We start from the raw sequence: 57,671 nt of genomic DNA on the forward strand, positions 1-57,671 counted from the left end.
GACGGCAGAACAAGAACAATTGGATATGGCGAAGCTTGATGAAGGTGATGCCAAATATTATTGGGGCAATAAATGTTGTACCAATTATGGTTGGTGTTATCTGAACCAATGGGCGCCCATCGGTTACAACTGTTACTGCTATAGCTATGGTTGGTACTATTACGGCAGAGTTTGTTACTAACTCTCCCTGAAGCTTGCCACTCGCGCCTGAATAAAGATGCCGATTGCTCGGCGTCTTTATTCACATTGCAAATCTATCTGTAAATGTGTGCCCTCATCTGAATATTAAAAAGATCCTCCTCTCCCGGTTCATCATGGGCATAGCGGATTTCAAGCTTGCCGGTTTTACGACCCACTGCCGACGCGGGATTCGCATAAAATGAAACTTTCATCGCAGTTGTTTCACCCGGTTCAACGGCAAAATTCTCCACTGTGTACCCGAAACCCTCTCCGGTAAAAGTCGCACCCCGACAAGTTACAATATGATTGGTATTATTCTTAAACTTAACAAACTTAATTTTAGTATGTCGCTGCTTCACTCTTCCAAAATCCACAAACTGAAGTTGCTCGCGAAGATCCTTTTTTAAATTCTCCATCTGATAGATTTCTATAGTGGGTATTTGCGAACCATCGTAAATCAAGGCAGGCTCGACACTTGCGAAGACCAAGGAGACCGAGAACAACAAGCAACTGCTGCATATTAAGGCAATCTTCATTCTTATAATCCTCTTTTTGTTTTCTTTTTCAGTCTTGCTGATATTTTTTTAAGCGCAAGCAATCGCCCTGTTCTGTGCTTTCAATCAATTTATCGAGGGGCTTTTACTCAAGATTTCTCGACGTGAGACGAATCTCGAACTGTTTTGAGAAAATGATGACCATCACTTTGTCGAAAAAGAAAATCGAGCTATTCTGTAAATGTTGAAACCGAGTGGCCTGTTAGACTCGACTTGTTCGGGTGAATGCTTAAGGGCCAGCTATAGGAGGACAGTGATGAAGTTTCGTATTCACGACCATCATGACGAAGCACCGAAGTGACGAGGCGTCACCAGGATTGCTAAAGCAAAAGGTTCGGTTCGGATTCTTACGATAACTCAAAGGAGGTTCCTAGGGTTATACTCGTTAGGATTTAGATCCTTCCTTTGCCTCAAGGCAAACTACGGGAAACCGTAGGGCGCAAAGCTACAGGGGCTTCACTGCCAGCCAGCTGCCAAAGGTCACAGAGTACCTAAGGGAACTTAGAGGTGTGCAAAATGGAAGGTCTTTTTATTACAAAGGATTGGTTTCATTCCCCTCGCCTAGGAGCTATCAATGATGATTATTCCTAGGCACTTTTTTTTCTTTCTTCTCTTCTTTTAAAATTCCTTAAAACTAGTTCTCGGTACACCCAGCTTGCTGGGTAGGTGTGTTTGCATAACGTCGACACAGCGTCGTGCTTCGCCGTGGCCCGCCTTTGGCGGGTGCGCGCATCCATGCGCCCACGGAGGTCGACTTTTATGCAAACACACCTACCCATCAATCTGGGCGCACGACGGCTTTTTTTCGGGCTTTTAAAAGCAGAGAAGAAAGAAAAAAATGGTCTTGGTTAACTTCGGTGCTTGCCCCTTCGGTCGGTTCTATCACCCCTCTCCATATTGAATTTTAGTGTCTTGCTAGGCCCAAGGACTTTTGGGTCGGGAGGACGTTTATGTCTACTACCTTGGTTGATGGGAGTTGTTTTTTTATTTTTTCGGTTAGGTAGTGGCGGTGGCAGTCGGTGGCTTCGTTTTCATAGCATAGGAGGGCTGAACGGCCTCTTTGTTTTGATAGAGATATAACTTCTTCTACTTCTTTGGGGTGTTTGGGTAGGATTTTGGATTTGTAGTCGCTGAACATTTTTTTGCGGGTGATGAGGTGTTCTTTGGCGGCTTTTCTCCAGGCCGAGGGAACTCCTAGTTCTTTTCCTAGATAGACGTAATCGATTCCGACTTCTTTTAGTTCTGCTGCCAGTTTATTTTTGGAGAAGCCTTTTTTGCGACTTACTGGGTTTCTTCTGATGTCGATGATTCTTTTTATTTTATTCTTTTTTAGGCCCTCTACGAATTCGTCGATGTCGCAACCTTCATAGCCTACAGTGTAGATTGTCATTCATGCCTCCCCTCTTAGTTTATTTTTCTATGGTGTTGTATCCAAGAGGGGTCGGAAAAATGCAGACTACTTTAAGTCGGAATCTCTGTAGTTAATGTACAAAGTGACACTGTCGGCGATTGCTTTTCTGCCATCTGCTAATGTGATTGGCGTTGGAGCTAATTTTATTCGGATTGGATATGCGAAAACACCGGCGATAGGTACGCAGGAGTTAGCAATTCTTTTGGAATCCTCGAACGTAATTGAAAATGAATAGGTGTTATCAGACTGCGGGTTGCTAAAGCCCGCACTTCTCGCTGGGCATCCAGGCAAGTTCGTGATGATTTCATACCACCCCACCAATTTGAACTCAGCCGATTGAACCTCAGACTGTAAGAATTTAACGTCCTTAAATGACCCTTCGATGTCTGCACTGTTCTCCCAAAACCGACTTGCAGAAAAATCAATTGATGCGGAGGCGTAGGCCTCGAGACGAGTTAAATGCAGCTCATTCCCTTGGGTGTATAGTCTGGGTTTGCCGTCGTCGGAGGCCTCGTGACCGGCACACCCTACCACGCTTGCAGCAGCCAACATTAAGACAGATAAGAAAAGGCTTTTTATAGTATTTGATTTCATAGTGATCTCCTTGATGGAGACCGGACATTGCATCCGGCAGGCCAACTTCAGATTGAATATATAAGAGGTCAGCAGGGGCTATTCCTAAGCTCCGGATTCTAGGACTCCATTTATTCCAAATTTCTGGATTGTATCGCTCTCAAACTCGAAATAATAAGCATTGGGATTGGCATCATGGCTGCAATTCGGGAGCGAAACTAAACCGAATGGAGAAACCATGAACACGACCCAATCACTAATGACCCTAGTTACCCTTGTTTCTGCTCTAAGCTTTCTGACTGCTTGTCAGCCCTCTTCACATAAAAAAGTCGACCCTACACTCATTTACGAATTCGAATTTAACGGATGCAACACCGGTGCTCACGGCTTTAAGACACTGGCTGAATATTGCGAGGCTCTTAGCGATAATATTTTGAATAGAGGCTGTGCAGTGGGTTTGCGTGAACAAGAATATGCTAACCGTTGCGAAGGCCAGGAACAAAAAACGACGCCTAGCACGCCAAAAAATAAAAAGGATGATATTTCTGCGACTGTTCTGAACTGGTCGTCCTCTGAAAGCGCGTACACGAATTCTAGCGTTATCTCGGGCTCAATGATGGTGGATTCTTTTTCTGATACTTCTGCTGTCGAATATAATTTTGCAATCGCTAAAGGCTTGTCGGAGACGACCGAAGACAATCACTGTACAATCCGAGCGCACTTCGAACCTGCCATTCTGAACAAAATGTTGAGCTTTACAATTTTAGTTCAACAATCCCACTCGCAAACATATTCATGCGCTAACAAAGTGGAAGAATCTCTAAGACAAGGCACATTCTTAGATCTTTCAGAAGTAACGGTGAAATACAAAAACGGAAAATACGCCCTTAAAAACGTGGTCCTAAAGCTAATCCCAAAAAACTAACTCCCTCCAAATACAAATAAAAAACCCACTCTCTCGAGTGGGTTTTTTTCTACCGAGAATGCAGCAGTGATCAAAAAGGTTCAGCCGCGAGGCGGAGGTAGAGACCTGCCACGTAGGCGTACTCAAAGTACGCCGAAGAGCAAGGGCTCTGCCGACAACGAAGTGGATGGGCCTTTTTCATCACTGCGGGTAGAAAGCAAAAAACCCGCTTGTTAGGCGGGTTTCTCATTAGTTGGCTTCGGCGATTGGGATGTGGATTCTTGTTCCGACCATCAAGCTGGCTGGGTTGCGAAGCTTTTTGTTGTTCTGTTTTAGCTGGCTTACTGACACGTTGTATTTGGCAGCGATTTCAGTCAGGTTGTCGCCCTTACGGACTACGTGTACCTTGCTTTTGGCTACCTCCCGGGCAGAGCTGCTATTGTCTCCGCCTGGAATTTTAAGTTTCATGCCCAATTTCAATTTGCTTTTGCGTTTGATGTTGTTGGCTCTTTGCAGCTCAGCGACGCTTGTTGAGTATCGTTGTGCGATAGAGAACAAAGAGTCACCAGATTGAACCACATAAAAACGGCCACCAGTTAATTCTGCGGCTGCAGTTTCAACTGATTTTTCTGGAGCTGGTTTTGCGTTGGCTTTCGCAGCTACAGTGCTGTTGTTTTTGCGGTCAGAGCGATCACGAAGCGGAGTGCGATCTGGAACGTAGATCGTGCGACCTACTGTTAAACGTGACTTTCTTGGCAAATCATTTAGGTCGCGAAGGTAAGCCACAGAAGTTCTGTACTTACGAGCGATAGATTTCAAGTTGTCACCTTTACGGATTTTATAAGTTTGCGTGTCGCCGCTGTCAGCGATGAATTTCACGTCAGTTACGAAAGATTCCGTTGCAGCAACAGTTGCCGTCTCTGTCGTGCCCGGTGGGATACGAAGGATCAACTCGTTGCCTTTAAGGATCGCCACTTCACCTTTGAACTTAGGATTCAATGCTTTGAAGTCCTCGTAGTTCAAGTTTAGTTTTTCAGCCATTTGGCGCATGTTCACTGGTTGTTTTACTGTGATGTGATCGAACTCGATCGGTGGAAGATAATCGATATCTTCGAAACCATACTTAGCTGGATCTTTTGCGATCAACTTTGCTGCGATGAATTTCGGCACATAGTTGATCGTTTCTTTAGGCAGGCGGTTTTTGCGCGCAAGTTCCCAGAAATCACGCGTGTAGTGATTCATCACTTCGCGTTTTACGCGGTTTTCACCCACGTTGTAGGATGCCATTGCCAAATACCAAGAACCGAATACGGAATAAAGACCTTTGAAGTATTCTGCTGCTGCTTGAGTAGCGAACACAGGGTCACGACGTTCATCGACGAATGGATTGATTTCCAAACCATAACGTTTACCCGTTCCACGAATGAACTGCCAGTATCCGACAGCTGCTGCGTGTGAGGTTGCTTGCGAACTGAAACCTGATTCGATCAATGCGATATAGAAAATATCTTCAGGCAAACCGTTGTCACGCAACACTTTCTTCATCAGCTTTTCATAGCGTGAAGAACGCGCCAAATATCTTTCCATGTGCTCGCGACCGCGGCCTTGGAAATACGTGATCCATTTTTCAACCAACGGATTGATTTCTGTAGGGATAACATCCAACTCTTGGTCTACGACCTTGGGACCCTCAGGATCAGACAAACGGAACGAGCCGATGTCTTTGATTTCAGAAGCAGGCTCGTTGCCCGCGTTCCCTGTTGCCTTTTCGCCATTTGCATTCATTTCCTTATGAACGCAACCCGAAAGCAGGCCCAGGACTATACTTAATGTAACTAGTCTCCTCATGAGTCCTCCGAACAGCTTTCAGGCTACAAAAATCGAAGGACTTTTACAATAAAACAACGTACTTATTTTGCCTTTTTAGTAAGCAAGTCTTGCCAAATGATTGGCGGAACGGTGTAGGACTCCTTACCAATAGTCTGATAAAGCAGAGTATTTCTTAGAATCGCTTTCACATAAAAGCTCGTCTCATTCCACGGCAACTCATCCACCCAGATCTCCGCCTCGGGAGTGGATCCTGGCTCTGTCATCGCCGAAGAAACTTCGGGACGTGCTTCGATCCATTTTTTCAAACGATAGGGTCCTGCGTTATATGCTGCGAGTGCAAATGGCACACTTTGCGAGAACTGGCCCAACATCTGGGAAACATAGAACGAGCCCATAGGAATATTCACTTCGGGTCGGAACATATCTTCTGGCACTTCCACTTTCATTCCCAAACGTTTCGCAGTGTCTTGCGCTGTCGGAGGAATCATCTGCATCAAGCCCAACGCATTTGATGTGGAAATCGCCTTCATATTGAAACCACTCTCTTGACGAGTCAGGCTTCGCAGCAGAATCACATCGATGCCATAACGATCTGATTCTTTCTTGTAAAGACTGGTGAAGACTTCTGGATATCCGATTTTCAAGAATTTTTCCTGGCGTAAACGCGGATCATTTTCCAGGGCATCATTCACGAAACGGATCGCTGTAAAGTACTGCCCTCGCTGGGAAAGTTTTTCGGCCAAGGCAACTTTCAACGTTGGATCTTTCATCGGAGGCAAATCAGAAAGTTCTGCCTGAGCTTCGCTGACCCACCCCGCCTGCGACAAGGCGACAAAACGGTCCCAAGATTTTTTCTGAGTTCCCGCAAGATAAAAGGAATCTGCAAGCGCAAGATTTTTATCAGTTACTTCTGGCCAAGTTAATTTTCCATTTTGATTTTCAGCACGCAAGCGCAAGCCATAATAAGAGAATGGATATTTTTCGATCAAAGCCAGAGACGCTTTATCTGCGCGGTCTTTACTAAATTGCTGAAGCGATCGTACCAACCAGTACTGTGCATTCAGATCATAACGATCTTTGCCTTGCTGAACCAAGCGCTCAAGCAGTGCAGCTGCTGTCGTGAAATCTTGCTTGCGATAGTAAATTAAGCTTGAGCGGAACAGAGCTTCGGAAGATTCGTCTGAACCATTGGCCATGACGATCAATTTATTATAAAGATCGAGTGCTTTATCGTACTCACCCAAAAAGTGCGCAGAACGAGATGCCACCCATAGGGAGCTCACGATCGACGATGATTGATGGTTTTTATCGTAAGCCTTTTGCGCAAGCACCAGACTGGAAGCCCACTCCCCTTTGCGGTGCAGATTTTGCGCCCATTCCAACAATCGTGAAGCATCAGCCTGAGACATTTCCACCAGGGCTTTTTCAGCAACCATTTTATCGCTGATGGAATTATAGATTTCCAAAGGCTTGTCTTTCAGACGGCGAGCCGCGCGACCACCTGGAAATTGATTTAACAAACTGATTGTATCTTTTAGGGCTGGAATTAAATCATTTTGTTTTAAAGACTGACGAATGCGCTCTTCAAGTTTTCCATCCTCGCCGATGGCTTCCACTTGCACAGGTACAGCGGCTTTCGCAGACTGATTGCGGGCTTTGGCCAAAAACTCTAACTTTTCGGTCAGATATTTTGAATCCTTCATGCTTTGCGCTTCTTCGTACAAGAACTGCGCTTGAACGTAGTCATTTGAGTTCAACGCAAAATCACCCAGCATTTGATAACACTGAGATTTCTGTTCGCGGTTTAATTTGGAGCCATTGTCCAATAGCTTTTCTATGCGGGACTCGATTTTACGATTTTTAAGTTTTGCCTGGGCATCAAGATAGCTTAGCTCCTGGCTTACCCACATATTCCACAAATCTTGTGACCAAGGGCCTTCATCAAATAGGTCCCAGGATTTTGCAATCGCCGTCAATACGCGATCTTCCTGACCGGAGCTGGTTTTCTTTTGCTGAGCTTTGTCCAGACAGTGCAACCACACTTGACCAACCCAACCCTTAAGTTCTTTTTGTGCCGCGAACACTTTCGGTGAAAGATTCAAACATTCGTTCCAACGGCCGTTGATTTCATGACCCTTCAGCTGAGCCAGTGCCGGAAGCTTGGCGATTTTTTTTGCATCCATATCATAAAGGTCCACATAACCCGTGCCTTTAAGATCACGATTGATATCGATTTTACGAACGACAGAGGCCGGCGCCGCAGGAGCCGCCGTGGCACTAGTCACCAAAAGTTTTAATAACAGAGACATTCCAGACATTACTCTTTCTCCTTTGCAGGACCGACAACTTGAAACGCTCCTGTATAAAGCTCACCGAAAAGACTTTTCTTTAGATACACCACGGAATATTCACGCTGCTGACGAAGCATAATACGTATTTTCATGAATTGTTCTGTGAGCTGGCTTTCCACATTGGCTTCGCCAGCCGTATCACAATAATAAAGCCAAGCATCAGGAACGGCGCGATCCGCGCACAGATCCCAATGAGTTTTGAACGATCTGTAAATCCACGGGAATGGCCACTGTTCTTTCATTCCGATCTGCACCGACTCGGTTAAAAGATTCGGATGATCCTTGGCCACTTGCAAAATCAAATTCTGCAAATCCTTCATCTCATATGTCGAATTCACATAGATATACGGGTGATTCAAATCGATGGGCTGTGAATAGACCGAACGCCAGTCACTGCGAAGGCTGCCCAAGGTTCCGACCAACACGATGGAACCAAAAAGATATCCCCGCCAGTCACGACGCGCGAGAATTTTTTCAGCATACAATGCCAAAACGAAATAAAAACCCCAAACCAAAGAAAGAATGCACCACACGGTTTTATAAGGGATCCAGGAATAGACAAACAGCTGGAACAAAGAGAACGCCGAAACCATGCGCAGGCGTGCATCTTTCGTGAAAAGTCCCACGAAAGCCATTCCCACACCGAACAGCACCATAGGCTCAGCATCTGCGAGGACCTTCACCCAATAAAGGAATTCTTTGTTGTGACCTGTTTCGCCCACGCCGGTTTTCATCCACGGCAAAAAGGCTTTAATGAAATCAAACAACCCAGGCCAATTACGTAAGAATCCTGTGAATAACAAAACAAAAGAAATCAATAATGCCACAACCATATAGGTTAAACGGTGTGACCACGCGGCTTTAATTTTTTCAAAATTAAAATACTGGCGAATCACAGCCGGGCCCGCAAACACCAACCCCACAACCCATGAAGCCAAAGTGATCGCGAAAGTTTCTTTTAACGTCGCCATGCCCACAACGCCTGTCAAAAGCAGTCCTAAGGATGTGCCGTCAAATTTTTCGGTCCAACGAAGCATGCCTAAAGCAAATAGCAATTGAAAAAACACAAAGGGCATCTCATGGATGCCTGACCGTCCATAAAACAAAAATGCGGGGCTGAAAAACAAGAAGAACAGCATTGACCAGCGCACAGCTCGCGAACGAATCAGGGCGAAGCTGAAAAGCATGACGCTAAATACAGAGAACACTGCTGGAACAGCGCGCAGAATCTCAACACTGTGTCCCCAGATCGCGGTGAATGCCCGCAAAAGATAAAAATACAGCGGACCATGATAGTTGGTGGGGTCATATTTGTAGAAACCATTGATTTTCATCTGCAAAACGAACCAGCCGTTGATGCCTTCATCAAAATGCAGGGGCTTATTGGTCAATAAATAAAAACGGCTAAACACCGTCAAAAGAAGAATGACAAGCCAAATGATGTATTTCTGGATTTGAGTGACGCGAATCGATTTCATTGGTATTAATCGTAAAGATGGAATCCTCAGAGTCAACCCCTCACTGCTCTCTCTTGGTATATCTGAACAAAGATGCGGACGTTATCCCTTCTTTTCTTCAGGATCTGCGCACGTTCTTTCAAAAATTTCCTATGCAGTACGAGTTGATTACCCTTGTGGAGCAAGGCGCCGATAAAACTTTTGAAGTGCTTAATTTACAGGCTGCGAATTCAAACTTTAATGAAACACTGAGCGTCCATAAAAACGATCGCAAGAAAGGACGCGCACTGAGCCTTTATCAAGGCATGGAGTTGGCACGGGCACCTTATGTAATGATATTAGACTCGGAATTGGCTTCGCCTTTTGGAGATGTTTTCAAATTATGGCAGCATCTGGTCGCTGAAGACAAAGTCGACGTGTGCTGGGGCGATCGTTACCGCAAAAAAGAAAATCCATTTCTCCGTGGTGAATCACCGCGCGCAAAAACAGAAATCCTGTTCAACAATATTCTGCGCGAAAGATATCATAACTCTTTGCAAGACCCTTTGTGTGAAGTTATTGCCATTAAAAAATCTGCCTGGGAAAAAATCCGCACAGAGCTGCCATTGCAAAAGCTTCGCGGATGGTATCTAACCCCGGCTTTGCATCAAAGCGCACGCTTGCAGACATTAAGTATTATTGAAATTCCGGTTTATGACTCCGGCAGATCGTCCAAGTCATATAACGTATGGAAAGAACGTTTGAATTTATTCCGGGACAGTATTTTTACGAACCGGCAGTAAATTCTTCGGCCATCTTACCCAAAGCTTCATGCAAATAGTAGTCAAGCCAACGGTGGCTTCCCAACGGGGTTTTATGTTTAGAAATATAACCCAGGTGCCCCCCGCGCCCTTCAATATGCAAAGAAATGTCTTTAGATAAATTGGCATCTCGATAGTCTTGGACCGTCACAAATGGATCATCGGCCGCGGTTAACATATACGTCGGCACATCGATATTGTGAACATAGTGAATGGCTGAACAACTTTCGTAGTAGTCTTCGCGATCGCGGAAACCCGATGCGGGCGCTGTGTAAATGCTGTCTAAATCATGAATCGTCGCCCACATAGGAATACGATACGGTTGCTCAATCAATCCAAAGCGATATTTCATATCGATGTTTTGGCGCAGTCGATGAACAAAGCGAACGTCGTAAATACGATTGAAGCCACTGCCCAGCAAACGTGCTCCCCGCCCCAAATTCAAGGGAGCATTGACCGTGATGATGCCATCGGGCTTGTGATCACCACGAAAGCCTCCGCCAAGTCCCAACACAATACAGCCACTCATCGAGTAACCGACGGCGATTTGTTTTTTGTTCGGAAATTTCTTTCTTAGCACTTTAAGAACTTCAGAAACATCCTCAGCCCGGCCGGAATGATAAGGATGTCTTGCCGCTGTCAGCCCCGGGCCCGCTCCGCGGTGATTAACCAACACCACCGTGTGACCTAATTGGCGACAAAGGATCGCCGTTCGTTGCATGTAATCAGCTTGCATGTCTCCAGAAAGGCCATGATAAAGGCTGACCACAAGATCCGTGTGACCCGGATGGTAATAACAAAAAAGTCGATCCCCATCAGGAAGATCGACTTCAAAATTAATCCCAGGATTTTCCAACTCAGGTGATTTTAGGAAATGCCCCCATAAAGTTTGTCCGTGACCGCTATCGGCCCAGAAGGGAGCTTCACATGAAATCAACTCTAGTCTTTGCAATAGTAAACTCCATTTAGCAGCACATAACCGTCAGGACGGTTGCCGCGTGGATCGTGATGGAGCCAGTGAAGCAAACCACCTTGGTTTGTCCAAAGGAACATTCCCCCCATAGCGACGCGATCACCGACTTGAACTGGAACGCGTGGGCACATATCTGAATTGTACACGGCTTGCATTGTTTTTCCATTTGAAAGTCTCACAACCCACTTTTGGTGTTGATTGCCATTCGTGTCGTCAGGCAACACTTGGATAACTTCCATGTCTGAACCTTCAACGAAATCCACGCGTCTGTGAGATTCCATCGCACTTACGATTGCAGAATCATTTCCGGATGCTTGGTAGTATGCATGTGCTTGGCTTGAAATTGCGGCAACTGACAAAAGAACTGAAAGTAAACGAGTCGTTAACTTCATTTTGATCCCCCTCTGAATCGGCAACGAAGTTATCATTTGTTAGGACAAAAACAAGACAATAAATAGGCTATTTCTTTAGGGTTTTGTTAGGGCCTGGTTCGTGACCCTAATGACAAAAAGTGAAATTTTTACTTATACTCGACATTCTCGATCGTTACGAAAACTTCCCCAGAAGGTTTGATGAGTTTCACCTCATCTCCGAGCTTCTTTCCAAGCAAAGCTCGCGCAACCGGAGACTTCCACGAAATCTTACCAGCCTTGGGATCAAACTCATCTTCACCGACGATTTGATATGTGAGCTCTTCACCATCTTCATTAACCAATGTCACCGTGGCGCTGAATAAAACCTTATCACCCTTCATCAATTTTGGATCCACGACTTCAGCATCTTCAATTCTTTTCGTCAGAAAATGCACACGACGGTCAATTTCACGCAGACGTTTTTTTCCATACTGATAATCAGCATTTTCAGAACGATCACCATTGCTCGCGGCCCACTGCACGATCTCCACAATCTTCGGACGCTCTCCATGCATGAGCGCCTGGTACTCGTCGCGGAGTTTGGCTAGACCTTCGGGGGTGATGTAGTTCTTGTTATTATCCATGGGTAACATACTAGACCATTTTCCGGTCACATTCCAAGTCTTTTGGACCATCAAATAAATCGAGAAATTTTCCGATAAATGTATGAGGAGGAAACAGATGAAAAATCAAGTGAAGAGATTAGTTGTCGCTGCGATAAGCTCGTCATCTGTTTTTGCGCTTACGTGGATCTGGTATCAGTCAACGGATAAGCAGCAAAACTCTCATACCAATGAGAAACCGCTGGCTTACGTCGGCAAAGTTGTCGATGACATCCAACGCCGGCCCGCAACACGCTTGCTGTGGCAACTAGTGAACTCCGGTGAACCACTTTACGACGGTGAAGCAATTCGTACTTCTGACCGCGGTGAAGTGCGCATTCAATTTACAGATTCAGATCGCTATTTGGATTTAGAGCCAGAATCATTGATTGTTATTAAAAAATCCCAGGGCGAAATCGCTCTTGATTTGATGGAAGGTAGTCTTTTCGTTAATGCGAAAGCCGGCAACGAAGATGGCAACGCTCCAGGACTCGTGCTAAATTCCGCGAACGGTAAAGTCGACTTGAGTCAGGCATCCGCCTCTCTATCTAAAGGCAGTGGCAACTCGGTCGATGTCCAAGTCCTTGAAGGTAAAGCGTCGGTGAAATCCAAAGACGGTAAAAGTCAGGAGATCTCAACGGGAAGTTTCGGTGCCTTGGGGGCGAGTGGTTTGCAGTTTGATAAAAACAGTGTGAAAATCACCAGCCCGAATTTGCAAAAACCTGTGGCTATGAACGCCGATGATTTGCAACCGATTCCCATTAAATGGTCAGGCTTCCCGGCAAATGCGCAAGTCTCTCTTTTCACCGGTACAAATCGTCGTGAGATGAAGGAAATGGCAAAAGCACCTGCAGGTGATTCTGTCATTATGGCGAAGCTTCCATTTGGTAAGCACTATTGGAAACTCGTGGCGAAATCCGCCGATGGCGAGTCCCTTGGCGAGAGTCCTATTTATAGAACCGAAATCCAGGCTCGCTATGCCCCGACTGTGACTTTCCCTACAGCCGACGTGGAAATTCCAGCTCACACAAATCCGTTTGATATGACTTTCAAATGGCAAAAAAGCGATGACACTCGTCAGATGACTTTACAGGTTTGGTCAGATGCTAAATTGACTCAACCGATTGCCACGAAAACATTCACGACAGAAGACAGCTATACGATGCCGGGCCTTCAAGAAGGCACGTATTACTGGCGCATGACTTCTTACTTTAACGATTCAGACAAACCCGTGCTTGGCAAAATGCAGAAATTCTCTGTGAAATTCACAGAGATGTTAAAGCAAGCTTCAGCTGAAGCTGCAGCACCAACCCCTGCTCCGAAACCAGAGGTAAAACCTTTGGCCTTCACGATGACGGAATCTCAAATGACTCAGTACTTCGTGGATGCTCCAAAAGTAAATATGTCCTGGGGTACCGAGAACATGCAAAATGTCAGCGCCTACCGCGTAAGACTGCATGATGAGACTCAAACCGCAGCAGATGTACAGCCCGTGGAAGTGAAAGAAAACAAACTGACGGCAGCAGTTCCAAAACCAGGCCGTTACATCGCATCCATTGAGGCCGTGGATAAAGACGGCCAAGTTGTGGGCTCTGGTACTTCGCAAGCCATCACTGTCACACCGATGCCAATCCTGAAAGCTCCTTTATTCATCCCGGCTGAAGGCCCATTGCAAGCCTCGATGGATGGTCGCTCTACTTTAGAGTGGAATAAAATTGACGGTGCTGCTGATTACGAACTCGTGATCAAAAAAGACGGCAAAGAATTGAAACGCACTAAATACAAAAACACGTCCACTGCCATCCGCAATCTTTTGCCGGGTGAGTATGAAGTGATGATCTCGGCCCAAGACACTTACGGGCGTGCCGGAGAAACAGGGCCAGTTCGCAAATTGATCGTGCCGGATAAATCGAACTTGAAGGCACCGACATTAAAGAAGATTAAAGTGAATTGATGTTGAAAAGACTTGCCACCCTTCTTTTACCAATGCTTCTTGTCTGCGGAGTGACCGCCAAGGCCGAGCCATATCGTCGCCTGGTGAACTTTGAGTGGGAGCAAATTGAAGGTGCAAAGTCTTATGACATCGAATTGACCCAGGTGAAAAAAGAAGGCGAAACCGGCAAGCCGAAAACCTTCAACTTCAAAACTGCAGACTCTATCTGGAATGGCCGCCTGACTCCGGGCAAATACATGATGAAATTGCGTGCGCGCGACTATCGTGGCGTTCCAGGTGAATGGTCTGAGCCAAGTGAATTCAACGTGGGTTTGGATAACGTCAACATGAAGTCCCCTGCTCCTAAGTCATCGGTAGCTTCCAATGACGAAGAAAAAACAGATGTGGAATTCAAATGGGATCCCGTGGGTGGCGCGGATCAATACGCATTCGAACTGACGTCCGATGACGGAAAAACAAAAATTTCTGAAATCGTGAAGGAGGCGAAGTTTAAGACTTCGGTTCCTGTTGCCAGTTCTTACACCTGGAAAGTCACAGCGCAAAGCTCTGAAGGTATTGCCAGTGATGCGACTTCCACTGCGCAGTTTACGGTTATGGGTAAAGCTTTGGCGGCCCCGGCGATTGTAAAACCAGAATCCATGTTCGTGCGTGAAATCAAATGGACTCGACCGGATTATATCAAAGACTACGAAGTGATTGTGGCGCGTGCGAATCCTACGACCAAAAAATGGGAAAAAGTTAAAACGTATGAAAACTATACGGAAGACTCTTTGCCGTTTGATTCCTCTTGGGAAGGTGGAAAATACCAGGTCATTTTGAAAGCCAAGTCAGATCTGCGCCCGGCTTCTCCATCCAGTAAAATTATTTTTGACGTTCGTGATGGCGATCGTTCAGCAGCCGCGGAATACACAGCATTGGTTCGACGCTCAATTGAAAAAACCAATGGCTGGTACGGTATCGCAAGCTACCTGGTCACAGATATGAAGTTCTCGGGTTCAAATCCAGAGAAAAATTCCCTAGTTGCCTATGATGCTTTCGGTGGTACGGGCCGCGTGGGTGTGGGTTGGAATGGTCGCAAATCTCCTTGGGGATTTCTGGCGATCATCGACATGAGCGGTTTCACAATCGGTGGACAAGTTCGTACCTTTGCAGCCGCAGAGGCCAACGCCGTTTACAAGCAACCCGTTGGTGATCGCGCAGAACTTCGCTATCAAGTGGGAGCTTTCTATAAAGAGCTTCCCGAAACAATTGGTGATCCATTCACTGGCTCGTCAGAAAATCAAACTATCAGCTCCGTGGGTCCTCATGGTGGTGTGGAGTATTGGTATTCACTGACGCCGAAATGGGGTATTCAATTGAATGCCCACCTTTATGCATCGGTGATGAAAGTGTCGACGCCCAATGGCCAGGACATTTCACCAACGATGTCGACTCAATTTGGAATTTTAGGCAGCTATAGATTTAGTGAGCGATTCACAGGACTGATGGGCTATGCACGCCGCGAAGACCGTATGTCCTATAAAGCCATCCCTTCGACGACGAACTTTGCGTTGGACGGTGATGTCAATGAATCCGTAGTTGTCGGTAACTATCTTAACTTCTTCGCGGAATGGAGTTTCTAATGAGAATACCCATCTCAACCAAACTCATCACAGTGACGATCCTGATTCTGGTGGCCTCCACCGGTGCGATCACACTGATTTCATCAAACTACTTCGAGAAAAAAGCCTCGGAGCAAGTCGATATCGCCAATCTGGAATCTGCTTCGGCGAAAGCCAAAGAAGTTGATAACATCATCGCATCGTTGATCGATAAAACGCGTACGAACGGTTCCCTGCTGATGAAGGGTGCAGCAGCAGCGGAAGATTTGGATTTCAATTTTACCAAAGACAAAAACTTTGTGGCTTTGGAAGTCTTAAAATTAAATGGCTCTTCAGTGGAGTCCGTGGCTCGAAAAGTGAAAGAAGATGTGCTTAAGCCTTATCTGTTGGGTGAGTCTTATTTCGTTAACTTGCGTGCTTGGCAGCAGTTTCCGGTGCGTAACTTGGCTGAAGGCAGCATCGAAATCAAAAATGCCTCTTATCCAAAAGCTCCTGCGATGATCACAATCGGTATCCCGTTAGTGAAAGATGCTCAGGGGAAAATCACTCATGTGGTTTTGGCTGACGTCATGATGGCTCCATTGCAAAAACCCTTCACGGATCTTTCCGAGCGCACTCAATATCTGATTGATGGCCAAGGTGAGGTTCTTGCTCATAAAGACGAACAAAAAGCGATCTCTCGTTTAAGCATGAAAGCCTACCCGTTCGTGACAAAAGCGATGAACACCAAGTCGCCGCAATATCAAACAAAGTTCGTGGACCCTGAAACTCAGTCTAACTTCTTTGGTGCGTCCGTTAAGACTTCCTATGGTCCAATGGTAATTTCACAAACATCCGAGGCTGCGATCCTGGAAGTATCGAATGAAGTAAAACGCCGAGCGATCTTTGTGGCGGGTTCCGCGATCTCGCTGGCGATTTTCTTTATCTTCCTGTTCTCTATGACCCTGACCTCCCCGATTGAAAAATTGGCAGGTTTGATCAACATGGTTTCCAGAGGTAATTTCGACGTAAAAGCCCGCGAACATGTGAAATCCCACGATGAGGTGGGCGACTTGGCTTCCGCATTCGACCACATGACTGAGGGTCTTAAAGAACGTGACAAGGTGAAAAGCTTGTTCTCGAAGTTCCACGGCTCGGCGGTAACTGAGGACTTGATCGGTAAAGACATCGGTGTCGGCGGTCAAAGTAAAAACGTGGTGGTCTTTTTCTCGGATATCCGTGGCTTCACAGCTTTCTCTGAAAAACGATCTCCTGAAGAAGTCGTGGAAATGCTGAATGAATACTTTGGTGTGATGGTAGGAATCATCAATGCCCACGGCGGAGTTGTCGATAAATTTATCGGGGATGCGATTATGGCCGTTTGGGGGGCTCCTAAAACAGGTCCAAAAGATGCATTCAATGCAGTTCGTGCCTGCCTGGAAATGCGCCGGGGCTTGGACAAATTAAATGAAACCCGCATTGCCCGCGGCCAGCCTCCGATCAATATCGGTATGGGCTTGCATGCAGGCCCTGCGATCTCCGGAACGATCGGTTCTGACGAGCGCATGGAATATACAGTTATCGGTAATACCGTGAACACCGCTTCCCGTATCGAAGCTTCAACGAAAGCCTTTGGTGCTGACTTGCTGGTCACTGACTCGGTTATCGACCAAGTGGGCGATGCGTTTAAAACCGAGCTTGCGGGAGCCGCCGAAGTCAAAGGCCGCTCTGAGGCGATCAAGATGTATAAAGTCCGTGCCTACAAGGCGGGAGACAAATACGTCGAGGTCAAAACGCCGTATTCCGATTACGAAGCCGAATCTGCTGATAAAGTGAAAGTCAAAGCGTCTTAAGCTTTGATATTTTCTCACGCGGCCCTGTTTAGAAACTTGTCCACCTTCAACCGAAGGTGAGACAAGGTCAAGGGCTTCACCAATAGGTCATCGACACCTTTGCGAAATGCTGCCTCGACGTTATCAAGGTCCGCTGCTCCGGTAATCATAATTACATACATTCCAGAAGTATTTGCACGGGACCTTAGAGATTCAATTAAAATAAGACCATTTTCACGAGGCATACGCAGATCCACAAAAACCAATTGAAACGGTTCACCGATTTTGCAGGCATTCTCGATTTTATATTCTGCCAGACGACCATCCTCGGCCTCTTGAATTTCATAAAAACCCAAAGTTTTAAGCGCCTGGCGCAAAACCAAACGATCCGCTTGATTGTCATCAACGATAAGTACTGGAGTATCGTAACTTTTACGCAATATTGGCATATCCATATCTTTCAAGAGCCGTCACAAGCTCTTCTCTACTTTTATTATAACAGCGTTCCAGATTTACCAGTGCCTTCACTCGTTCTTTGTCTGTCCACTCAAGATACATCTTTTCAATTGATTCACAGACATCCGCCATATGAACCAATCCTAAGGTGCGACATGACGATTTCAACTTATGCGCACGCTCCACGATATCTTGAAATTTTGCTTTCTTTTCTAAATCTTTCATTTCGACAATTTCTTTTAGCGCCGAATCAAAAAATAAATCTGCAAGGTCATGAATCAAGCCCACTTCTCCGTCATGAAGCCTCCTTAGCTCATCCAGTGCACTTGTCTGCACCCAATTGCACTGCCCAGAAGAACCCACCCGATCATGTACACGGATGAGGTTTTCAATTTTACTGAAAAGATCCTGATATGATAGTGGTTTAATACAGCAGTCATCCATGCCCGCTTCTAGGGCTTTTTCATACTCCCCCTTAATCGCATTGGCAGTCGTCGAAATGATTGGAATGTTATAGTAACCTTTCCCACTATGACGAATCTTACGGGTCGCCTCATAACCGTCCAGTACGGGCATATGACCATCCATCAAAATGATGTCAGCGTTGTTGCTCTCCAGAAATTCAATGGCTTCTTGGCCATTATTTACAATAGAGTAATCATGTCCCATTTTTTTAAGCATACCTTCGACGACTTTTTGATTGATCAAATTGTCTTCGACCACCAGAACATGGGCATGCCGCAATGATTTCAAATTCGGCACCTCGGGCAAAGCTCCCACCTCATCAAGGGCAAGATTTCCCACCGGCAGAGTCAAATCAATAGTAAATCGCGACCCCACACCGGGAGTACCTTCCGCAAAAATTTTTCCATTCATCATCTCCACAAGCTGTTTGGAAATTGAAAGTCCCAAGCCGGTTCCGCCAAACTTTCGAGTCGTCGAAACATCCCCTTGAGAAAATGACGTAAACAATTTCGCGAGCGTCACCTCGTCAAGACCAATCCCTTGGTCCTCCACTTCAAACCTCAAAGTTTGAGTGCCCTCATTCGAAATACCCAAGGAGGACACCGATAACGTAATCTCTCCTTTATGCGAAAACTTAAAAGCATTTCCGACCAGATTAATCAAAACCTGGCGCAACCTCAGAGCATCTCCAATAAAATTAGATCCGACCTGGGGATCGATAATAATACGCAATGGAATACCTTTGTGCCGTGAAGTGTATTCGAATATGCCCCGTAAAGAATGAATCAGCTTGGGAAGCGAAAAGTGAGAAGACTCTAACTCGAGCTTGCCCGACTCAATTTTTGAAATGTCTAAAATATCATTCACCAAAGCCAACAAAGCCCGCGCTGAATCTTGCATGGTCGAGAGGTACTGCTGCTGGTCTTTGTCCAATGTCGTCTGCTCCAAAATTTCCGCCATACCTAAAATCCCATTCATGGGAGTACGAATTTCGTGGCTCATTTTAGCTAAAAATGCAGTCTTATAGCCTGAGGCTTTTTGCAAATCAGATTCCACTTGAATACGGCGTCTAATTTCCAGTCCCATTAAAATAAAAGCAGTACAGATCAAGATAGTGCTAAACAGAAGTCCGTAAATAATGGCCTGTTGAAGAAAGGCTCCTTTGCGTTCAACCAGTTCCCTATATTGCTGGAGCACCTTGCCTTCAGCGGCATCCATTCTTTCGATTTGGGCCCGAATCTGCATCATCAGATCATGGCTCTCACCGGAAGCAAATCGCGCAATAACTTGAGCTTTGCGTCCCAATCGATAGGCTTCCACAGTTTCACTCATATAGATTCCATGTTGACTGATGAGGTCTGCGAACACCTGGAAACTTTCTCTTTGAATCTCGTCCTGTTCTGTTAACCTTTGCAAGCGACCTATCAAGACGGGCATTTCCGCGCGTGCTTTTTCAAAAGGAGCTAAAAAGCGAACATCACCCGTTAGCAAGTATCCTCTTTGTCCCGTATCGGAGCTGACGACATTTTCTAGGATCGCCTTGAGGGCATGCAGGACCTCTGTGCTGTGGTCTCTGCGTTCAGAGACTCGCTTATACTCTTGGGTGGCATGAATAGACAAAAACGCCAAACCTACCAGAATGGCAACGGCCAGAGGCATTCCAACTAGCACAAGACGGCGACGAAATTTCTCTTTAAAGCTCATCCTCTAATAAATAAAGAGAATCAATGCACTCCGCAATAGCAACCCCTGCGCCCCGACTTCTTCTTTACCCGTAAGGGTTACAACCGAGGGTAGATCTTAGATTCCTCATATTAAATTATAAAATACTTTGAATTCTGTGCCTTGATAAAATAAAAACGGCGACCTCAAAGTCGCCGTTTTTGTTTCTAAAGTTGCTTTAGGATTTCTTCGACAGTCTCTTTCACTTCAACTTTATCGTGTGTTTCCAGACTGAAACGGATCACAGTGTATGATTCCTTCCCTGCCCCTTCATCGCGTTCATGCTGTGACATCCAGTGGATGTGATCGGCATTGATATACAAAACCTCATGGGCCTTAGTCACTTTAACGAACTTCATACTTCCCCCAATTCATTTAAACTATGAAATAAGAGTAGCATCCCGCCGTGTGCTCCCGCAACACGGCAAGAAAATAAAAAAGGCTGCATCCTTACGAATGCAGCCTTGGAGGGTCTGAATCTTTGAAGCGACTCTTACAGAGTTGTTTCAAGTTTCAAGATTTGTTCAATCGTCAAGCCAACTTTCGCTTCGCCGCCGAAAACAGTTCCTGTTTTCTTTTTCGTCAAATGCTCTTTCGCTGTTTTATAAGCATTTGCTGGAAGAGGGATGTACTGAACTTGCTTAGCCATTTCAGCAGCTTTGTCCAAATAGAATTCCACGTATTGTTTCACTTCCGGTTTTTTCATCGCTTCTTGAGAAACGTAGATGAAGATAGGACGAGATAGTGGGTTGTATTGACCCGAAATCACAGTTTTTTCATCTGGAAGAACCGCTTTGTTTTTCATTGGAGATTTAGGACCGCCCACAACGCCCAACAATTTCAATTTGTCTTTGTTAGTTACGTAGTATGAGTACGGAAGGTAACCCAAGCCACCTTTGTTACCGCTAACACCTGTTACACGCGTGTTGTGATCAACAGACGCTGTGTAGTCACCGCGAGAAGATTTAGCTTTCTCCATGATCGCTTCAGTGAAGTAGTCAAAAGTACCATTGTCAGTGGAAGCACCGAAAAGAGTCAGTTTTTCCTCAGGCCATTTTGCATTCACTTGCTTCCAAGTCATGATTTTGCCTTGAGCTGCTGGCTCCCACATTTTTTTCAATTCTTCAGTCGTGATTTCATTCACCCAGTTGTTTTTTGGGTTTACTACGATGGCGATCGCGTCGAAAGCGACTGGCAACTCAAAGTAAGTCACTTTAGCAGCACGGCACGCAGCCATTTCTTCTTTAGTGATAGGACGTGATGCATTTTGAATATCTGTTTCAGCACGGCAGAATTTTTTGAAACCGCCACCCGTACCAGACACGCCAACAGTAACTTTAGTAGCACCTTTAGAAACTGTTTGGAATTCCTCAGAAACAGCTTCAGTGATTGGAAATACTGTGCTGGAACCATCAATTTTAACTAGGCTTTCCGCTTTTGCGGCAAATGCGCTTAGAACCAAAGCGCTCATGATCAAGAACTTCATTATTATCCTCCGATAAATGGATATCAGAAAATTAACAAAGTCCGTGGCGAAGAGGTATCTCTTCGCCGTTAAGATTGTGTCAGGGAATCGTCAAGAATAGCGGTTAGGAGTAGTGCCTCGCCAGATTCGTTTTATCAAGGCGCCAGGAGGAAGCTGTACACCGTACAGCGACGACGCAGCAACGCAGAGAAAACGGATCTGGTGATGCACTACAAGCGGACGCTGAGGCCGTCTTTGAGTGCCTGCTTTTGCGCACGTAGCGCCGGGATAAGGCCGATCAAAATACCTGCGGCAATGGCTGCAAATATATAGATAAGTTCAGAACCTGTGATGGCTGCTCCATCTAAATACAAACCAAATTCATTCTCTAGCCACGGCTTCAAAGCGATAGCAAGGATGAAGGATAAAACAGTCCCCGATACGACTCCAACAATTGTCAAAAGAGCGGATTCAAAAACCAACAGACCCAGAATTTGTTGCGATCCCGCTCCCACGGCACGCAAGATCGCCATTTCGCGGCGGCGTTCGTTCAATGTCGTCGTCAGAGCAATCAACATCCCCATAAAGCCCACGGCCAAAACCATCCAAGAAATCATCCGCAGAACATTTTCCACATAGGAAAGTCCCTGCCACAATTCACTTAAAGTCGCACCCGGAATGATTGCCAATAACGGTTCGGCTTTGAATTCATTGATTTCACGTTGCAACTTTAAAGTTTCAACGCGGGATTTAGCGCCCACGAAAAAAGCTGTGATGCTGTGAACTTTGATATTTTCTTTTTTAATTTCGGCAGCCGGCGTTTCTTTCGCTGCCGACGGAACGGCTCCGTCTTGCCAGTCCATATGAAGAGCTTCCATCCCCTCCAGGCTGACATAAACTGAACGATCCAGCGGAGTACCTGTACTATTCAAAATACCTGCGATTTTAAATGGACGACGGTCATGTTTAACCACGCCTTCGCCTTTAGTCACTCCGTGAGCAATGACCACATTGTCACCTAGTTTATAACCAAGCTTATGCGCAACCTCAGCCCCAATCACCACATCCCAAAGATCCTGAAGCTCGTGGCCAGAATGCAAAGATACCTGCTGATCACCACGATAATGATAATGCTTAAAGAAATCCGCCGTCGTCCCCACCACACGGAAACCACGGTGGCTATCCCCCAGCGAATATGGAATCGTCCATTCAACTGCCGGAAGCTTTTGAATCTCTTGATAGGATTCATAGGAAACGTTATGAGTCGCATTCCCCATATTGAAAACCGTGTACAGAATCAACTGCAACGGACCACTGCGGGCGCCTACAATCAAATCGGTTTTAGAAATAGTTTGAGTAAAACCCTCTTGCGCGGCTCTTTGCGCGCGCTCCACGGACAAAAGTAAACCCACACTGAGGGCGATGGAGATCACAGTCAAAGTCGTCGCCAAGGCGCGGTTCTTAAGAGATTTAATTGCCAGGTTCAAGAAGATCATCGTGCTGTCCTGTTAATTGATTCAAGCGACAGCGAACGCGTAAAGAGGCCCTCGATGCCTCGATCGTGAGAAACAAAGACCACTGTCGTTCCATAAAGCTCAGACAAGTCAAAAAGCAGCTTCAAAAACTTCTCGCGATGATCGGCATCCAATGCCGATGTTGGCTCATCAGCCAACAACAAGTCAGGTTTCCCCAACAAAGCTCGCGCGACGGCAACACGCTGCTGCTGTCCTACGCTTAACTCAGTCACTTTTTTATCCAACAAATCGCCGATGCCCAAGTTACCGCACAATGCACGGATCACCATATCCGTATCCACGCTACCAAGGCGGGACTTACGCACAGGACTTAGGTGCAATGGCAATTCAATGTTTTCAATGACTGACAGATACGGAATCAAGTTGAAGCTTTGAAAAACATAACCCATGTGTTCAGCGCGAAAGGCATCGCGTTCGGCGGAGCTCATTGTGGAAAGATCACGACCCAAAACCTTGATACTGCCTTTCGTGGGAACCAAAACTCCCGAAAGACATTCCAATAAAGTTGTTTTTCCAGTCCCACTGGGACCATACAAAAAGAGTTCTTCGCCTTTTTGCACCGTGAACTCGGGTACCACTAAAGTTGGCTTGTTATAGCCAGGATAAGTGTACTCAAGGTTACGAATTTCAATCAACGCTTCACTAGAGCTCAACCTGTTCTCCGCTCTTCTTAATTTCCTGGGACTTTTGTGTTTCCCCATTGATCACTGTGACTTTCACAGTTTTCACATGAGCAAACACTTTTTGGACCCCAAAAGTCACCGCTGTACCAGTCGGTGCTGTTTCACAAGTCACATTAAAAATGGCATTTACATCCGCGTGTTTGTCCTTTTGGACAACCTCGTTGTAATCCATTTTTACTTCACACTTGTTTTCCGCTGCAAACTGAAACAAGTCATTCACTTTATCATTAAATTTCTTAAGACCTGCCTCTTTATTAGCCTTGTCTTTGGCAGACTTAGCTTCGTATTCAAAACCATAAATACTTGATGCCGGAGCATGGAACTCAATTTTGCCGTTTTTTCCATCAAAAGCGACATTGACCGTCGCCAGACCGTGGGCGTGAGCCCCTTGCTCGCGTGCGGCCAAGGCCAACACTGAAAACAAAAGCACCTTGAACATAAAACCCCCTTATGTGGTGAGTTTGGCAGGAACCTATTTATAAGGCTCTACCGCCTCACCGGTAATTTCGAAGGATGCGTCACCGTACATTGATTTCTTGGTTACGAGTTTAAAAGTGCCATACACCCAGATTGGGCCTTGCATTGCTGGCACACCCTTTTTCATTTTAACATAGACCATTTGATTCGGTGGCGGAGCGGGTACGTGAATGCACGCCTGAGAACTTGGCACCAACAGAAACTCCACCACCTGGCGCTGCTCGTCTTCCAGAGGCACCATGAAGCCAGGAATTCTGACCGGCTTTTCGTTTAAGGCATCCAGCTCTGGAGTGCCTTTCCCCGTAATATAATCCATCTCCCCCAAAAGGCGCCAATCGACGGTCGCTCCTCCGAGGTCAGGGCCCTCTTTCAATCGCTGATAAGTAGCGACTGTGGCGATGACTGCCAGAATTAAAATACCGGGTATAAGCCAATTCTTCATAGCTCTAATTTAAGACCTCTGCCCTCTTAAATGCAATAGCTTTGCTTGACTCCAGCATCTCTGCTATAACCAAAAACCTGATACCAAGAGGTACTAATTATGAGCGGAAAAATTCAAAGAGTTCGTGGCACGCGTGATCTTCTTCCCGAGGAAAGCAGAGTCTTTCGTTTTGTCGAAGAATCAGCCTATAAAAAAGCAAATCTTTACGGTTATGGCGAAATAGAAACGCCGATTTTTGAATTTTCTGACGTATTTCATCGCACTTTAGGCGAAACTTCCGACGTTGTTAGCAAAGAGACTTATGATTTTACAGATCGCGGTGGAGAAAGCCTCACTTTAAGACCCGAAGGCACTGCGGGCGTGGCTCGCGCTTTTATTTCAGAAGGCATGAGCCAAAATCTTCCCCTGAAATTCTATTATTCTGGCCCTATGTTTCGTTATGAGAGACCACAAAAAGGTCGCTATCGCCAATTCTTCCAATTAGGCGCAGAGTGTCTAGGTTATGACACTCCTCATGCAGATGTCGAGTGCATCGCCTTTGCCTGGGACCTCCTTAAAAGTATCGGTATTTCTGGTGAGTGCACTTTGGAATTGAACACACTTGGTGACGCTGAAAGTCGCGCTGCCTACCGCGAAGCCTTGGTGCAATACTTTACGGCACACCAGGAACAATTGTCTGCAGACAGTAAAACTCGCTTGGCCAAAAATCCCCTGCGTATTTTGGACTCCAAAGACGAAGGCGACAAAAAGTTGAGCGAGAACGCGCCAAAGTTCCAACAGTATTTAAACGAAGCTTCACAAAAATTTTTCGCCGCTGTGATTTCAGGAATTGAAAAACTGGGCATCCCTTACAAAGTGAATCCATTCATCGTGCGTGGCCTTGATTACTACTGCCACACTGTTTTTGAATTCACGACAGATAAGTTGGGAGCGCAAGGAACGGTTTTGGCCGGGGGACGTTATGACGGCTTGGTTGAAACCATGGGTGGACCTCGCACACCAGGAGTGGGCTGGGCCGCAGGGATTGACCGCTTGGCCGACCTGACTCCGAAAGAATTAGCCCTTAAAAAAGAAGTACTGGTAGCTGTTATTGGAGCCGACGATCAAGGCGAAGACGAAAGCGTCAAGCTTGCTCATGAGATCCGCAGTCGCGGCATTAAAGCCGAAAATTTCTTGTCCGGTAAAATGGGTAAAAAAATGCAGAAGGCCAATAACAAAGGTGCACATTATGCGCTGATCTTGGGTGGCAACGAAGTCTCCAGCAAAACTGTCACAGTTAAGAATTTTGTGACGGGAGAGCAAAGTACAATCCCAAGATCTGAAATTGCCACTTTCGATTTTAAAATCTAAAAGGTACGGACACACTTTATCCATGCGACAACATGTCCGCATGGATAAAGTGTGTCCGTACCAAATCGCTATCTTAGTTACCAGCAATCAAAGACATCAAAATTTGGCTGACTTGTTCTGGGCCCACGCCGTTTGCTTGCGCCGCTTTTTCAACCAAAGCATTTACGTCACTGTAGTCACCTTGAGATTGCTTAACCATAGCGGCTTTCAATTGGCCGTATGAGCTACCGATGATCTCTTTTGTGTAAGCGTCGTAATCCGCATCCGTCATGCTGGATTTTGGATTGTTTTTCAATTGAACCGCCAGGCGAGCCAAAGTTGTTGAACGTTCTGCGCTCAAACCGAATTGCGCTTGGATGCCTTTAGCAGATTCATTGATGTCCATCGCTTGTTTCATTGCAGTTACTTTTGCCAAATCTTTGCTGGAAGTCGCTGTCTCTTCATAAACGTAACCAGCAGCATCTTGATAGTAACCATTCCCGATGTAGTTAACATCGTACCATTTTTGAGAGTAGATGTAGTTGCTGATGTCTTGGCCGACTTTCCAATCATCGATGTACACAGCTTGGGTATTGCCGTGATAATCAACAACGATGTAACCCGCAGAGTTCGTCGTGCTTTTCACTAACGTCAAATTCACACCGGCATCAGTGTAAGCTCTTTTTACAAACTCACGCGCTAATTCATCGTGCGTGTAATAAACATTGCCCGTGCTGACAGAACCGCCACCACCACCGCCGCCGCAAGCGCTGATTGCAACTGCTGTTGCAGTGACCAATCCCAAACTCATTGCCGATTTCAAAATTTTTGATGCATTCATTTGTGGTTCCCCTTTTTTCTGTAGAACTTAGTTCTACGTTTGTTGTTCAGTGTTTTTTTTAAAATTCCGTTAGCAATCTGTTTAGCAAATCCTTTGCCAACTTTTTCAGTGTCGTTTTGTTCCTAATACGTCAGAGGCAAGATGCGTAACTCTGCATTCGCGTTGCCTCCGCACATCAACACCGCAAAGTTTTTATTTTTATAATCCGTGAATTTTTGCGGCGTCAGTGCGCGACATTCAGAGGGAACATCCAGATTTAATTTTGCTGGTGCGACAAGTTTTCCCTCGTCACTTTCTGTCCAGAAATAAATATGATTGGAATACATCTGCGTCGCATCGACATAAATCGCAGGGCTTAATCGCGATCCATTTTGCACCACTGCCGGGAATAGTAATTCTGTTGAGCTGATGCCAGGCCATGTCGCTCGGTGAATCGAGCTCTCATAACGGCGTACAGAGCCGTTCGTATTGTTAACCTGCATGATCAAATTACTTTTGCTTTGTGCAAAGGTGAAATATTCAGCACCACGGCGAAAGCTTTGCACCAAACTGATCAACAGATCTTTTGTGGTCGATGACTGCAAAATAAATTCACCTTGCACACGTGCGTTCAAATCGAAAAATAAATTTTGCGCTTTAATAGGTGTCAAAAACACACCGAAAGAAACTGCGGAATTTTTGACGGCGACATTGTCGGTCAAATCTGTCACCGGAGCGGAAACACCGCTGGCCATCATCGATGAAGAGTAATCCATCGGGCGCAATTCAAACTTATGTTGATCCAACCACTCCCCGCGTGTTTCAACCACCACGAAGCGTTTTAAATCTTGGCTTCCATAGGCATAAAGCAAGCGAATACGATCAAGGCTGTTCACAGATTGAGGTAACATTGTGATCAGGCGCAAATCCTGTTGGAAATTTAGTCCCAACGCGGCTCTGACACCTTCATTGAATTGATAGTTGTCGAAATTGCGCGTCTGATATGTCCAAGCACCCTTTTCCTGAACAGCTTTCAAATAAAACACTCGGCGCATCGGCGAGTTGTTTTCAAATTGAAATCCGTCGGGATTGACGTCAGCTTTTGGAATTTTACCGATTGTCGTGAAGACTGGCACCAGACCGCTCGAGCTTTGTAATGCAAACTGCAAGCTAGTCACAGCATCTTTATCCATCACCACCGTCTCTGGTGTAAACGTGATCACGCGGCGCTGAGATACCAGGTCTTCTGAAACCAAAAGATACGTCATCGTTTTGGTTTTGCCATCAGCCGCTAAGCCCATGGTGCCAATCCAGTATCCTTGCAGGCCATTCGCAAGCGGAACTTTCATGAAACTTAAAATATTTTTTGTCCCAACTGGCAGTTCAATGTGTCTTTGTTGATAGGAGGAGCCGTTCTTTTGCAGGATCGAAAGTTGAAGCTGGCCTTCTTTCGCCTCCCAGAAATAATAGTCTGGTGAATCAGAGATCCCTGCCACATCATTGACGGTCATTGTCGTTTTGATGACGGCAGGAGAAGTTCCCGGCAGCAGGCGAATCGGCAAACGCGTCACCGCAGCGTCATTTTTTAGACTGCGGGATAATTCAAATTCATGAACAAAGGAGCGTGCGCCAAAAGAAGTCTGCACGATTACACGAATTTTGACACTGGAGCTGGCACTTTGATCTTGAATGCGCGCCACGAGTGCCAAATTTTTCTGTTCGCCACTTGCCAAAGACAAAGTTTGGGAGGCACCCGATTCAAGGGAAAAATTTGCAGAAAGCGATTGCACTGTCACACCAACTGCGTCGGCGGCCTGCCAATAGTTCTTAATTGGTAACGCGATTTGCACCACGCCTTCGCCCGCATTGAACAAGGCACGCGAAAGACCCTTGAAATCTGGCGCGATCACAGGACGCGCTGACATATTTAGTGCTGACTGAATTTTCAATGTTCCAAACAGAGTAAATTTACCTTTTTCCAGATCTTGAGCTGCGGAAAAAAGGCGAGCCTTGATTTCATCGGCACTGATTCCTGGATAGGCTCCCTTTAGAACTGCCACCGCAGCACTTACGAATGGCGCCGCCTGACTGGTTCCATTTAAAAGCTCATAGCCCTTCACTGAAAAATTCATCGGGGCTTTGACATTCGGATAAGTACTAAGAATTTCCTCACCCGGAGCACTGATATCAACTTGGCCACCGTAGTTTGAAAATCCCGTTAAAGTATTATCAATCCCCGTCGCGGCGACACACAGAACACCCGGGTAAGAACACGGGAAGTTAAAGCTGTTGTTATTGTTATTTCCGGCAGCAGCAACGATAAAAATCCCCGCCTGCTGAGCTTGCGCAAAAGTTTGGCGAAGCTCCGCCGAATCTGTCGCCGCTGGCCACCCCATACTGATATTGATCACATCAACATGCTTTTCAATGGCATATCTAAGGGCTTTGATCACGCGAGAGGTTAATGCTGTGCTAGCGGAAATTGAAGAGTTCGCGGCATTGGCATCCGCTGCACCAGTCACTTTCAGAGGTAAAATGCGCACACGGTTCGTAATCCCCGCCACACCCGTTTTGTTATTGATTTGAGCAGCAATGATTCCCGCCACATGAGTACCGTGTCCCAAGTCGTCATCTGGATTGTTTTCATTCGGAGCCCCGGCAGCCACCATGAAGTTCCAACCGATGCAATCGCCTTTATATCCGTTCGCATCTTTGTCGGCTTCGGGTTTATAAGGAATCCCTCCGTTAAGACATTCTTTGTCGTTGTGATAAAGACTGGCGGCAAGGTCCCCGTGTTGCACTTCCACCCCGCTATCCAAAACAGCCACGACAATGTTTTTCTTCATCACTGAAGCAAAACCATCGCTGCTTGCCTGAACATCAGAACTGCGCCCTGGAATGGCAGACACCTCTTGCGAGCGAATATCGGTATCATCGCGAAGGACACGGTGATCACTCGCCTGCAACGCCCATTGGTACTTTGTTAAAGTGTCATTACTAAAGGGAGCCCGCGTGGACGCAGTTAATGCACCTTGTGCAGAAGTCGCCAGAATTAAGCCGAGAGTAAGGATGGTTTTATTCATGACGCACTCCTAAAGTGGATTTAGCAACCAGGTGATAAAAAACTCACCATTTAAGATTTGTAGATTTTGTTGAATGAAGTTCAAAGGACCGTTGCTGGCGCGAGCACCCACCACACCGATGGTATTTCCCATCAATGGTGTATCGCCCAATTCATCGTTTTCACGGAAACCCTGGATGCGAGCCTGGATAAAGATATTTTCTTCACCCACAACTGCGACCAACTTTTTCCCTGGGAAATATGTCTCTGCCAGATCCACCATGGCCAAAGCACGCTCTGCCGCCAACGGACCGTTCGTGGCTTTTACTTCCAGATATTCTTTCTGTGATCTTAAGTAGCGGCGGAAATGCGTATCCAAGGATTTTTGCGCACGATCGCACTCGCCACTGGGCCAAGGATTTTTGCACAGATCATACATGGAGTTTTTCATCAACATTTCCACTTGATCGCGCGGCATCGTCGCCAATTTTTGCAAACCTGTTTTATAGACATTGATGCTAAGAGTGATCGAGTACAGAAGAATCTTGCGCGTGTCGTTCAATGCCTGCGCATCAATTAACTTTACACCAAAGTCTTCATTCATTTCTTTTAGGATCTTAAGGGCTTTCTCTTTGGAGATATTCCAACCTTTGTGCTGATGAACGACCTGGGCAAACTCTGCTTCAGGCCCGCTGGCCAAACCGGCATTCGGGTCATTGCTGTCTTTCTGCGTACCTTGGAAACTAACCAGTCGTGAAACCGCACTCCCCATAAAGGTGTCGCCTGGATTTCCACTGCCACCGGTGTCCAGAACCACGTTATCACTGCCCGTTTTATCACGCAGGAATCCCGCTAGGGTCTGCATCACCAATGAGTAATAGTCTTTGCCTGTGCGCAAACCTGTCGAGCGGTACAGCACCGATGTTTTGCTGCCGGAAGGAAGCTCTACTTGAAAGCGGTCTTTCAAAGTCATTTTACGAGTTTGATAGAACAAGAATCCGAAGTTCACGTCTCTTTCAGAAAAATCATGAGAGATCAAAGTCGGATCTTGATCCACATTCAGCATCTCAAGTGAATTGCTCATAAAGATCTGACGCAAGATACGCACGTTGGTTTCGTACTGAGCAAGATTTCTCTCCATCTCGCCTGCGTCTGATGAACCAATCGTCAGGGTGTAAAACTTGGTATTCACACGTCCGGCCATTGCACCCACGCTTAACGTCACCAGTGGCACACCATAAGACGTTAAGCCCACTGCCACGGAACCCTTGGTCACGCGACCTGGGTCATTGTAGATCTGGAATGTGTATTTATCTTTTTTGTAGATCTGAATACGGTGCAGGAACATTTGCGACGCATTGAAGGCCGTTTGGAATTGCACAGTAGGTGATGTTGGGTATGTCAGGCTTAAGCCCGCTTGTCCTGTCACGCTATCGGTAATTAGCAAGGACTCGCCCACGCCCATTTCCTTATCTAATGACTCAGCGATAGCTTGCAAGTTGCTGGAACCATCCGCTGCCGTTGGTTCATCCAGTTCTGCTGCCCATTTTTTCTTAAGGAATGGAACCAGTACGTTGCGGTAAGGAGTTTTATTAACAGCTTTGATACTTTTTAATGGTTTGATGTGAGTGTAAGAACGTTGCAATTGCAAACCGATGTTACCGCTTTCACTGATACCATTCAGACCTTGAATCCCAATGAAGAATCCTGGGGTGACTTGGAATCCAAAGGTGTCAGCCATTTGCACCAAGTTATCCGTGCCCATATAGCTGCCCACCACCACTTCACGAGAAAACAAAAGGCGGCCTGACCAGGATGGAATCGCATACATACCCAATGGGATGTTTTTCTTTTGCCCTGTCGTGGCTTCGCTGATCATTTGATCAACGATGTTACCCAAAGTACGTTGGTTCACTTTGCCTTGAACGGCGTTGTTGTTATTGAAAAAGGAATTCATATATGACATCGCTGAATCAATCAGAGAGCTGATTCCTTTGGCTTTTAAGAACGCGGTTACTTCGGATGTGGAAAGTGGGTTGTCAGGATCACCGAACGAAAAACGAGACGCATATCCTGGCCAGTTGGAAGCCTTTAGTTTTCCTTCGACCAAGTTTGGTGCAGAAGAAACAGCACTGATAACTGTCAGTGGTTCGGCCGAGATTTGAAATAGTTTAACCAGATCATTACGACGGGATTTTAATTTTTCATGAAGGAGCATGGAAACTTCATTGGGAAGTTTGGCCGCTTGAACGATCTCTTTCCAGTCATGGGAACCCAGCCGTGAAAGACGGCGTACGATCCACTGCGCATCTTGAAAGCTTGGATTAAACCAAGAGGCCCATTCATAATTCAAATAGACCGCTTGGTTCACAATACGACCGGCCAGCCACGAAAAGCTGTTCAAGCTTTCAGGTACATCTACTAATTGATACGGAACCAACAAAGCATTCATCACGCGGCGGCCCTGAATCACCGACGGAGGAATCGCTCCTGTTTCCAGACTGTAAAAAGTTTGGGTCGCCGGCAATAGCACGACGTCTTGCAAATCCACGTAATCTACATTGGGATCCTGGGTGTTATTCACGACCCAACGGCTGGGGGCGCCCTCTGTATTATTTTGAATATCAGTAAGAAATCCTAAAAGACTGGCGTGACCATTCAAGCGCACACGGAGATGTGACATCCACTGCGTGGGCTGAACTTTATATCCCAATTTTTCTAGCAAAGCTTTGCGCAGTAAAAGGTTGTGCGCCTTTTTACCAAGCATCACTTGATATTGTTCGATGACGCCGTTATTTTGAAAGTGCACAATGAAACGATACTCACCGACAACTGACGGCGTATTCCCGGCCATTTCCATTTCTGCATTCGCAGGAATATTCAATGTGTGATTGCTAAGATCTAAAGGCTTCACCGCAGAGTCTTGCCAAATATCAGAGGGGGCCGGATTCATTTTTGAAATATCGACATTTGATTTCAACATGCGCGTCAAATCTTCGGGCAAAACAATTTGTCCCTGTTGACCGATAATATCAACAGCCTGCGCACTGTCGCTGCCAACCGCAATCATTCCCGGGAAATCAGTCGGAGATGCTGTCGCTCGAAGAACGAAAAATGTTAGCGAGAAAAAAATTAAAGAAAGATATTTTGCCATAGTCCCCTCACGCAGGAGGGACCCATTGCCGAAATCGTGCCAAGCCAAAATGGCACCACAGGTTTACATTTCACTCGCAGCGCACAAAAAAGGGCGAGTCCAAAAAACTCGCCCTCATAAAATCGCTTCAATTTATTTTTGAATTTGTTCACGCACTGACACGGTCAACATCAAGAATTTTTTTTCGTCGCTCGATAAAGTCAACACCACACACCTAAAAGCTCCCAGCGCGCAAGGGGTATCGGTCATGCAGGCATCCAGCTCGATGACAACAAGGTGACCGATACCCCTCCTTAATTATCTCTCTAATTTCCGCCGGAATGATCACCGCAAAATTAAACCTCGGGGTATCGGTCAAGTATCCTTCAGAAGCATGGTTGCCAAAGAGTGACCGATACCCCTACGAACACGCGGATAAAATAATTCAACATACGGACATCAACGCATCTGTTTTCCAACGAGTTCCACCTCACCCAAGAACCCATTTTGCAACGTCCACAAACATTCTCGATGGGTATCGGTCATGCCCTCTGAAATCGAAAGGCTCAGATGAAACAACAAACCTTTTCCTCCCTAAAAATTCCTTGGAAGCATCGCTACTGCCACGGTGGGATTCTTCGCAAATCATCACTCGGTCGCGGTGCGAGACCTCTTTCACATCGAGATCCTATGCATCTGGTTTTTAAAGTTAATAAGGCAGCAATAAAAGGCGGACTACGTCACTCACGGAATTTTTCACTAATAAATAGGCTGATGAAAAAATATTCCGCCAAATTCTTTGTGAAAGTCGAACAGTTTTCCGTCCAGACTGATCACGTCCACTTGCTGGTGAGAGGAAGTAAACGGTCGAACGTGCAAAGCTTTTTACGAGTGCTTGCCGGCCAGTTCGCGCAAAGGTTGACCGATACCCCTAACCAGAAGCGAGAAGGACCGAGCGTTTGGAAGTATCGTCCATTTTCGAGAGTGATTAAGGGGTTTAAGCCGTATAAAATCGTCAAAGACTATATTCAACTGAATGAGCGAGAGGCCCAAGGAAGACCGTATTCAAAAACAAGACTGCGCGGCCTCAGCCAGGAACAGCTGATAGAGTTATGGAAATAAAAAAACCCACACCGAAAGATGTGGGCTATCGAAATTTAAAAATCTCCAAAAAAAATGCCGCAAAACAGAAGCGGTCAAAAAGGTTCGAGTGCAAGGCGGAGGGCTATCCCCGCAGCGCAGGCGTGCTCTAAGCACGTCGAAAGCAATCGGGCCTTTTTCACCACTTCCCTCGCGGTTACTTACGATTCAGACGAATCGATTGGCCACGCCCCCAGCCGCTGATTTTCAGCGAACCCGATCGGCTCCATAGGAACATCAGTGCGAAGCCCACTGCCAACATCGCTACACTCAACCATTGTCCACGCGTCAAGCCCAACCATTGGAAGCCGATTTGGGCATCAGGCATGCGGAAGTGTTCATCAGCGATGCGCACACAAGCATACAACACGATGAATGCTGAAGCGATGAAACCTGGCTTACGTGGTTTTCTCCACAACAAGAATAGAACCAGGAACAAGAACAACCCCTCACCCACCGCTGCAAACAATTGCGACGGATAGCGTGGAGTTAACAACGGTTCAATCGCTGCTTTCACAGCGGTGTTGCCATCTTGAATCGTCAGAATGATTTTGTGCAAAGTCGCGTAGACTTGTTCGCGTGCGCCTTGATCCATGTGGAATTTCCCCACAAGTTCCAACCACTGCTCACGTGTCGTTCCCATTTTATCGACGACATTACCAAGATCATTCAAACGGTTGAATTCTTGGGAAGGCCACATTTCGATGTCTTGAGGAAACTTCACAGCCAAAGGGAATGAAGGATCACAAGGACGCCCCACAAGCTCACCATTGATGAAGTTAGCAATACGACCAAAGAAAACACCCACCGGTCCCGCAACCGCTACCAAGTCAAAAAGGTAAGTGGCATTCACGGAGTACTTTCTTGCGTAAAGCAAGCAGGCCACCACGATACCGATCATACCGCCATGACTCGCCATGCCACCCTCATTCACCGCCAACACTCCCCAGAAAGGGAATGCGGATTTGAATTTCCAGATCAGATCAGGGCCATAAAAGAATACGTAACCCAAACGACCGCCCACCAAAGTACCGATCGCTGCATATGTGATGAAATCGCCTACCATTTGGGCAGTCAGGCCTGCGCGTTGGCGTTGGGCCAACCATTTGATTAACAAGTAAGCACAGATGAAGCCCATCATGTAAGAGAGGCCATACCAACGCACACCGAAGTCACCAGAAATTCTTAAAGCAAAGGGATCAAAATCGTGAACCACTGTTCATCCTTCTTTGAGACAGTTTTTACGTCTCATATTTGTGTCTCATCCTGTGTCTCAACAGGGAAAATTTTAGACTCGGTCCTAATAAAGCGAGAAAATAGGGGCATGTCCAGATTTTCATATTTACTTCTGTCATGCATTATCTTGTTTTCCCTTCATTCTGAGGCACAAACAGCCTCCAAGTGGAGCAACGGATTCGATTGGACCCAACGGGCCACCAAACGTGAGGCCGGCCGCTGGTCTTTGACCGATTGGTTAGCGATCAAAGATAAAAATCGCATGATGGATCAATGGCTTTCCTTAAACAGCCCCTCCCCCTATGAATTCATGCTGGGCGGTGGATATCTGTCGTATGACAAACATCTTAGTGATGGCTCCGTCGCAGATTCCGCATATTCGGTGATCAATGGGGAGTTAGCAGCTTATGCCCAATTTGTGGGAGTGGGCGCCGAGTATTCGAACAATACCAACGAAAACTATTCGGATCTTGCGGGACTTTTTAATCTGAGAGTGCTGGGAAATTCCTTACAAAATACCGGTCTGACTTTTTCATATGGTCTGCGCACAAGGGATATGACCGGTACCACCGTCACCAAACTTTCACAGCAATTTGCTCAGGCTGATTTGCAAATGTATCTGACGAAGTATTTCGGTTTGGATGGTAAATACAGATACTATATGCCCGTGAGCAATGATCAACTGGGCGACGTCAACGAGGACCTGTTCGAGGCGAGCGTTTTTATTGACTTTAAAGCGCTTCGAATCTTTGGTTCGTGGGTTCGAGAGAAACAGAAAATTAAAGCCCCCGGGGGAACGGATGAAGTAAATACCGAACGTACCGGAATTCGGTCAGGTATTAAACTTTTCTTTTAGACTTCGGAACCTGCTTCCGGTATTTCCCTGCCTATGAAGACACACGTTCTTTCCTGGGCATTCATGACAACACTCCTTTGGGCTGCGCCAAGCTGGGCCGTCATCTCAAATCCGGGAAACATCGTAGATTTCAAAGGCGACAACATCTGTCGCATCATGATCAATGATCAAGGCATAAACTCCATCTGCAGCGGCTCCCTGATTCGTCCTGATCTGGTCTTAACCGCTAACCACTGTGTCGTCGGACCTTCTGCAAGAGTCGAAGTCGGCTGCGGATATCAAGGTTTTGATCCGCAAAACATCGTCACGGTAAAAACGGGCAAAGGAAACGTGGTTGTGCAGAATGTTTCCTTTAAAGAAACCTCTTTGGGGAAATTTACCAGCGTCGACACGGAACTTGATCAGGCTTTGATCAAACTCGATCGAAAGTTTTCCATCGCGCCGCTAAAAATCGGCTTGGATTCTGAGTTTGATGGCACCCGTCCTTGCCTGCTTTCAGGATATGGAATTAATAAATCGGGAACTGCAGGAGTCCAACTTTCTGCCTGGGTGCCGATTGTTCAGATCGCAATGGAAGCCTATCGCTTTGACAATGTTTTCGAAAGCACCATGCCCGATCCAGGTTACGCCAAACCACGAGTCGATGAAATGGCCGCCACGTCCATCGAGTCCACGATGCAAGGGGTTTCCTTGCTAGCGGGAGATTCTGGTGGTCCTTTTCTTTGTTACAACAAGCAGGGCGAGCTGATGCAACTGGGCATCAGCAATTCAATTCTCCGCCAGAGTGAAATGAAATCGGGACACCTGTTTTTTACCGTGAACTCTTTTGCGATGAAGATCAGCCCTCGGATGCGCAAGACTTTAGGTCTTTAGTTCAAAGCTTCGAAAACACCTTCCCCCGTCACAAAATAACTTTGAGTGGATTCTTGATGGCTGACTGCCGAATCCAGCGTCCAGTGCAAGTTCATCTGCATGGCTGCGATGGGATTTTTCGTGGTCCCAATATTTGTGACGGCAGGAATATTTGCCTGAACGTTGAATTCAAAACCCCACGCCACTGACAGATCTGCGGGCAGAATCGTCGCATTCGCAATATAACGACCCAACCCATTCACGCTGCCATTCGTGGAGTACATCACTCGGTAAGTGAAATCCACGACAACCATATCGAATCCATTTTTGTATTGCACATTATAGGTTCTGTATTGGGGAGTACTCCAACCTTGCAAATCAGTCCAGCACTTCACTCCTGAAGGCAAAGCATTGGCCGTATCAAACTTGGAATTCGTCACGGGCTTTCCTGCCTGAATGATCTCCCACACAGTTTTTCCGATGTTCACGACTTCCCCCAGGGACTGCAGATTCCAAGCCGCCGCAGGAATATTGCAGGCACTTTGATTCTGCAAAGCAGACTGAGAATTTTCGTCAGTCACATCCCGAACAATGACATTCTTAATTTCGAAAAATTCCTTTGAACGCTGCTGAGTTTGCGCAAAGGACAGAGAGGAAAGAACAACAGAAAGAGCGATGATTGCAAAGACACGAATCATAGAAACCTCCTAAAGGTGGAGCACTTCTATCAAGAGATTTCGCTTTAGCAAGTGAAGTTTATTACCACTCTTTGCTGAGGGTAAGAGTTGGAAACAACCACGTCTTCGTATTTGCTTCTGACGTCTCGGTTCCATCGACAGTTTTTTTAGAATAAGCTGCGTGATAGTAATTAAGGCCAACTCCCATTCGGAATCCGGATTTAATTTCCGGCATCACGTTGAAGCCGACCATGTAACTCGTACCCTGCCATGCTTCATTATTATTCGACACGACGTTCTTATAAGTCCCTTTAGCCAAAACATTGAAATTAGCAATTAGGCTGAAGGCATCGCTTTTGCCAAAAATAAATTTTACTGCGGGACCGGTATCTGATGTTTGAAAAGAAGTCGGTACTGTGGAACCTGTCGCGTTCGAATTACCTGACATACTGATGCCCAGATAACTCCAACCCGCCCACCATTTTTTGGAAAGGTGCAAATAGCCCGTCACATTGTAATAGTATTTTGTCGCATCGTCTCTAACATCAGTGGAGCTAGTATTTTCAGAAATATAAGAGCCTGCAATGTCTAACATGAACTCAGCGCGAGCGTGCGGAGCCACCATAAAAAGAATCAGAATGATAATAAACGCTGAGGTCTTCATATCATTCTGATCGGAATCACAAGATCTTGACTGAAATTTATTAAGCACACTTAATCAGGATTAGAAATCTCCCGATCTTGGTCGAGTTATTTCTTGATCAAAAGTGCGGCATAGAAGCCGTCGAATCCTTCACGGTCTGGACGAAGGTGGATCTCTTTTTCCAACGACCACTCCTCGCCATGTTCACTCATAAAGCGTGCGATTTGCTTTTCGTTTTCTGAAGGGAATAAGCTGCAAGTGGCATAAACCATTTTGCCACCTTTTTTCGTCATTTTGGAATAAGACGTCAGCAACTCATACTGCAGTGTTTGCAGACGAGTGATTTCATCTTCGCTGAGTTTCCATTTGGAATCAGGATTACGACGCAAAACCCCCATGCCTGAACAAGGAACATCCAACAACACGCGATCCGCTTCACCATGCAGGCGCTTGATCACCTTGCTGGAATCAATCACGCGAGTTTCGATAATGTCGATGCCATTGCGGCGCGCACGCACTTTCAACTCTTGAAGTTTCCACTCGTGGATATCCATAGAAATAATGCGGCCTTTGTTTTTCATCAAAGAAGCGATGTGAAGTGATTTACCACCGGCACCCGCACACGCATCAACCACACGTTGCCCCGGTTGCACGTCAAGCATCGGCACAACCATTTGCGAAGCCGCATCTTGAACTTCGAACATACCTTTGCGGAAAGCCTCAGTGATGAAGACGTTGCGACGTTCTTTTAATTTCAAGGCATAAGGAAGATCCGGAGAAACCGGCAAAGCTTCGATCTCGGCTTTTTTAAGTTCTTCGATCACTTGATCCGGAGTGAATTTCAAAGCATTCACGCGCATAAAAACTTCCGCGGGCTTATTCAAAGCCTTCACTACTTTTTCCCAAACATCGCCCAATTCCTGACGACCGCGGGCATCCATCCAATCAGGAATGGATTGAGCGACCGGGAATTTTTCCTGAGCCTCTTTTTCGCGAGCTTTGATGAAATCGTAATTCAAACCTTCGAATTCTTCCCAATCAGGTGGAAGATCGAAGCCCATTCGCAACCACTGAATACCCACGATACGCCACATGTCCCCGCTTTGTCCCATGAACTCCAGCAAGCGGTACCAGCGGACAACTTCGTAAACAGTTTCCGCAAAAAATTTGCGATCGCGGGAACCCCACTTGGAGTGTCCCTTAAGATTGTATTGAATGACTTTATCGGCGTATTTGTTTTGGTCGAAGATTTCTTCTAAACCATTAACAACGGCCTCTGCGAGATGTCTGTGAATTTTCAAAATGTAAATACCAAGCCAGCGGCTAAAAAGGTTCCATTAATTTGCCCGGAAGAGAGCAAAAACAGGGAATTTCTTAACCCAGCCTCAAGGAAGAATCCAGTGTTTTCAAAGACATTGAAAAAGCGTGCACCCGCGATCAATTGATAATCCAAAGTCAGTGCCGACTTGGAGTTGGTTTGCTTCATAAAGATGCCCAACCCCGCTCCCGCACCGAAGTACAAAGGGAAACGAGAGTTTGCATCAGGAAAAGTGATCACAGGCAAAAAGGAGATCTTGCTCGTATTTTCGTCAGACACATTGTAGTCCGAATACTCCATACGAATATTCAAATCCATCGAGTTGTACCACTCCCCCACACGGTAGGTGACGCCGAAGTTGTTTTTTCCCACGTCGTCCTGTTGACCGTTTTTACCCCAGTCATAGGATTGCGAAGCCATATAGCGGGCATAATGAATTGCCAGATAGTGGTCGCTGGAACCATTAAAAGTGCTTTGGGAGTTTCCACCACCCACATACGTGGTGTTGTCATCCTGATTGTCTTTTTGAAAATATTTCGATGCGGCATCACGGCCTACGACGGGTTGCTGTGCCGAGGCATTAGATGCAAACAGAGAGATTGGAAGCAATAGGGGCAAAAATACGGAAAAAACGTTCTTCATAAGTCACCTCGTTCTCAGCCATTATCATAGCCAAATTTGGGCCCTGAGCGGAACTCATTGCAGTGTAAAATGATGCATATGGTCAATAGGCTGGAGGCATTGACTCTGAGAGGGGCGATACCTAATCTCCGCATAACCTTTTGGGACGGGACCAAAGACTATGAAATGCCCTTTTTGTGGCCATGCCGATGACAGAGTTTTAGATACGCGAGTGCAGAAAGATGGCAGCATCCGTCGCCGTCGCGAATGCCTTGAGTGCAAAGCTCGTTTTTCGACAGTTGAAACAATCATGATCGCCCTCCCATATATCATTAAAAAAGACGGTCGCCGCGAACCATTCAGCAAAGAAAAAATTCTGAAGGGCCTATCCGCAGCGACTCAAAAACGTCCTGTCAGTGTCGCGCAAATCGATGCCGTGGTAGAGCGAATTGCAGCTTGGATCGTCAACCGTGGCGAATCTGAAGTCAGCTCTCGCCTCTTAGGCAAAAAGGTGATGGCGGAACTGAAACAGCTTGATGACGTGGCTTATGTTCGTTTCGCGAGTGTTTATCGTACCTTTAAAGACGTCCAGGAATTTGTTGAGACTCTTGAAGACGCTGAACTGCTTGATTTTGTCGATGCAAGTAATCCACAATTAAGCCTTACAGCGATGAACTTTGTTGAAAGCGAGAAAAAGCCAAATCATGAAACTGACAGCAAGACGCCAAGCCCGGGAGCTCGCACTCCAAATCCTGTTCCAAACTGAGTTCACGCCGACAATCAGCGTTCGCACATTCATGGATGTTTTCGAAGAATCTTACGACGCTGAGACGATCTCTTACGCCGATCTTTTGATCAAAGGTGTTCAGGAAAACAAGGCCGCCGTAGATTCTAAAATCCAAGCGTCCAGCGCGCACTGGAAAGTCGAGCGTATGGCCACGATCGATCGCAATATTTTGCGTATCGCCGTTTGGGAAATGAAATTCTCGGCTGATCCTATCAAAGAAAACATCGCCATCAATGAAGCGGTTGAAATCGCTAAAAAGTACGGCACGTCTGACTCTGCAAGCTTCGTGAATGGGCTTTTGGATCAAGTGAGCAAGGTACACTAATGGCAGTCAATGTGCTTTCCCAAGCTGGCGCTTTAAACCCGGGATCTGATCTTTGGGTCGTGCCGCAACTTGGGAAATCACAATGGACCAGCAAGCTTGATTGGTACTTGAATTTCCAATTGTGCAAATCCTCCCGTCATACCAGCGCCAACGTGCCTGGATTCTTAAATGACGTGATCAAAGAAACTGAATTGAGCAAATTCTATCGCCCGGTGGCTGCTGCAGCCCCGATGATGATTGCTTCCGAGACCCTGCTTCCCAACAAGTGGGTTGTGGTTGTGCCTTGGAATGACAATATCGGTGCTTGGACAGAATCAATCTTTCGCGTTTGGAGTGGTTTACAACAGCCTACTTTGCGCGTTTTCCTGCCACCTGGACAAAGTACTGGGAACTTCCAGCAAGCCTGGGTGAAGCATCATAGCAATCAGGATTTCACTGTCGTGCTTGATTAATCCTCTCTCCTGCCTTCACAATGAAGGTAAGAGGATTGCATCACATGGAACGTCTATCACAAGCTCTAGTTTCTAAAATTTCCACTTTTCAAAAACGCCTTCAATCATTTCTGGAAAACGATTTCGATCCCCAATCAGAAGAGCGCGAACGCGTGCAAACTGAATTCGAAGCTTCCCGTGATGAGGCTTTGATTCGTGGACTTTCTCAAGGTTTACCGGAAGATCACATCGATCGTGCGATCGTGGTGTTCTCTCGCCTGGCGATGTTGTTTCAAGCAGGCATTCTGCTGGAAAATCATGATGGTGACTGGAAAGCTCAAGCTTTCTTTCACAAAGGTGTTTCTGAACTTTTCAAAAACAATGCAAAGTCTTCGCTAAGTATTCCTAACGCACATTTGATGGCGTGGATGAAAACAGATGCCTCTGCGATCTTGCGCAAAACGAATTTGCAGCACCTGGATCCCGAAAATAAAACGACGTGCTTGCTGATTAAAGTAACTCCGGACTTTTCTTTCATTCTGTTCTCTACTTTGCCGGATATCTGGTTGCAGTCGCACACGGACAGTGTTCGTCGGGCTTTAATCAACGGCTTTGCCGACTAGGATTCCATGACGACTGAAGCAAAACCCTACACGATCTATATTCTTTCAGACAGTACCGGGGAAACAGCGGCGACCATGATCCGCGCCGCTTTGGTTCAGTACTCCAATAAAGACATCAACATCATTCGCAGTAAGAATGTGCGCACGGAAACCCAAGCTGAAGCTGTGGTCGAAGAATGTTTCGAACGCCGCGGGATGCTGGCCTACACTGTTGCGAGCCCTTCTTTGCGTAACAAGATCCGTGATTTTGCCTCCAGCAAAGGCATTCCGCACTTTGACTTGTTAGGACCTTTGCTTTCAACATTAGATACTTTCTTTGGCGAGCACTCGGAATCCCATGTGGGCGCCTTGCGTGCCGTGGATGAACGTTATTTCAAACGCATCGAAGCAATCGAATATACGGTGAAACACGATGACGGCAAAACGTTTGCCGAACTTGATAAAGCCGACATCGTGCTGGTGGGGATCTCCCGTACCAGTAAAACTCCCCTGTCAATTTTCTTAAGCCATAAGGGTTGGAAAGTGGCCAACGTGCCTCTGGTTTTGAATGCTCCTCTTCCAGAGGAGTTGTTCAAAGTCGATCAGCGCCGCGTGGTCGGGCTCATCATCGACATGGAGTCGCTGCAAAGAATTCGTAAAAGCCGTTTGGAAAAATTCGGCCAGGATCCTGGTGGCGAATACGCTTCGATGTCCCATATCGCCAAAGAAATCGAATTTGCTGAAAAGATCTTTAAGCAAAACCGCCGCTGGCCCGTTTTCAATGTTACCGAACGCGCCCTTGAGGAAACAGCTAGCGAGATCGTGCGTATCATCGCTGCCCGCCTGGGACTCCCAGACAGCGTGATCTTTTAGAGACCGAGAATTGCTCCGTCGATAGTCTAGAGAGATGTCCTCATGCATTTTGAATTAATTCATATATTGATATCCTAAACATATTGAAAAATATGCGAGGACTTTCCATGCGTCGGATTTGTATGTGTGTTTATATTTTCTCCTTTCTGTCTTTCACCGCATTCGCGAAAACCACTGAAAAGAAAAAAGACGAAAAAAGAAAACCCAGTCAGACATTCAATTACACCGTTTATTCCGAAGACTTTCCAAAAGAGCAATTGGACGGACCTGTGAACGCTTCACAACAAGAAGCCGCTGTTCTGAATCCTGGTCAACGCGACATGTATCTATCTCAAGCTGGTTTGATAAAGTACGTGGCCAGCTGGGATCATCTTGAAAAAGATATTCTGGTCCTGCGCGCCTCAAAAAACTCGCTTGCCATTTTGCGCTCCAAATATCCCACACTTCCACCTGCATCTTTGCAGCAACTGCAAATACTTTTGAAGACGAGTAAATAGACTATGAACTCCTTGGGGGCCCTTGCTGCGGGATTTATTTATCTTTGTTCGTTGAGCGCTCAAGCGGATATTTTATTCGTGGATGTTAACAACAGTCCTAAAGAAATTGAAGCGGCTCAAAAAGCGGCGATTGCCCGTCACGAAAAGTTAATTGTTATACCCGACCCCCAAAAGCAGACCGCCCAAGATAAAGAACTTCGACGACAAATTGATCAAGCGACAAATAACGCTCGAACTATTTGCAACAAGTCACCCGGAAAAGACTGCGGCGATGCCATTCAAGCTCGCACTAATCTCGTTGAAAAACAGATGAAGTCACCAAATTATGTCTCCTCTGAAAATCTGAGCAGCCAACTGGCGGTATTGAAAAAAAATGGCTCAAAACTAAGCTCGGTCATTATCTCGGGACATGATGGGAACGGACATTTCGGCGGCAGCCAGGGATTACTCAATGATAAAGATATTGCCGAAGCCTTTGCTCAAAATGCTCCGGTGGGTGATGAAGTTCGTTCCATGATGCTTTGGGGTTGTTATACCGCGAATATTGGAAGCCTGACCTCTTACTGGAAGAAAACTCTCCCAAACGTCGAACTCATCGCAGGGTACGATGGGATTGCTCCACTTGGCGACAAACCTGCAAACTGGGATTATCTTTCAGATGTTCTGATCAAAGAAAAAAAATTAACCGCTATTAAAGACGCCAATGAACTAAAAAAAGCCTTACAGGGATTGGATGGCACGAACCTTCTCAATGCCTCTCTTTGCGTAGATGATAATTTTGCCAGTAACAAATTTGCCCTCAACCTGAAGGACGCAAAAAAACTTTGCGCGGGAACTCTTGAAGCTGTCAAACCCGCCTATGAGTGCTATCTAAAAGCCGAAGATCAAAAATGCGCAAATCCACCCAAAAACACAGGGAACAGTGAACTGCGGACGGCCTATAACAAACTTCAGGATTCGCGTCATTGTGCAGAAATTCACGAAGGACAACTAGCTCCAGATACTCCATCTCCTGACATATTGATCCGCTTGATTCATTTTCAAAATGTTAAAGACAACTTAACCCGAGTGTATCCCCAACTATTCAGTCGATATAATGAATTAGTAAACCAGCTTAATATGCCGAAAGAAATGCTCTGGGGTGATATCAGTAAAATGACCCGCCAGGAAATTTTGAATAAACTTAAAAACTCTGCTGATCTACTAATGGAAAGAACGAAAGTCGAATCCCCCGACACTCCGGAGCTCTGGGCATTAATGGAAGGCTATAATTCGCTAAATAATACTTTAGGCAATCTTCAAGTTCCATTTGGCTGGGTAGAGCCGTCTGCGAATGAGAAAGCCCCTTGGGCTGAAAACGGGCTGCAAGGCATGTCTAGCAAAGGCATTTCCAACCACAGATATACTTACGAGCGTGTACGCGCCTACCGAAATATCGATAAAGCCGCTATCAAAATGGTTTTTGAGAAAAACCCAGAATTCAAGGCGATGGTAGAAAAGAAAGAAGATTTGTACACAAAACTTCAGGCCCTTCAAAATAGTGAAACCGCAAATGACAGTGCTCAAATAAGAGAAGCCCGTCAAAAAGAAATCACCCAAGTTTACCAGAAATACGTTGAAGCTGACGATCTTGTACGAACCGCCGGCCAAAAAGAGCTGACTAAATACGAACCGCAACTCAGAGCGGAAGTGAAAAAAATGGCAGCGGAGCCTTACGCACACAAAGAAGGGCTTAAAATCTATCAGAATCAACTGGATAAACGAATAAATGAACTCTTTAAAACACCCGCTCTCTCCCCCGAAGAACTGAATGATAAAATTAATAGAGAACATCAAGCCGGTTAGGCTCCGGATACTCAAACTCGATAATTACAGCAGGAAATCCAGGACGCTGGCCAAGGGCAGCGTCATCCAGAATAGTACTTTCTTAGAGACCGGTACATTTTCATGCATCGGTTGCCCGTCTTCTCTGAAACCAGCGCGGTTTAACTTCGCCGAAGAAGCGATATGCTCCTTGATATTATTTTGCAAAGCCAACGCAAGCTTAGGATTGTCACGACAGATCAGCGCCATCTCGGCATTGATATTGGTTGAACGCGGGTCCATGTTAAACGTACCAACGATGATCGTTTTATCGTCGATAACCGCGCGCTTGGAATGCGTCCCCCATCTTGCGGAACGTGCCTCTGGAATCAAAGGATAAACGTTTTGATTAACGTGACCTTTGTGCATCCAAACATTCACACCCAACTCCGTCCAACGACGAATACGGGTGTCAAAGATCGCCTGGGTATAAAACGCATCCGTTGAATACAAGCTGTTCGAAACAACATTGATTTCAATGTTACGGCGAAGCAGATCATGCAAAATAGATGAGATCTCTTTTTTCACTACGAAATACGGCGACTCGATAAAGACTTTCTTTTCCGCAAGACTGGTTTCAACAGCCAACTGCTTACGAAGAACGCGGGTCTTTTCACCCATGCCTGGAAAGTCCGCCGCAAAAATCATGTCATTACAAATGCCACTAGCTTGCTTCGCCAACATTTGCGCCCCAAAGGTGTCAACATAGCGGCGATTTTTCAAGTCTTCTGCTGTCAGTTTTTTGAAGGCTGCAGCTTTTTCCGAACCCTTGTCATAGTAATACTTGTCGGCATGATAACGACTGACACTGATACGAGCGTCTTTATCATGAAGCGTGTTGGGATCATTCATCGTTTCTTTGGTGATCCCATAGAAATCTTCAGGTTGCGGCTCACGCACGATCGGTGCATTTTCTGTGATCTCGGCATTCCAGAATTCTTCAAAGCTTGTCAGCATGTCTTTAACGATGGAACCCTTCACTACGATATCCGTATCCAAAAAATTATACTCTGAACTTAAATCAAAGTATTCATCGGCGATATTACGACCACCGGTGATTCCTTCGATTCCATCCACGATCAAAGTTTTTCTGTGACTACGGAATTGAACGGTAACGACACGAACCAAGACCGCCGGATTATAGTAGTGAACTTCGATCCCGGCCTCTTTCAAAACAGAAGCATAGTATTTATTCAACTCAAAGATCGGCAAAGAGGTATCAACGATAACACGGACTTTAACACCCTGACGGGCTTTACGAATCAAAGCATCCGTGATCAAACGGCCCGCTGAATCGATGCTGTAAATGAAGTATTCCATCTCGATCGATTTCTTGGCATTTTCAATCATATCCAAGCGCTTTTTCAAAGCGGCGATACCACTATCAATCAGCGTTACTTGTTGAGGTTCCGTGCGACGGCGATAAACACCCTCGGAGTCCTTCATGTTACGAGAAGCCGTGGCTGTGCTCGCGACAATCATAACTGCAGTCATTAAATACAGACTTGTTTTCACCAAGACCTCCGTTATAGGGAACGCGCAGGAAATTCATCTCCAACTATGCAATTTGACGGCCATTTCATTGCAAACTCACAGCAGCTGACGGGTAATAATCTGGGGGCCTAGGCATAATTTTCAAGGGTGTTCAAAGACTTAACAGTTCAAGTCTTTGATGGGTGGTGTTTGATCGCAGGGACGACTGAATACATAAGGAAATTTAAAAATCACTATGCGATGCTGTGACCGTTTTGATCAACAACCCAATGACAGGAGGTCATTATGTTTTCCAAAGTGATAGCCGCAGCGGTCCTACTTTCATCATCTTTTGCATTCGCCTACCCTACTGTGGGTGACAAGGTATCTTGGAAAGGTGCGGAAGATAAATTAGATGGCACCAGCACTCCAATTACTGCCACCAAAGAAGTCACTAAGTGGGATTTGGCGGCCCACAAATGGACCGTCAAATTCGACATGACCAAAGGTGATCAGACAACAACTGAAGAATATATGGCTTCATACCTTTGGAATCCCGACGAGTGGGCGATGTTGATGGCGAAATGCGCGGAAAAAGGCGGTACGATGGAAGACGTGACGGTAACAACCGGCACTTACAATGCCTGTCGCATGACGGTGACGGCCGATGATGGCCGTATTATCAAAACTTGGATGGGCGACGTTCCATTTGGTTTGATAAAAAAAGAAATCACCAACGTCACCGAAGGTACAAAAACTCACATGGAACTTGAAACTATCACTCATGGTCCAACACCAGCTCCAGGCTTAGAGTAAGAAAAAAAAGAGCGAGGAGACCACCCCTCGCTCTTAAACTTCTATTTTCAATTTTCCATTTTCGCGACTTAAGCTGCTTTCTTATGATCACCATGAACAAAGACATTCATCTCGTCCGTAGCACCTTTCATAATATTAGCCTGGTTGCTGATGTCTGTCGAAGTACCCGCGATCTCCTCAGATGAAGCCGCATTCGACTGCACCGAGGCATCTAATTGATTCATCGCTTTGGAAATCTGTTGAATCCCCGTCGCCTGCTCTTCACTGGCTGTGGAAATTTCCATATTCAGATCCGATACTTTTTTAACCGACGTCACGATACCCTTTAGAACTTCACCAGAGCGATGCGCCTGTTGCGTTCCATTTTGAATTTTTGAAACGTTGGATTTAATCAACGTGTTGATGTCTTTAGCGGCTACAGCAGATCTTTGCGCCAAAGCTCGAACGGCCTCAGCAACCACCGCGAAACCTTTCCCCTGCTCACCCGCACGAGCGGCCTCCACGGCGGCGTTCAATGCCAGCAAATTTGTTTGGAAAGCGATATCATCAATAACGTTGATAATTTCTTCGATCTCCTTCGAGGATTTTGAAATGTCATCCATTGATTGCATCAAGGAGCTCATTTCCACTTCTCCGCGCCCCGCCGATTCAGAGGACTGTGCCGAAAGCTGGGCGGCTTGTTTCGCGTTATCTGAATTCATTCGCACCATGGAACTCATTTCTTCCAAGGCGGCCACTGTTTCTTCTAACGAGGCAGCAGATTCACTTGCGGACTGGGAAAGACCTTGTCCTGCCAATGACAATTGCTCAATAGCTTCCGTCACATGATCACCGGTTTTTGAAAGACGATCTGTGATACCACTGACTGCTTTAGAAATATAACGAGCAATTAATAGAACCGCGACCAACAAGATCAAAGTTCCCGCCACGGCGATCATCACTTGATTCCAGATCATCGCGCGCGCATCCGCCATCACCGTTTTTAGCGGGGTACGAATTACCAAAGACCACGGAGCTTCTGTAGCCCCCATCGTCATTGGTGAAACCACGTACAAGCAGTCTTCATTCAAATCTGGATCAAAACCTGTCACAACCAAGCTTTCGCCTTTGGCAAAAGCAGCTTTGAATTTTTCTGGAGCCACCGCAAAATTAGAGGCCTTCGTTAACATCTTTTCATCAGGATGAGCCACGAAGTTACCGCTGGTTGTAAGTAAGTAAGCGGATGAAGTTTCGAAGGGTTTAATTTTAACAGCATCACGCTGCAGGTCTTTCAGCGGCAAATCCACACCTGCAACACCGGCAACTTTACCGTCGATGAATATTGGTACCACCGCCGAGGTCATCAACACTTGTACACCATCAATTGGATACAAATACGGTTCGACCATCGTTTCTTTACCACGAGCCTTGGGAACCAAATAATAATCCCCAGCACCGGCTTTTTCATAATCAACCAATGGCCCCAATGTCGCTTTGCCATTAGTGTAACTTAGATAAGGAATAAAGCGGCCGGTTTTATCTGAACCTTCGCTGTTCACGAAGCTCGCATCTTTGCCGTCCCATGCGTTTGGCTCCCATGCTGTCCAAACACCAATCAACCCCTTGTTGGATTCCAGGATGTTACGGAAAGAGTGCTCCAAAGGACCCCGTTCAGTATGATTAAATTTTTTAGCCGCTTGCAAATGTTGCGCAAGAGTTCGTGCGATACCCAAGCCCTGCTCGACTCCGACCCGCATTTCGTTGGCATAGGCTTTAGCAATCGCTGTCGATTTATCAACTGCCTGGCGCTCAGCCGTGCCAAGACTGTTTTGCGCGACCAAATAGTTCATCGCAGTAAAAACCAGAATTGCGATGGCGATGATCGGCACGGACATTTTAAGTTGAATAGAATGATTTTTCTTCAAACTGGCACCTTCCGGAAAGATTAGAATCTTCCTTCTTTTCGGAAAAATGCGATTAATTATAGAGGGCTATGGGGTCTAGGCTTTCTCCTGTCCCGCTAAAGTGGAGTAGAAAACCTCGACCAATGGCTTGTTGCTGGAGTTCTTTTTATAATAGAACATCAGGTCCATTTCATAGGCGAGATCTTTCACGTACACACGATTCAAACGACCCGAACGAACCTGCTTTTTAATCGAGTGAGCGGGCAAGAAGCCCCATCCCAGCCCTGCCTCGATCACCCGCTTCAATGTTCCCACGTTAGCGGATTCAAAGATTGCATGGGCTTTGGAAGACTCCATCTTTTCTTTCAACATTCTGTTAAAGCGTGGGAATTCTTGAGTGAAATCCACGACCGGGAACTCACCCAAATCTTTCGATGTGATTTGCTGGGGCATTTTTTCGTCTTTGTTGGAGCCAACAAGCCACATTTCCTCTTTGACCAGGAACTTTTGTTCGACGCCGTCCAACTCTTCAGCGAATTCCGTTTTGGTATCTGGAAGGATGATTACGTCGTATAAAGACTTTTTAAAATTCTTAATCAGATCTTCCCCGGATTCGTAATCAATCTTCAAAGACAAATCGGGGTTATGACGCATCAACCGCCCGACAATAGGACTCATCAAATGCAAACCAATCGAATTCAAGGTTCCAATGCGCAATTGTCCTTTCATTTGATTGCCGATGGACTTGATCGCCACCTCTGCCTGTTGGGTCAAATGAATGATCTTTTTAGCATAGTCATACAGAACCTCCCCTTGCGGAGTGGCTTTGATTTGACGAACCCCTCGTACCAATAGCTCACAACCTAGATCTTCCTCCAGGTTACGAATCTGCTGACTGACTGCAGGTTGAGTAAGATAAAGTTTGTCGGCCGCGGCAGTCATGCTGCCCTCGCTGATCACAGTCACAAAGGTTGTTAGCTGATACAGGTTCTTCACGACAATTTTCTCCTTTGCGCTTTGATCCCAGCGGATTTTGTTATTATACTTACAAACGTCTGCATCTGGAGGTTTCAGAATGAAGTTTCGCTCGTTAGCACCGCTGGCCATTATTCTACTCAGTTTTAGCGCCAATGCAAAAGTCTTCCGCAATGCTTATGTCTCTTTTGAACTTCCTGATACGTGGAAGTGCAACCTGGAACAAACGGAATGGGTTTGCCGAAGTGAACAAACCAAAGAATCCAAAGAAGCCATTATCATTTTGACAGCGAAAGAGGTGGGACCCACTGACAGTTACCCACTTTATCAAGCACATTTGGACTCCCCGATTGCTGTAACCTTTAAGGGCGGTGGCGGAACGGTTTCAAAAGTCGTCTATAAAAGTAAGCAAGAAAACATCAACAGCCAGATGTGGGTTGATTCCCTGCACATGAATTCCGAAGTTCCAAACTACTTCACTCGTTATGTGGCAACGATCAAAAACAAAATCGCGATTCTGGTAACGTTCTCGGCTCACAAACAATATTACACGAAGTACAGCCAAGACTTCTTTAAAGCCATCCAAAGCTTACAAGTGATCGCGTCTCCGACATTGGGGAATGGAAACAACCCAAGCCAAGTACGCCCCGGCAGCGAAACTTTCGGTTACGGATCTGGCCAAGGTATGCCTGGTGATATGTACCAAGAACAAAGCACTGGCGGTAAAAGTAACAAGATGTTGATGTTACTGGGTGCCTTAGCTTTGGCAGTTTTGGGAGCAGTGATCTTTATCCGCTCTAAGAAAAATAAACGCAAATAGCTCTAAACTTTGAAACAACAAAAAGAAAAAGCCCACTCTTCGGAGTGGGCTTTTTTTTATTTCATTTGTTTGGTGAATTGTTATTTCGCCATTCTTACGATTTCAGGCTTGTAGGCCTTAAACTGTGGAATGATCGATTCATTTCCGTAAACAATCACTTTGAACTTAGTCGGATCCACGTGGCGTTTCATCGCGGCATTCGTGTCCTTCTGCTTAAGTTTGTTCACATTGGAAATATAATCCGTCAGATAGTCATAAGAAATATTGTAGTAATCCAAGACTAAAAGGTTATAAGCCAGGCGATCCGATGTTTCGATGGCTCTTGGGAACTGCCCCACCAACTGGTTACGCGCGGCCACTGTTTCCTGTTCTGTGGCTCCGCCTTCAACGTATTCTTTCACCACTTTCAATGTCTCATCCAAGGCTTTGGCAGCAGTTTCATTCTTTGTAAATGTGGAGATATCAAAACTTCCGCGATCTTTTCTGGCATCAAAGCCGGAATAAATCGAATAAGTCAGGCCCAGGTCATCACGCACTTTTTGATTCAAGCGGCTGCCAAAGCTTCCACCCAAAGTTTCATTAGCCATACGCAAAGGGATAAAGTCATTATCTTTGCGTTCGATCCCTACTTGCGAAACGCGAATTTGCGTTTGCTGCAAACCTTTCTTAACGATCAGTTTCACTTTCAACTCGTCGATAGCTGGAGCTGGCGACGCCGCTATTTCCGGAGTCGTGCGTTTTGTCCATTTGCCCATAGCTTCTTGAAGTTGTTTTTCAAATTCATCATCAAACTGCCCCACCACAGCCATAGTCGCATTGTTGGGACGATAGAAAGTCAGGTAGTGCTTGATGATGTCTTGCTTACGAAGAGCGCGCAAACCTTCTGTCGTACCACTGGTGTCGCGACCATAAGGATGATCGCCATAAAGGAATTTATCCATTTGCTCGTCAGCAAAGGCAGATGGATTGTCGACCTTTTTTTGCAGGCTGGCCAGAATTTGGGAACGCAGGCGATTGATTTCGATATCTTTAAATGCAGGATTCATTAAGACATCAGAAAACAACTGCAAAAGCTGAGTTGAATTGCTGGTCAAGGCATCCGCATAAACTGTCGTCACGTCATAACCGGGGCTGACATCCAAGGACGTACCCATTTGGCCGAACTCGTCGGCGATCTTCATTGCATCACGAGTCTGCGTGCCTTGTTCCAAAAGATAAGCTGTCATGGCATTTAGGCCCGCCAGATCTTTCGGTTCTTGCATATTTCCGGTCTTGAATAAAACCGTCAAACTTAAGCGCGGCAGACTGTTGTCACGAACATAAATGATTTTAAGTCCGTTTTCCAGAACCACTTCTTTAAACGGCATCAGTTTAAAAGTTCCAGCACTGCGAGGTGCAGAATACCCGGCAGTCGATTGTTCAGAACCACCGGTTTTTGATTTCTTACCAGCACAGGAAGCCAAAGCCACACAAACGATTGGCAACGTCAGGGTTTGAGCAAGTTTATTCATTTGCGGCACCTTTTTTCTCTTTCGGCTCTAGAACGATGATGGAGCGTTGAGTTTGGTTCGTGTATTTTTCGCTGACTCGTTTGATATCATCCGCAGTCACAGCCTGATATTTTTCCATGTCTTTAAATAGATTGTCGTAACTGCCAGTTACGATTTCATTCACGGCCAAAGCACGAGCTTTTCCATCCATGGTTTTCAAACTGTCCACCAACTCTTTGATCACCTGAGTTTTGGCTTTTTGCAATTCCAGGTCCGACACTTTGGTATTTCTGATTTTCCAAAGTTCGTTGTAAATGATGTCCAAGGATTCTTTGTAATCCACTCCTGGCTTCATCATCACACCCGTTGCGTAAACTCCAGCTTCTTTCATGGCGTAATTAAATGCGTAAGTGGATGTTGCCACTTGTTTTTGATAAACTAAGCGTTTGTATAAACGCGACGATGTCCCATTCCCCAAAATATTTGCAGCTAAATCCAGCGCATACATATCAGGCTCCCCTTGCGCGGGGCTTTGGAAAGCGACGATAAAGGAACTGTTTTGCACATCCTTACGAACCACAGCGTTTTGTTGAACCGTCTGTGTTCTTTCCTTAGGATATTCGCGGCGAGGAAGCGGACGGTACTCTAAAGCACCATAGTATTTTTCGATCAAAGATTTCACTTTAGGAGTGTCGAAGTCACCGACCAATACCAGGATGGCGTTGTTTGGCACATAGTATGTGTTATAGAAGAAACGCAGTTTTTCGCTGTCGTATTTTTCGATGTCTTTCATATAACCAATCACCGGCCAGTGATAAGCATTGGTTTTGAATACCGTGCCCATCATTGTTTCACGCACCACACCCATAGGGTTGTTGTCTACGCGCCAGCGACGTTCTTCTTTAACGACTTCTTTTTCGCTTTTTAGATCTTCCGGTTTCAAAGCCAATGCGCTCATGCGATCGACTTCCATATCCATCACCAGCTCCAATTTATCGCTGGGAAGGTTTTGATAAAAGCCCGTGTAATCATTTGTCGTAAAGGCATTATTAGAAATTCCGTTTTCATGGAAAATACGATCGAAAGCTTTACCGTCGTATTTCTTGGCACCTTTGAACATCATATGCTCAAGCATGTGGGCGGCCCCCGTCACACCCGGAGTTTCATCACGAGAACCCACGCGGTACCAGGTGTGATAGCTCACCATCGGAACGGAATGATCCTCCACCAACAACACGGTCAGGCCATTTTTCAACTGGAACTTTGTGACCGGCAGACTAAGCTTCAAACCTTCATTGCCTGTCCATCCTTTGATGGCGCCAATGACTTCTGGTTTTGCGGGTTGAATTGGAGTGGGATCGACGGCATGTGCAGAGCTCGTAAAAATACAGGCCCCTGCCAGGAGCAAAGTTGAAATCCGTTTCATAACTGCTTCTTTCCTTGGAGTAATTTCTATCGATTTAAGTTTGGGCTGGTCACAGCGGGATGACAACAATTTGCAGTGCTTTAAGACTTAAGACAGCACCGACCTTCGCCAAGGTTTTGGCGTGCCAGGCCTTTGTGGTAGGACACAATAAAAAAGGCCCCGATCCTCAGAGCCTTTTTTAAAGATTTGCGGCGGCAGATTATTGAACGACAAAGTCAGAAAAGAACACGTCCTTCACGACACCCTTATGAAGGATGCCATTTACTTCCATGGCGATCTTGTCTTTAAGGAACAACTTGCCTTGGATACTTTCGAGGTCATTAAAGCCCTCTTCATTCAGAATACGAACGATTTTATCACGCGCCTTGGCGCGATTTTCCGGCTCCATGACCTCTTCGAAACCATCTTTGCCCAACATCTGAAGATTCACTTCCAGACGGATCGTTCTTTTTGGTTCGCCTTCCAAATTCACGGTGAATTTGTCCATCGTGAACACCATTGGGGCCAATTCAGTTTCCCCAGTAGACGCCAATTCCCGTTGAGCAGATTCCTCGCTGATAACAGGGCTTTCCCACCCTATAGTCGAGGCAAATACCATATAAGCGCCGCCACCCATCACTGCCAAATTGATCACCGCAAACAGGATTTGCAGAATCATACCTGTGTTCTTGGGTTTTGCTGGAGCTTGTCCCTGTTGACTCTCTGCCATGTAAACCTCTCACTTCCTTAAAGCTATCGGTGTAACAGTCCTAGGTCTTAACAGTGGAGACTTCAAATTTTCTTAAGGGATTTCCGATATTTCGTCTAACGTTTAGACAATTTCATTCTGAGGCTTGACAAAAATCACCAATCTTCCGAAATAATAGATTATGAGAATTTTGCTCTCGGGATCCCTAATATTATTATCGTGTTTGCCTGTGAAGGCGGAATCTGTATCATCTGCACCGTCTCAACTTGAGGCGACCGATTTGCTGCCAGCTCCGCTGCTACAGATCTCAGAGACAGAGGCTTTCTCTAAATTCGTTTTCTTGGTCGACAAAGAAAAACGCAAATTGTCTGTTTTCGAACGCAATGGCGAACAAATCAAAAAAGTAGAAGAGTTCCCGGCTGACATCGGTAAAAACGGTGGTAACAAAACTAAGCGTGACGACGCCAGAACTCCAGAAGGTATCTACTTCCTGGAAAAGCGCCTGACTCAACCAGAAATTCCATTCAACCTTTATGGTGGCTTGGCATTCACGACGAACTATCCAAATCTTTTCGATAAGCGCGAAAACAAAACAGGTTCTGGCATCTGGCTTCATGCGATCCCCGACACTGTGCCATTGACTCGCGGTTCTCGTGGTTGTGTGGTTGTTCGTAACGAAGTTATCAAAAAACTTGCGGACTACGTTAAATTGAACGAAACACCGATCTTGATTTTCGACCATGTTAGCTATGTTCAAAAAGACGAGCACGAAAAGCGCCGTGTGGCTTTGAACAGCTTCATCGAAGGTTGGAGACAATCTTGGGAAGCTCAAGATATCGATAAGTATATGAGCTACTATGATGCTGACTTTAAAGCTCCCGGTTTTAACTTCACATCCTGGAAAGCTCACAAATCGAACTTGAAAAAACAGTACGAATTCATCAAAGTTCACCTTTCCCAACCTTATATCGTTGCTCACAACGAGCAATTGTTGGTGAAAACGCTGCAACGCTATGAATCTGACAAGCACATCGACTACGGTGTGAAAACGATCTATGCGGTGAAATCAGGCGACACTTATAAAATCATCCGTGAAGAATGGGCACCGTTTAATTCTAAAGCGGTGACTTCTGCGATCGCTCGCGAGAACTCCATGACAGCTCAAGCTGGCAACATCCAGCAAACTCAGTAATCTTAAGGGGCGATAAATGACGAAAAAATCGCCCTCTGCCGTTGCGACTTCGCACGTCCAAGACTTTCTTGCAGACTTAAAACTGCTTTCAAATCTGCCGACTTCCAAAAAATTTCAAAAGATCACCTTGGAAGAATATCCCTTAGATGCGCAGCTATTGCACTCAAGCGCCTTGTATCGCGCAAGTCGCGAAATGTATTTGGAATTGGGTGGAGCATTCGAAGCCAAGGTCTGTTCAACGATGCGCTCCCTGAGCGCTCAAGACTTGTTTGCTGATGTGATTCAATACTCCCCATCCTGGTCCGAGCTTTTGTGGTTCCGAGATCATTCTCAAGAACTCGCAGATCCTGACAAGGAATTGGAAGCCTTGGGCCGCTTTAATGAAATCTCCCTGTATCATGAACAAAACCACCGCGTGCTGTGGCGCCTGCTGCCACCGGCACCGAAAGATGCCACAGGATTTCGCCGCTATTTGAATTTTGCGGAAAGTTTAGTGGTCGTTTTAGATCTGGCTTTGGGTGACGAACTGGGCAAAAAGCTTTCTCCGATTTACGAAGATCTGAAAGTGATTTATCGCTCTGGTGGAGAGCACTCTTACCACACCAAAGACCTTGCAACATATCGCAAGTATTTGCTGGCGATGGTGGGTGCAACTTACTGCACGCTTGAACTGGTCAACCCCGAGGACATCGTCAAAGTGGTCGACTATGTATTTCCAGGTCAAAAGAAAATGAACAAGGATGCCACAGAACGCAGCTTGGAAATCAATGAGCTGTTCACTCGCGTGACCAATCCACAGTGGCAGGAACGTTACTGGCAGGAAGCACAAAAGAAACTTGCAAAAATTCACAAGCCTTCCAAAGAAGGCGTATTTAATCTTGCTGCAGATCCCTTAGATTTAGATGCGGAATTCCAGATCGCTTTAAGAGTTTTTGAATATTACGGTATTTGAAAAAAAAGCAGCCCCTGAGAGAGGCTGCTTCGGCAGATATATCTTACGGCCCTATTGGCCGATAAACTTTTTGCAATCAGCAATATTATTGAAAGTCTCGGTGCCGGTTTGCACAGAGCCGTTGTTCATATTCAAGTTCAAAGCAACATACGGGTTACGTCCGTCTGCATCTCTGGATACGCACATGACGATATTGTTATTGCGATCAGGTCTTAGAGTTCTAAGAGTCTCCA

At 46.0% G+C, this 57,671-nt stretch carries 53 protein-coding genes and 1 riboswitch (2 of these 54 only partly in view); of the genes, 21 read left to right on the plus strand and 32 right to left on the minus strand.

All coding sequences use genetic code 11. From position 1 onward, the window contains the following. Nucleotides 1–181, plus strand: partial view of a hypothetical protein gene (locus HW988_RS13660; protein WP_181604784.1) — the 3' portion only. Its footprint begins 134 nt before the window's first position; only the last 181 of its 315 coding nucleotides appear in the window; its start codon lies off the left edge, out of view; it ends in the stop codon at nucleotides 179–181. Between the two features lie 73 nt (nucleotides 182–254). Here HW988_RS13660 and HW988_RS13665 read toward each other — a convergent pair whose 3' ends face one another. The 3 genes from HW988_RS13665 to HW988_RS13675 form a co-directional block, all read right to left on the minus strand. Further along, nucleotides 255–716: a hypothetical protein gene (locus tag HW988_RS13665; RefSeq protein ID WP_181604785.1), complete on the minus strand. Its 462-nt coding sequence runs from the start codon at nucleotides 714–716 to the stop codon at nucleotides 255–257. A gap of 422 nt (nucleotides 717–1,138) precedes the next feature. Continuing rightward, nucleotides 1,139–1,212: riboswitch (cyclic di-GMP riboswitch) on the plus strand. 426 nt (nucleotides 1,213–1,638) lie between these two features. Then, on the minus strand, nucleotides 1,639–2,124 hold the full coding sequence (locus HW988_RS13670; protein ID WP_181604786.1) for a DUF488 family protein: 486 nt from the start codon (nucleotides 2,122–2,124) through the stop codon (nucleotides 1,639–1,641). A 66-nt stretch (nucleotides 2,125–2,190) separates the two neighbouring features. Further along, nucleotides 2,191–2,739 carry a hypothetical protein gene (locus tag HW988_RS13675; protein WP_181604787.1) on the minus strand — a complete coding sequence of 183 codons (549 nt, stop codon included), beginning with the start codon at nucleotides 2,737–2,739 and terminating at the stop codon, nucleotides 2,191–2,193. Nucleotides 2,740–2,956: 217 nt separating this feature from the next. On the opposite strand from HW988_RS13675, the gene HW988_RS13680 reads away from it, so the two are divergent. After that, the gene (locus HW988_RS13680; RefSeq protein ID WP_181604788.1) at nucleotides 2,957–3,643 is read left to right on the plus strand and encodes a hypothetical protein; all 687 of its coding nucleotides are present in this window, start codon (nucleotides 2,957–2,959) and stop codon (nucleotides 3,641–3,643) included. 228 nt (nucleotides 3,644–3,871) lie between these two features. Here HW988_RS13680 and HW988_RS13685 read toward each other — a convergent pair whose 3' ends face one another. From HW988_RS13685 to HW988_RS13695, 3 genes are all read right to left on the minus strand, one after another. Then, nucleotides 3,872–5,470: a LysM peptidoglycan-binding domain-containing protein gene (locus HW988_RS13685; protein ID WP_181604789.1), complete on the minus strand. Its 1,599-nt coding sequence runs from the start codon at nucleotides 5,468–5,470 to the stop codon at nucleotides 3,872–3,874. Nucleotides 5,471–5,532: 62 nt separating this feature from the next. Continuing rightward, the gene (locus tag HW988_RS13690) at nucleotides 5,533–7,770 is read right to left on the minus strand and encodes a transglycosylase SLT domain-containing protein (protein ID WP_255490020.1); all 2,238 of its coding nucleotides are present in this window, start codon (nucleotides 7,768–7,770) and stop codon (nucleotides 5,533–5,535) included. Further along, nucleotides 7,770–9,281: a TIGR03663 family protein gene (locus tag HW988_RS13695; RefSeq protein ID WP_181604790.1), complete on the minus strand. Its 1,512-nt coding sequence runs from the start codon at nucleotides 9,279–9,281 to the stop codon at nucleotides 7,770–7,772. Before HW988_RS13695 ends, HW988_RS13690 begins: the two co-directional genes overlap by 1 nt. 131 nt (nucleotides 9,282–9,412) lie before the next feature. On the opposite strand from HW988_RS13695, the gene HW988_RS13700 reads away from it, so the two are divergent. Next, nucleotides 9,413–10,042 (plus strand): glycosyltransferase, encoded by a 630-nt coding sequence (locus HW988_RS13700; protein WP_220128744.1) that lies wholly within the window; start codon nucleotides 9,413–9,415, stop codon nucleotides 10,040–10,042. On the opposite strand, the gene HW988_RS13705 is transcribed toward HW988_RS13700, so the two are convergent. The 3 genes from HW988_RS13705 to greB form a co-directional block, all read right to left on the minus strand. Beyond that, nucleotides 10,026–11,012: a YheT family hydrolase gene (locus HW988_RS13705; RefSeq protein WP_181604792.1), complete on the minus strand. Its 987-nt coding sequence runs from the start codon at nucleotides 11,010–11,012 to the stop codon at nucleotides 10,026–10,028. The two genes, HW988_RS13700 and HW988_RS13705, sit on opposite strands and share 17 nt — an antisense overlap. Continuing rightward, complete coding sequence (locus HW988_RS13710) at nucleotides 11,000–11,425, minus strand: DUF3465 domain-containing protein (protein WP_246845664.1); 426 nt, start codon at nucleotides 11,423–11,425, stop codon at nucleotides 11,000–11,002. Before HW988_RS13710 ends, HW988_RS13705 begins: the two co-directional genes overlap by 13 nt. 128 nt (nucleotides 11,426–11,553) lie before the next feature. Then, nucleotides 11,554–12,030, minus strand: coding sequence for a transcription elongation factor GreB (gene greB / locus HW988_RS13715; RefSeq protein WP_181604794.1), 477 nt, complete (start codon nucleotides 12,028–12,030; stop codon nucleotides 11,554–11,556). 97 nt (nucleotides 12,031–12,127) lie between these two features. On the opposite strand from greB, the gene HW988_RS13720 reads away from it, so the two are divergent. The 3 genes from HW988_RS13720 to HW988_RS13730 are packed head-to-tail and all read left to right on the plus strand — an operon-like array spanning nucleotide 12,128 to nucleotide 17,435. Continuing rightward, nucleotides 12,128–14,002: a FecR domain-containing protein gene (locus HW988_RS13720; RefSeq protein ID WP_181604795.1), complete on the plus strand. Its 1,875-nt coding sequence runs from the start codon at nucleotides 12,128–12,130 to the stop codon at nucleotides 14,000–14,002. Next, on the plus strand, nucleotides 14,002–15,624 hold the full coding sequence (locus HW988_RS13725; protein ID WP_255490021.1) for a hypothetical protein: 1,623 nt from the start codon (nucleotides 14,002–14,004) through the stop codon (nucleotides 15,622–15,624). Before HW988_RS13720 ends, HW988_RS13725 begins: the two co-directional genes overlap by 1 nt. After that, nucleotides 15,624–17,435: an adenylate/guanylate cyclase domain-containing protein gene (locus HW988_RS13730; RefSeq protein ID WP_181604796.1), complete on the plus strand. Its 1,812-nt coding sequence runs from the start codon at nucleotides 15,624–15,626 to the stop codon at nucleotides 17,433–17,435. The genes HW988_RS13725 and HW988_RS13730 overlap by 1 nt, the downstream gene beginning before the upstream one ends. Before the next feature lie 14 nt (nucleotides 17,436–17,449). Here HW988_RS13730 and HW988_RS13735 read toward each other — a convergent pair whose 3' ends face one another. The 8 genes from HW988_RS13735 to HW988_RS13770 all read right to left on the minus strand — a co-directional run bounded on the left by HW988_RS13735 (nucleotide 17,450) and on the right by HW988_RS13770 (nucleotide 24,659). Then, the gene (locus tag HW988_RS13735; protein ID WP_181604797.1) at nucleotides 17,450–17,863 is read right to left on the minus strand and encodes a response regulator; all 414 of its coding nucleotides are present in this window, start codon (nucleotides 17,861–17,863) and stop codon (nucleotides 17,450–17,452) included. Beyond that, nucleotides 17,847–20,039 (minus strand): ATP-binding protein, encoded by a 2,193-nt coding sequence (locus tag HW988_RS13740; RefSeq protein ID WP_181604798.1) that lies wholly within the window; start codon nucleotides 20,037–20,039, stop codon nucleotides 17,847–17,849. Before HW988_RS13740 ends, HW988_RS13735 begins: the two co-directional genes overlap by 17 nt. A gap of 185 nt (nucleotides 20,040–20,224) precedes the next feature. Then, nucleotides 20,225–20,416 carry a hypothetical protein gene (locus HW988_RS13745; RefSeq protein WP_181604799.1) on the minus strand — a complete coding sequence of 64 codons (192 nt, stop codon included), beginning with the start codon at nucleotides 20,414–20,416 and terminating at the stop codon, nucleotides 20,225–20,227. A gap of 134 nt (nucleotides 20,417–20,550) precedes the next feature. After that, complete coding sequence (locus tag HW988_RS13750) at nucleotides 20,551–21,543, minus strand: PstS family phosphate ABC transporter substrate-binding protein (RefSeq protein WP_181604800.1); 993 nt, start codon at nucleotides 21,541–21,543, stop codon at nucleotides 20,551–20,553. Between the two features lie 209 nt (nucleotides 21,544–21,752). Further along, the gene (locus HW988_RS13755; protein WP_181604801.1) at nucleotides 21,753–23,018 is read right to left on the minus strand and encodes an ABC transporter permease; all 1,266 of its coding nucleotides are present in this window, start codon (nucleotides 23,016–23,018) and stop codon (nucleotides 21,753–21,755) included. After that, the gene (locus HW988_RS13760) at nucleotides 23,015–23,710 is read right to left on the minus strand and encodes an ABC transporter ATP-binding protein (RefSeq protein WP_255490022.1); all 696 of its coding nucleotides are present in this window, start codon (nucleotides 23,708–23,710) and stop codon (nucleotides 23,015–23,017) included. The genes HW988_RS13755 and HW988_RS13760 overlap by 4 nt, the downstream gene beginning before the upstream one ends. Next, nucleotides 23,700–24,179: a DUF2796 domain-containing protein gene (locus HW988_RS13765; protein WP_181604803.1), complete on the minus strand. Its 480-nt coding sequence runs from the start codon at nucleotides 24,177–24,179 to the stop codon at nucleotides 23,700–23,702. The genes HW988_RS13760 and HW988_RS13765 overlap by 11 nt, the downstream gene beginning before the upstream one ends. 33 nt (nucleotides 24,180–24,212) lie before the next feature. Further along, nucleotides 24,213–24,659 (minus strand): DUF3299 domain-containing protein, encoded by a 447-nt coding sequence (locus HW988_RS13770; RefSeq protein ID WP_181604804.1) that lies wholly within the window; start codon nucleotides 24,657–24,659, stop codon nucleotides 24,213–24,215. Between the two features lie 99 nt (nucleotides 24,660–24,758). Between HW988_RS13770 and hisS the strand changes: the two genes are divergently transcribed. Beyond that, complete coding sequence (hisS, locus tag HW988_RS13775; protein ID WP_181604805.1) at nucleotides 24,759–26,009, plus strand: histidine--tRNA ligase; 1,251 nt, start codon at nucleotides 24,759–24,761, stop codon at nucleotides 26,007–26,009. 73 nt (nucleotides 26,010–26,082) lie between these two features. Here hisS and HW988_RS13780 read toward each other — a convergent pair whose 3' ends face one another. The 3 genes from HW988_RS13780 to HW988_RS13790 form a co-directional block, all read right to left on the minus strand. Then, on the minus strand, nucleotides 26,083–26,829 hold the full coding sequence (locus tag HW988_RS13780; RefSeq protein ID WP_181604806.1) for a hypothetical protein: 747 nt from the start codon (nucleotides 26,827–26,829) through the stop codon (nucleotides 26,083–26,085). A 122-nt stretch (nucleotides 26,830–26,951) separates the two neighbouring features. Then, nucleotides 26,952–29,891: a S8 family serine peptidase gene (locus tag HW988_RS13785; protein ID WP_181604807.1), complete on the minus strand. Its 2,940-nt coding sequence runs from the start codon at nucleotides 29,889–29,891 to the stop codon at nucleotides 26,952–26,954. 9 nt (nucleotides 29,892–29,900) lie between these two features. Beyond that, nucleotides 29,901–33,023: a hypothetical protein gene (locus HW988_RS13790; protein WP_181604808.1), complete on the minus strand. Its 3,123-nt coding sequence runs from the start codon at nucleotides 33,021–33,023 to the stop codon at nucleotides 29,901–29,903. A gap of 549 nt (nucleotides 33,024–33,572) precedes the next feature. On the opposite strand from HW988_RS13790, the gene HW988_RS13795 reads away from it, so the two are divergent. Continuing rightward, nucleotides 33,573–34,124, plus strand: a complete 552-nt coding sequence (locus HW988_RS13795; RefSeq protein WP_181604809.1) for a transposase — start codon at nucleotides 33,573–33,575, stop codon at nucleotides 34,122–34,124. Nucleotides 34,125–34,299: 175 nt separating this feature from the next. On the opposite strand, the gene lgt is transcribed toward HW988_RS13795, so the two are convergent. Continuing rightward, a complete protein-coding gene (lgt, locus tag HW988_RS13800) occupies nucleotides 34,300–35,358 on the minus strand; it encodes a prolipoprotein diacylglyceryl transferase (RefSeq protein WP_181604810.1) in 1,059 nt (352 codons plus the stop codon). Between the two features lie 108 nt (nucleotides 35,359–35,466). Between lgt and HW988_RS13805 the strand changes: the two genes are divergently transcribed. Then, nucleotides 35,467–36,234, plus strand: coding sequence for a hypothetical protein (locus tag HW988_RS13805; RefSeq protein ID WP_255490023.1), 768 nt, complete (start codon nucleotides 35,467–35,469; stop codon nucleotides 36,232–36,234). A 33-nt stretch (nucleotides 36,235–36,267) separates the two neighbouring features. Next, the gene (locus tag HW988_RS13810; RefSeq protein ID WP_181604811.1) at nucleotides 36,268–37,107 is read left to right on the plus strand and encodes a trypsin-like serine protease; all 840 of its coding nucleotides are present in this window, start codon (nucleotides 36,268–36,270) and stop codon (nucleotides 37,105–37,107) included. On the opposite strand, the gene HW988_RS13815 is transcribed toward HW988_RS13810, so the two are convergent. The 4 genes from HW988_RS13815 to HW988_RS13830 all read right to left on the minus strand — a co-directional run bounded on the left by HW988_RS13815 (nucleotide 37,104) and on the right by HW988_RS13830 (nucleotide 40,366). After that, on the minus strand, nucleotides 37,104–37,784 hold the full coding sequence (locus tag HW988_RS13815) for a hypothetical protein (protein WP_181604812.1): 681 nt from the start codon (nucleotides 37,782–37,784) through the stop codon (nucleotides 37,104–37,106). The genes HW988_RS13810 and HW988_RS13815 overlap by 4 nt on opposite strands. Before the next feature lie 61 nt (nucleotides 37,785–37,845). Next, a complete protein-coding gene (locus HW988_RS13820; RefSeq protein WP_181604813.1) occupies nucleotides 37,846–38,427 on the minus strand; it encodes a hypothetical protein in 582 nt (193 codons plus the stop codon). A gap of 86 nt (nucleotides 38,428–38,513) precedes the next feature. Then, nucleotides 38,514–39,707, minus strand: a complete 1,194-nt coding sequence (locus HW988_RS13825) for an RsmB/NOP family class I SAM-dependent RNA methyltransferase (RefSeq protein ID WP_181604814.1) — start codon at nucleotides 39,705–39,707, stop codon at nucleotides 38,514–38,516. Continuing rightward, nucleotides 39,704–40,366, minus strand: a complete 663-nt coding sequence (locus HW988_RS13830; RefSeq protein ID WP_181604815.1) for a hypothetical protein — start codon at nucleotides 40,364–40,366, stop codon at nucleotides 39,704–39,706. The genes HW988_RS13825 and HW988_RS13830 overlap by 4 nt, the downstream gene beginning before the upstream one ends. Nucleotides 40,367–40,526: 160 nt before the next feature. Here HW988_RS13830 and nrdR point away from each other — a divergent pair, with 160 nt between their 5' ends. The 7 genes from nrdR to HW988_RS13865 all read left to right on the plus strand — a co-directional run bounded on the left by nrdR (nucleotide 40,527) and on the right by HW988_RS13865 (nucleotide 45,705). Further along, entirely contained in the window at nucleotides 40,527–41,111 is a 585-nt protein-coding gene (nrdR, locus tag HW988_RS13835) for a transcriptional regulator NrdR (RefSeq protein ID WP_088616822.1), read from the plus strand. Then, a complete protein-coding gene (nusB, locus tag HW988_RS13840; RefSeq protein ID WP_181604816.1) occupies nucleotides 41,050–41,457 on the plus strand; it encodes a transcription antitermination factor NusB in 408 nt (135 codons plus the stop codon). Before nrdR ends, nusB begins: the two co-directional genes overlap by 62 nt. After that, nucleotides 41,457–41,909: a hypothetical protein gene (locus HW988_RS13845; protein ID WP_181604817.1), complete on the plus strand. Its 453-nt coding sequence runs from the start codon at nucleotides 41,457–41,459 to the stop codon at nucleotides 41,907–41,909. The genes nusB and HW988_RS13845 overlap by 1 nt, the downstream gene beginning before the upstream one ends. Nucleotides 41,910–41,953: 44 nt before the next feature. Then, a complete protein-coding gene (locus tag HW988_RS13850) occupies nucleotides 41,954–42,511 on the plus strand; it encodes a GTP cyclohydrolase (RefSeq protein ID WP_181604818.1) in 558 nt (185 codons plus the stop codon). A gap of 6 nt (nucleotides 42,512–42,517) precedes the next feature. Then, nucleotides 42,518–43,363, plus strand: a complete 846-nt coding sequence (locus tag HW988_RS13855) for a pyruvate, water dikinase regulatory protein (protein ID WP_142701102.1) — start codon at nucleotides 42,518–42,520, stop codon at nucleotides 43,361–43,363. Between the two features lie 107 nt (nucleotides 43,364–43,470). Beyond that, a complete protein-coding gene (locus HW988_RS13860) occupies nucleotides 43,471–43,860 on the plus strand; it encodes a hypothetical protein (protein ID WP_220128745.1) in 390 nt (129 codons plus the stop codon). A gap of 78 nt (nucleotides 43,861–43,938) precedes the next feature. After that, the gene (locus tag HW988_RS13865; protein ID WP_220128746.1) at nucleotides 43,939–45,705 is read left to right on the plus strand and encodes a hypothetical protein; all 1,767 of its coding nucleotides are present in this window, start codon (nucleotides 43,939–43,941) and stop codon (nucleotides 45,703–45,705) included. 24 nt (nucleotides 45,706–45,729) lie between these two features. On the opposite strand, the gene HW988_RS13870 is transcribed toward HW988_RS13865, so the two are convergent. Then, nucleotides 45,730–47,238 carry a phosphatidylserine/phosphatidylglycerophosphate/cardiolipin synthase family protein gene (locus HW988_RS13870; RefSeq protein ID WP_181604821.1) on the minus strand — a complete coding sequence of 503 codons (1,509 nt, stop codon included), beginning with the start codon at nucleotides 47,236–47,238 and terminating at the stop codon, nucleotides 45,730–45,732. 264 nt (nucleotides 47,239–47,502) lie between these two features. Here HW988_RS13870 and HW988_RS13875 point away from each other — a divergent pair, with 264 nt between their 5' ends. Beyond that, entirely contained in the window at nucleotides 47,503–48,012 is a 510-nt protein-coding gene (locus HW988_RS13875) for a hypothetical protein (RefSeq protein ID WP_181604822.1), read from the plus strand. Between the two features lie 68 nt (nucleotides 48,013–48,080). Here HW988_RS13875 and HW988_RS13880 read toward each other — a convergent pair whose 3' ends face one another. Next, nucleotides 48,081–49,916, minus strand: coding sequence for a methyl-accepting chemotaxis protein (locus HW988_RS13880; RefSeq protein ID WP_255490024.1), 1,836 nt, complete (start codon nucleotides 49,914–49,916; stop codon nucleotides 48,081–48,083). 75 nt (nucleotides 49,917–49,991) lie between these two features. Further along, the gene (locus HW988_RS13885) at nucleotides 49,992–50,891 is read right to left on the minus strand and encodes a LysR family transcriptional regulator (protein WP_142701107.1); all 900 of its coding nucleotides are present in this window, start codon (nucleotides 50,889–50,891) and stop codon (nucleotides 49,992–49,994) included. 79 nt (nucleotides 50,892–50,970) lie between these two features. Here HW988_RS13885 and HW988_RS13890 point away from each other — a divergent pair, with 79 nt between their 5' ends. Next, the gene (locus HW988_RS13890) at nucleotides 50,971–51,690 is read left to right on the plus strand and encodes an LPXTG cell wall anchor domain-containing protein (protein WP_142701108.1); all 720 of its coding nucleotides are present in this window, start codon (nucleotides 50,971–50,973) and stop codon (nucleotides 51,688–51,690) included. Between the two features lie 80 nt (nucleotides 51,691–51,770). Here HW988_RS13890 and HW988_RS13895 read toward each other — a convergent pair whose 3' ends face one another. The 3 genes from HW988_RS13895 to fliL form a co-directional block, all read right to left on the minus strand. Continuing rightward, a complete protein-coding gene (locus HW988_RS13895) occupies nucleotides 51,771–53,201 on the minus strand; it encodes a pitrilysin family protein (RefSeq protein ID WP_181604823.1) in 1,431 nt (476 codons plus the stop codon). Then, nucleotides 53,194–54,606, minus strand: a complete 1,413-nt coding sequence (locus HW988_RS13900) for a pitrilysin family protein (RefSeq protein WP_181604824.1) — start codon at nucleotides 54,604–54,606, stop codon at nucleotides 53,194–53,196. The genes HW988_RS13895 and HW988_RS13900 overlap by 8 nt, the downstream gene beginning before the upstream one ends. A 199-nt stretch (nucleotides 54,607–54,805) precedes the next feature. Further along, nucleotides 54,806–55,315 carry a flagellar basal body-associated protein FliL gene (gene fliL, locus HW988_RS13905; RefSeq protein ID WP_181604825.1) on the minus strand — a complete coding sequence of 170 codons (510 nt, stop codon included), beginning with the start codon at nucleotides 55,313–55,315 and terminating at the stop codon, nucleotides 54,806–54,808. A gap of 208 nt (nucleotides 55,316–55,523) precedes the next feature. Here fliL and HW988_RS13910 point away from each other — a divergent pair, with 208 nt between their 5' ends. Both HW988_RS13910 and HW988_RS13915 read left to right on the plus strand, forming a co-directional pair. Next, the gene (locus tag HW988_RS13910; protein WP_246845668.1) at nucleotides 55,524–56,486 is read left to right on the plus strand and encodes a murein L,D-transpeptidase family protein; all 963 of its coding nucleotides are present in this window, start codon (nucleotides 55,524–55,526) and stop codon (nucleotides 56,484–56,486) included. Between the two features lie 16 nt (nucleotides 56,487–56,502). Next, entirely contained in the window at nucleotides 56,503–57,438 is a 936-nt protein-coding gene (locus HW988_RS13915) for a hypothetical protein (protein WP_181604826.1), read from the plus strand. A gap of 51 nt (nucleotides 57,439–57,489) precedes the next feature. On the opposite strand, the gene HW988_RS13920 is transcribed toward HW988_RS13915, so the two are convergent. Beyond that, nucleotides 57,490–57,671, minus strand: the end of a protein-coding gene (locus tag HW988_RS13920) for a hypothetical protein (protein ID WP_181604827.1). 493 nt of this gene lie beyond the right edge of the window; only the last 182 of its 675 coding nucleotides appear in the window; the start codon falls outside the window, past its right edge; its stop codon occupies nucleotides 57,490–57,492.

It is taken from the genome of Bdellovibrio sp. KM01, from assembly GCF_013752535.1.
In the GTDB taxonomy this organism is placed as follows: Bacteria; Bdellovibrionota; Bdellovibrionia; order Bdellovibrionales; family Bdellovibrionaceae; genus Bdellovibrio.

What these genes read in the sequence shown, in the direction of transcription:
- HW988_RS13665 (WP_181604785.1), bottom strand. Translation starts at nt 716, where the DNA reads ATGAAGATTGCCTTAATATGCAGCAGTTGCTTGTTGTTCTCGGTCTCC.
- HW988_RS13670 (WP_181604786.1), bottom strand. Translation starts at nt 2,124, where the DNA reads ATGACAATCTACACTGTAGGCTATGAAGGTTGCGACATCGACGAATTC.
- HW988_RS13675 (WP_181604787.1), bottom strand. Translation starts at nt 2,739, where the DNA reads ATGAAATCAAATACTATAAAAAGCCTTTTCTTATCTGTCTTAATGTTG.
- HW988_RS13680 (WP_181604788.1), top strand. Translation starts at nt 2,957, where the DNA reads ATGAACACGACCCAATCACTAATGACCCTAGTTACCCTTGTTTCTGCT.
- HW988_RS13685 (WP_181604789.1), bottom strand. Translation starts at nt 5,470, where the DNA reads ATGAGGAGACTAGTTACATTAAGTATAGTCCTGGGCCTGCTTTCGGGT.
- HW988_RS13690 (WP_255490020.1), bottom strand. Translation starts at nt 7,770, where the DNA reads ATGTCTGGAATGTCTCTGTTATTAAAACTTTTGGTGACTAGTGCCACG.
- HW988_RS13695 (WP_181604790.1), bottom strand. Translation starts at nt 9,281, where the DNA reads ATGAAATCGATTCGCGTCACTCAAATCCAGAAATACATCATTTGGCTT.
- HW988_RS13700 (WP_220128744.1), top strand. Translation starts at nt 9,413, where the DNA reads ATGCAGTACGAGTTGATTACCCTTGTGGAGCAAGGCGCCGATAAAACT.
- HW988_RS13710 (WP_246845664.1), bottom strand. Translation starts at nt 11,425, where the DNA reads ATGAAGTTAACGACTCGTTTACTTTCAGTTCTTTTGTCAGTTGCCGCA.
- greB (WP_181604794.1), bottom strand. Translation starts at nt 12,030, where the DNA reads ATGGATAATAACAAGAACTACATCACCCCCGAAGGTCTAGCCAAACTC.
- HW988_RS13720 (WP_181604795.1), top strand. Translation starts at nt 12,128, where the DNA reads ATGAAAAATCAAGTGAAGAGATTAGTTGTCGCTGCGATAAGCTCGTCA.
- HW988_RS13725 (WP_255490021.1), top strand. Translation starts at nt 14,002, where the DNA reads ATGTTGAAAAGACTTGCCACCCTTCTTTTACCAATGCTTCTTGTCTGC.
- HW988_RS13730 (WP_181604796.1), top strand. Translation starts at nt 15,624, where the DNA reads ATGAGAATACCCATCTCAACCAAACTCATCACAGTGACGATCCTGATT.
- HW988_RS13735 (WP_181604797.1), bottom strand. Translation starts at nt 17,863, where the DNA reads ATGCCAATATTGCGTAAAAGTTACGATACTCCAGTACTTATCGTTGAT.
- HW988_RS13740 (WP_181604798.1), bottom strand. Translation starts at nt 20,039, where the DNA reads ATGAGCTTTAAAGAGAAATTTCGTCGCCGTCTTGTGCTAGTTGGAATG.
- HW988_RS13745 (WP_181604799.1), bottom strand. Translation starts at nt 20,416, where the DNA reads ATGAAGTTCGTTAAAGTGACTAAGGCCCATGAGGTTTTGTATATCAAT.
- HW988_RS13750 (WP_181604800.1), bottom strand. Translation starts at nt 21,543, where the DNA reads ATGAAGTTCTTGATCATGAGCGCTTTGGTTCTAAGCGCATTTGCCGCA.
- HW988_RS13755 (WP_181604801.1), bottom strand. Translation starts at nt 23,018, where the DNA reads ATGATCTTCTTGAACCTGGCAATTAAATCTCTTAAGAACCGCGCCTTG.
- HW988_RS13765 (WP_181604803.1), bottom strand. Translation starts at nt 24,179, where the DNA reads ATGTTCAAGGTGCTTTTGTTTTCAGTGTTGGCCTTGGCCGCACGCGAG.
- HW988_RS13770 (WP_181604804.1), bottom strand. Translation starts at nt 24,659, where the DNA reads ATGAAGAATTGGCTTATACCCGGTATTTTAATTCTGGCAGTCATCGCC.
- hisS (WP_181604805.1), top strand. Translation starts at nt 24,759, where the DNA reads ATGAGCGGAAAAATTCAAAGAGTTCGTGGCACGCGTGATCTTCTTCCC.
- HW988_RS13780 (WP_181604806.1), bottom strand. Translation starts at nt 26,829, where the DNA reads ATGAATGCATCAAAAATTTTGAAATCGGCAATGAGTTTGGGATTGGTC.
- HW988_RS13785 (WP_181604807.1), bottom strand. Translation starts at nt 29,891, where the DNA reads ATGAATAAAACCATCCTTACTCTCGGCTTAATTCTGGCGACTTCTGCA.
- HW988_RS13790 (WP_181604808.1), bottom strand. Translation starts at nt 33,023, where the DNA reads ATGGCAAAATATCTTTCTTTAATTTTTTTCTCGCTAACATTTTTCGTT.
- HW988_RS13795 (WP_181604809.1), top strand. Translation starts at nt 33,573, where the DNA reads ATGAAACAACAAACCTTTTCCTCCCTAAAAATTCCTTGGAAGCATCGC.
- HW988_RS13805 (WP_255490023.1), top strand. Translation starts at nt 35,467, where the DNA reads ATGTCCAGATTTTCATATTTACTTCTGTCATGCATTATCTTGTTTTCC.
- HW988_RS13810 (WP_181604811.1), top strand. Translation starts at nt 36,268, where the DNA reads ATGAAGACACACGTTCTTTCCTGGGCATTCATGACAACACTCCTTTGG.
- HW988_RS13815 (WP_181604812.1), bottom strand. Translation starts at nt 37,784, where the DNA reads ATGATTCGTGTCTTTGCAATCATCGCTCTTTCTGTTGTTCTTTCCTCT.
- HW988_RS13820 (WP_181604813.1), bottom strand. Translation starts at nt 38,427, where the DNA reads ATGAAGACCTCAGCGTTTATTATCATTCTGATTCTTTTTATGGTGGCT.
- HW988_RS13830 (WP_181604815.1), bottom strand. Translation starts at nt 40,366, where the DNA reads ATGAAGAACGTTTTTTCCGTATTTTTGCCCCTATTGCTTCCAATCTCT.
- nrdR (WP_088616822.1), top strand. Translation starts at nt 40,527, where the DNA reads ATGAAATGCCCTTTTTGTGGCCATGCCGATGACAGAGTTTTAGATACG.
- nusB (WP_181604816.1), top strand. Translation starts at nt 41,050, where the DNA reads ATGAAACTGACAGCAAGACGCCAAGCCCGGGAGCTCGCACTCCAAATC.
- HW988_RS13845 (WP_181604817.1), top strand. Translation starts at nt 41,457, where the DNA reads ATGGCAGTCAATGTGCTTTCCCAAGCTGGCGCTTTAAACCCGGGATCT.
- HW988_RS13850 (WP_181604818.1), top strand. Translation starts at nt 41,954, where the DNA reads ATGGAACGTCTATCACAAGCTCTAGTTTCTAAAATTTCCACTTTTCAA.
- HW988_RS13855 (WP_142701102.1), top strand. Translation starts at nt 42,518, where the DNA reads ATGACGACTGAAGCAAAACCCTACACGATCTATATTCTTTCAGACAGT.
- HW988_RS13860 (WP_220128745.1), top strand. Translation starts at nt 43,471, where the DNA reads ATGCGTCGGATTTGTATGTGTGTTTATATTTTCTCCTTTCTGTCTTTC.
- HW988_RS13875 (WP_181604822.1), top strand. Translation starts at nt 47,503, where the DNA reads ATGTTTTCCAAAGTGATAGCCGCAGCGGTCCTACTTTCATCATCTTTT.
- HW988_RS13890 (WP_142701108.1), top strand. Translation starts at nt 50,971, where the DNA reads ATGAAGTTTCGCTCGTTAGCACCGCTGGCCATTATTCTACTCAGTTTT.
- HW988_RS13895 (WP_181604823.1), bottom strand. Translation starts at nt 53,201, where the DNA reads ATGAATAAACTTGCTCAAACCCTGACGTTGCCAATCGTTTGTGTGGCT.
- HW988_RS13900 (WP_181604824.1), bottom strand. Translation starts at nt 54,606, where the DNA reads ATGAAACGGATTTCAACTTTGCTCCTGGCAGGGGCCTGTATTTTTACG.
- fliL (WP_181604825.1), bottom strand. Translation starts at nt 55,315, where the DNA reads ATGGCAGAGAGTCAACAGGGACAAGCTCCAGCAAAACCCAAGAACACA.
- HW988_RS13915 (WP_181604826.1), top strand. Translation starts at nt 56,503, where the DNA reads ATGACGAAAAAATCGCCCTCTGCCGTTGCGACTTCGCACGTCCAAGAC.